This window comes from Pelomonas caseinilytica (genome assembly GCF_021353235.1).
Taxonomy (GTDB): domain Bacteria; phylum Pseudomonadota; class Gammaproteobacteria; order Burkholderiales; family Burkholderiaceae_C; genus Pelomonas; species Pelomonas caseinilytica.
The window spans coordinates 1-57,254 of the sequence record NZ_JAJTWT010000006.1 but is presented as its reverse complement, the minus strand read 5'-3'; the positions used below and the strand labels follow the sequence as shown (position 1 = coordinate 57,254).

51 protein-coding genes and 1 pseudogene (1 of these 52 running past the window's edge) are annotated in these 57,254 nt (G+C 67.5%); 37 read left to right on the top strand and 15 right to left on the bottom strand.

All coding sequences use genetic code 11. From position 1 onward, the window contains the following. The 8 genes from LXT12_RS15170 to LXT12_RS15130 form a co-directional block, all read left to right on the top strand. A protein-coding gene (locus LXT12_RS15170; RefSeq protein ID WP_233393038.1) for an MBL fold metallo-hydrolase crosses the window boundary here: on the top strand, positions 1-114 show its end. Its footprint begins 672 nt before the window's first position; 114 of the gene's 786 nt are visible here — the last part of the coding sequence; its start codon lies beyond the left edge, outside the window; its stop codon occupies positions 112-114. A gap of 243 nt (positions 115-357) precedes the next feature. Beyond that, positions 358-801 (top strand): pilin, encoded by a 444-nt coding sequence (locus tag LXT12_RS15160; RefSeq protein WP_304622767.1) that lies wholly within the window; start codon positions 358-360, stop codon positions 799-801. Positions 802-885: 84 nt separating this feature from the next. Beyond that, complete coding sequence (locus tag LXT12_RS15155; protein WP_233393037.1) at positions 886-2,766, top strand: hypothetical protein; 1,881 nt, start codon at positions 886-888, stop codon at positions 2,764-2,766. Between the two features lie 34 nt (positions 2,767-2,800). Continuing rightward, positions 2,801-3,358, top strand: coding sequence for a GtrA family protein (locus LXT12_RS26765; RefSeq protein WP_327574390.1), 558 nt, complete (start codon positions 2,801-2,803; stop codon positions 3,356-3,358). Then, positions 3,358-4,923 (top strand): NAD(P)/FAD-dependent oxidoreductase, encoded by a 1,566-nt coding sequence (locus LXT12_RS15145; RefSeq protein WP_233393035.1) that lies wholly within the window; start codon positions 3,358-3,360, stop codon positions 4,921-4,923. Before LXT12_RS26765 ends, LXT12_RS15145 begins: the two co-directional genes overlap by 1 nt. Before the next feature lie 35 nt (positions 4,924-4,958). Then, positions 4,959-5,447, top strand: coding sequence for a hypothetical protein (locus tag LXT12_RS15140; protein ID WP_233393034.1), 489 nt, complete (start codon positions 4,959-4,961; stop codon positions 5,445-5,447). Then, the gene (locus tag LXT12_RS15135) at positions 5,444-6,904 is read left to right on the top strand and encodes a hypothetical protein (protein ID WP_233393033.1); all 1,461 of its coding nucleotides are present in this window, start codon (positions 5,444-5,446) and stop codon (positions 6,902-6,904) included. The genes LXT12_RS15140 and LXT12_RS15135 overlap by 4 nt, the downstream gene beginning before the upstream one ends. A 46-nt stretch (positions 6,905-6,950) precedes the next feature. After that, on the top strand, positions 6,951-8,651 hold the full coding sequence (locus LXT12_RS15130; RefSeq protein WP_233393032.1) for a PglL family O-oligosaccharyltransferase: 1,701 nt from the start codon (positions 6,951-6,953) through the stop codon (positions 8,649-8,651). Here the strand turns inward: LXT12_RS15130 and moaC are convergent. After that, positions 8,643-9,131, bottom strand: coding sequence for a cyclic pyranopterin monophosphate synthase MoaC (gene moaC / locus LXT12_RS15125; RefSeq protein WP_233393031.1), 489 nt, complete (start codon positions 9,129-9,131; stop codon positions 8,643-8,645). The two genes, LXT12_RS15130 and moaC, sit on opposite strands and share 9 nt — an antisense overlap. A 79-nt stretch (positions 9,132-9,210) precedes the next feature. Here moaC and LXT12_RS15120 point away from each other — a divergent pair, with 79 nt between their 5' ends. After that, positions 9,211-10,818, top strand: coding sequence for a M48 family metalloprotease (locus tag LXT12_RS15120; RefSeq protein ID WP_233393030.1), 1,608 nt, complete (start codon positions 9,211-9,213; stop codon positions 10,816-10,818). A gap of 130 nt (positions 10,819-10,948) precedes the next feature. On the opposite strand, the gene LXT12_RS15115 is transcribed toward LXT12_RS15120, so the two are convergent. Further along, on the bottom strand, positions 10,949-11,581 hold the full coding sequence (locus LXT12_RS15115) for a glutathione binding-like protein (protein ID WP_233393029.1): 633 nt from the start codon (positions 11,579-11,581) through the stop codon (positions 10,949-10,951). A 67-nt stretch (positions 11,582-11,648) separates the two neighbouring features. On the opposite strand from LXT12_RS15115, the gene LXT12_RS15110 reads away from it, so the two are divergent. Beyond that, on the top strand, positions 11,649-12,302 hold the full coding sequence (locus LXT12_RS15110) for a TetR/AcrR family transcriptional regulator (protein WP_233393028.1): 654 nt from the start codon (positions 11,649-11,651) through the stop codon (positions 12,300-12,302). Here the strand turns inward: LXT12_RS15110 and LXT12_RS15105 are convergent. Then, complete coding sequence (locus LXT12_RS15105; protein WP_233393027.1) at positions 12,274-12,627, bottom strand: phage holin family protein; 354 nt, start codon at positions 12,625-12,627, stop codon at positions 12,274-12,276. The genes LXT12_RS15110 and LXT12_RS15105 overlap by 29 nt on opposite strands. Before the next feature lie 101 nt (positions 12,628-12,728). On the opposite strand from LXT12_RS15105, the gene LXT12_RS15100 reads away from it, so the two are divergent. From LXT12_RS15100 to LXT12_RS15055, 10 genes and pseudogenes are all read left to right on the top strand, one after another. After that, the gene (locus tag LXT12_RS15100; protein WP_233393026.1) at positions 12,729-13,499 is read left to right on the top strand and encodes an energy transducer TonB; all 771 of its coding nucleotides are present in this window, start codon (positions 12,729-12,731) and stop codon (positions 13,497-13,499) included. A 96-nt stretch (positions 13,500-13,595) separates the two neighbouring features. After that, the gene (locus LXT12_RS15095; RefSeq protein WP_233393025.1) at positions 13,596-15,848 is read left to right on the top strand and encodes a TonB-dependent receptor; all 2,253 of its coding nucleotides are present in this window, start codon (positions 13,596-13,598) and stop codon (positions 15,846-15,848) included. 22 nt (positions 15,849-15,870) lie between these two features. Beyond that, a complete protein-coding gene (locus tag LXT12_RS15090) occupies positions 15,871-16,554 on the top strand; it encodes a Fe2+-dependent dioxygenase (RefSeq protein ID WP_233393024.1) in 684 nt (227 codons plus the stop codon). Continuing rightward, positions 16,551-17,672 (top strand): alpha-hydroxy acid oxidase, encoded by a 1,122-nt coding sequence (locus LXT12_RS15085; RefSeq protein ID WP_233393023.1) that lies wholly within the window; start codon positions 16,551-16,553, stop codon positions 17,670-17,672. The genes LXT12_RS15090 and LXT12_RS15085 overlap by 4 nt, the downstream gene beginning before the upstream one ends. 10 nt (positions 17,673-17,682) lie before the next feature. Beyond that, a complete protein-coding gene (locus LXT12_RS15080) occupies positions 17,683-17,967 on the top strand; it encodes a PepSY domain-containing protein (protein WP_233393022.1) in 285 nt (94 codons plus the stop codon). Positions 17,968-17,973: 6 nt separating this feature from the next. Next, positions 17,974-18,531: a cytochrome b/b6 domain-containing protein gene (locus tag LXT12_RS15075; protein ID WP_233393021.1), complete on the top strand. Its 558-nt coding sequence runs from the start codon at positions 17,974-17,976 to the stop codon at positions 18,529-18,531. Between the two features lie 221 nt (positions 18,532-18,752). After that, the gene (locus tag LXT12_RS15070) at positions 18,753-19,181 is read left to right on the top strand and encodes an SWIB/MDM2 domain-containing protein (RefSeq protein ID WP_233393020.1); all 429 of its coding nucleotides are present in this window, start codon (positions 18,753-18,755) and stop codon (positions 19,179-19,181) included. A 275-nt stretch (positions 19,182-19,456) separates the two neighbouring features. Beyond that, complete coding sequence (locus LXT12_RS15065) at positions 19,457-19,783, top strand: type II toxin-antitoxin system RelE/ParE family toxin (RefSeq protein ID WP_233393019.1); 327 nt, start codon at positions 19,457-19,459, stop codon at positions 19,781-19,783. Beyond that, positions 19,776-20,093, top strand: coding sequence for a helix-turn-helix domain-containing protein (locus tag LXT12_RS15060; protein ID WP_233393018.1), 318 nt, complete (start codon positions 19,776-19,778; stop codon positions 20,091-20,093). Before LXT12_RS15065 ends, LXT12_RS15060 begins: the two co-directional genes overlap by 8 nt. Before the next feature lie 72 nt (positions 20,094-20,165). Further along, positions 20,166-21,290, top strand: a pseudogene (locus tag LXT12_RS15055) (ISL3 family transposase); the annotation flags it as partial. Between the two features lie 43 nt (positions 21,291-21,333). On the opposite strand, the gene LXT12_RS15050 reads toward LXT12_RS15055, so the two are convergent. Further along, on the bottom strand, positions 21,334-21,732 hold the full coding sequence (locus LXT12_RS15050; protein WP_233393016.1) for a response regulator: 399 nt from the start codon (positions 21,730-21,732) through the stop codon (positions 21,334-21,336). Between the two features lie 218 nt (positions 21,733-21,950). Here LXT12_RS15050 and LXT12_RS15045 point away from each other — a divergent pair, with 218 nt between their 5' ends. Then, complete coding sequence (locus tag LXT12_RS15045; protein ID WP_233393015.1) at positions 21,951-22,781, top strand: MHFG family PEP-CTERM protein; 831 nt, start codon at positions 21,951-21,953, stop codon at positions 22,779-22,781. A gap of 7 nt (positions 22,782-22,788) precedes the next feature. On the opposite strand, the gene uvrA is transcribed toward LXT12_RS15045, so the two are convergent. Then, the gene (gene uvrA, locus LXT12_RS15040; protein WP_233393014.1) at positions 22,789-25,686 is read right to left on the bottom strand and encodes an excinuclease ABC subunit UvrA; all 2,898 of its coding nucleotides are present in this window, start codon (positions 25,684-25,686) and stop codon (positions 22,789-22,791) included. 245 nt (positions 25,687-25,931) lie between these two features. On the opposite strand from uvrA, the gene LXT12_RS15035 reads away from it, so the two are divergent. The 5 genes from LXT12_RS15035 (at position 25,932) to LXT12_RS15015 (ending at position 32,040) form a co-directional block, all read left to right on the top strand. Next, positions 25,932-26,162 (top strand): hypothetical protein, encoded by a 231-nt coding sequence (locus LXT12_RS15035; RefSeq protein WP_233393013.1) that lies wholly within the window; start codon positions 25,932-25,934, stop codon positions 26,160-26,162. A gap of 201 nt (positions 26,163-26,363) precedes the next feature. Next, entirely contained in the window at positions 26,364-27,569 is a 1,206-nt protein-coding gene (locus LXT12_RS15030) for a thioredoxin domain-containing protein (protein WP_233393012.1), read from the top strand. Between the two features lie 35 nt (positions 27,570-27,604). Further along, positions 27,605-30,607: an adenylate/guanylate cyclase domain-containing protein gene (locus LXT12_RS15025; protein WP_233393011.1), complete on the top strand. Its 3,003-nt coding sequence runs from the start codon at positions 27,605-27,607 to the stop codon at positions 30,605-30,607. Between the two features lie 27 nt (positions 30,608-30,634). Beyond that, positions 30,635-31,060 (top strand): hypothetical protein, encoded by a 426-nt coding sequence (locus tag LXT12_RS15020; RefSeq protein WP_233393010.1) that lies wholly within the window; start codon positions 30,635-30,637, stop codon positions 31,058-31,060. A gap of 113 nt (positions 31,061-31,173) precedes the next feature. Then, entirely contained in the window at positions 31,174-32,040 is an 867-nt protein-coding gene (locus tag LXT12_RS15015; protein WP_233393009.1) for a hypothetical protein, read from the top strand. A 4-nt stretch (positions 32,041-32,044) separates the two neighbouring features. On the opposite strand, the gene LXT12_RS15010 is transcribed toward LXT12_RS15015, so the two are convergent. Beyond that, positions 32,045-35,572: a Dyp-type peroxidase domain-containing protein gene (locus LXT12_RS15010; protein ID WP_233393008.1), complete on the bottom strand. Its 3,528-nt coding sequence runs from the start codon at positions 35,570-35,572 to the stop codon at positions 32,045-32,047. A 198-nt stretch (positions 35,573-35,770) separates the two neighbouring features. Here LXT12_RS15010 and LXT12_RS15005 point away from each other — a divergent pair, with 198 nt between their 5' ends. Beyond that, entirely contained in the window at positions 35,771-36,049 is a 279-nt protein-coding gene (locus tag LXT12_RS15005; RefSeq protein WP_233393007.1) for a hypothetical protein, read from the top strand. Here the strand turns inward: LXT12_RS15005 and recQ are convergent. Beyond that, a complete protein-coding gene (gene recQ, locus LXT12_RS15000; protein ID WP_233393006.1) occupies positions 36,046-37,932 on the bottom strand; it encodes a DNA helicase RecQ in 1,887 nt (628 codons plus the stop codon). The genes LXT12_RS15005 and recQ overlap by 4 nt on opposite strands. 29 nt (positions 37,933-37,961) lie before the next feature. On the opposite strand from recQ, the gene LXT12_RS14995 reads away from it, so the two are divergent. From LXT12_RS14995 to LXT12_RS14985, 3 genes are all read left to right on the top strand, one after another. Next, entirely contained in the window at positions 37,962-38,447 is a 486-nt protein-coding gene (locus tag LXT12_RS14995) for a cupin domain-containing protein (RefSeq protein WP_233393005.1), read from the top strand. Positions 38,448-38,790: 343 nt separating this feature from the next. Further along, positions 38,791-39,393 (top strand): hypothetical protein, encoded by a 603-nt coding sequence (locus tag LXT12_RS14990; protein WP_233393004.1) that lies wholly within the window; start codon positions 38,791-38,793, stop codon positions 39,391-39,393. Then, positions 39,393-40,400, top strand: coding sequence for a hypothetical protein (locus LXT12_RS14985; protein ID WP_233393003.1), 1,008 nt, complete (start codon positions 39,393-39,395; stop codon positions 40,398-40,400). The genes LXT12_RS14990 and LXT12_RS14985 overlap by 1 nt, the downstream gene beginning before the upstream one ends. Positions 40,401-40,665: 265 nt before the next feature. On the opposite strand, the gene LXT12_RS14980 is transcribed toward LXT12_RS14985, so the two are convergent. From LXT12_RS14980 to LXT12_RS14965, 4 genes are read right to left on the bottom strand one after another with little or no spacing between them, the layout of a single operon-like run. Then, entirely contained in the window at positions 40,666-40,896 is a 231-nt protein-coding gene (locus tag LXT12_RS14980) for a SlyX family protein (RefSeq protein WP_233393002.1), read from the bottom strand. Positions 40,897-40,900: 4 nt separating this feature from the next. Further along, positions 40,901-41,680, bottom strand: a complete 780-nt coding sequence (locus LXT12_RS14975; protein WP_233393001.1) for a head GIN domain-containing protein — start codon at positions 41,678-41,680, stop codon at positions 40,901-40,903. After that, complete coding sequence (locus tag LXT12_RS14970) at positions 41,677-42,414, bottom strand: LytR/AlgR family response regulator transcription factor (protein WP_233393000.1); 738 nt, start codon at positions 42,412-42,414, stop codon at positions 41,677-41,679. The genes LXT12_RS14975 and LXT12_RS14970 overlap by 4 nt, the downstream gene beginning before the upstream one ends. A gap of 12 nt (positions 42,415-42,426) precedes the next feature. Further along, the gene (locus LXT12_RS14965; protein ID WP_233392999.1) at positions 42,427-43,530 is read right to left on the bottom strand and encodes a sensor histidine kinase; all 1,104 of its coding nucleotides are present in this window, start codon (positions 43,528-43,530) and stop codon (positions 42,427-42,429) included. A gap of 608 nt (positions 43,531-44,138) precedes the next feature. On the opposite strand from LXT12_RS14965, the gene LXT12_RS14960 reads away from it, so the two are divergent. The 3 genes from LXT12_RS14960 to LXT12_RS14950 all read left to right on the top strand — a co-directional run bounded on the left by LXT12_RS14960 (position 44,139) and on the right by LXT12_RS14950 (position 45,518). Next, complete coding sequence (locus LXT12_RS14960) at positions 44,139-44,375, top strand: hypothetical protein (RefSeq protein WP_233392998.1); 237 nt, start codon at positions 44,139-44,141, stop codon at positions 44,373-44,375. 157 nt (positions 44,376-44,532) lie between these two features. Beyond that, positions 44,533-45,018: a DUF4145 domain-containing protein gene (locus LXT12_RS14955; protein WP_233392997.1), complete on the top strand. Its 486-nt coding sequence runs from the start codon at positions 44,533-44,535 to the stop codon at positions 45,016-45,018. A gap of 293 nt (positions 45,019-45,311) precedes the next feature. After that, positions 45,312-45,518 (top strand): YHYH domain-containing protein, encoded by a 207-nt coding sequence (locus LXT12_RS14950; RefSeq protein ID WP_233392996.1) that lies wholly within the window; start codon positions 45,312-45,314, stop codon positions 45,516-45,518. A gap of 642 nt (positions 45,519-46,160) precedes the next feature. Here LXT12_RS14950 and LXT12_RS14945 read toward each other — a convergent pair. Further along, positions 46,161-47,876 carry a site-specific integrase gene (locus LXT12_RS14945; RefSeq protein ID WP_233392995.1) on the bottom strand — a complete coding sequence of 572 codons (1,716 nt, stop codon included), beginning with the start codon at positions 47,874-47,876 and terminating at the stop codon, positions 46,161-46,163. Between the two features lie 922 nt (positions 47,877-48,798). Between LXT12_RS14945 and LXT12_RS14940 the strand changes: the two genes are divergently transcribed. The 3 genes from LXT12_RS14940 to LXT12_RS14930 are packed head-to-tail and all read left to right on the top strand — an operon-like array spanning position 48,799 to position 54,057. Beyond that, positions 48,799-51,186, top strand: coding sequence for a DUF6531 domain-containing protein (locus LXT12_RS14940; protein ID WP_233392994.1), 2,388 nt, complete (start codon positions 48,799-48,801; stop codon positions 51,184-51,186). A 3-nt stretch (positions 51,187-51,189) separates the two neighbouring features. Continuing rightward, complete coding sequence (locus LXT12_RS14935; protein WP_233392993.1) at positions 51,190-53,631, top strand: RHS repeat-associated core domain-containing protein; 2,442 nt, start codon at positions 51,190-51,192, stop codon at positions 53,629-53,631. Beyond that, positions 53,632-54,057 carry a hypothetical protein gene (locus LXT12_RS14930; protein WP_233392992.1) on the top strand — a complete coding sequence of 142 codons (426 nt, stop codon included), beginning with the start codon at positions 53,632-53,634 and terminating at the stop codon, positions 54,055-54,057. 89 nt (positions 54,058-54,146) lie between these two features. On the opposite strand, the gene LXT12_RS14925 is transcribed toward LXT12_RS14930, so the two are convergent. The 3 genes from LXT12_RS14925 to LXT12_RS14915 form a co-directional block, all read right to left on the bottom strand. Then, positions 54,147-54,722 (bottom strand): hypothetical protein, encoded by a 576-nt coding sequence (locus tag LXT12_RS14925; protein WP_233392991.1) that lies wholly within the window; start codon positions 54,720-54,722, stop codon positions 54,147-54,149. A gap of 72 nt (positions 54,723-54,794) precedes the next feature. Then, positions 54,795-55,100 carry an immunity protein Imm33 domain-containing protein gene (locus tag LXT12_RS14920; RefSeq protein ID WP_233392990.1) on the bottom strand — a complete coding sequence of 102 codons (306 nt, stop codon included), beginning with the start codon at positions 55,098-55,100 and terminating at the stop codon, positions 54,795-54,797. Further along, the gene (locus LXT12_RS14915) at positions 55,097-56,380 is read right to left on the bottom strand and encodes an RHS repeat-associated core domain-containing protein (protein WP_233392989.1); all 1,284 of its coding nucleotides are present in this window, start codon (positions 56,378-56,380) and stop codon (positions 55,097-55,099) included. The genes LXT12_RS14920 and LXT12_RS14915 overlap by 4 nt, the downstream gene beginning before the upstream one ends. Positions 56,381-56,567: 187 nt before the next feature. Between LXT12_RS14915 and LXT12_RS14910 the strand changes: the two genes are divergently transcribed. Continuing rightward, positions 56,568-57,254, top strand: a 687-nt coding sequence (locus tag LXT12_RS14910; RefSeq protein WP_419964780.1) for a transposase, incomplete at its 3' end; no start/stop codon positions are given.

Here is a 57,254-nt window from a genome sequence, read left to right as displayed (position 1 = left end):
CACATCACCCACATCAAGCCCGGCGAAGTCGACGCCGTCATGCAGGGCGTCCGGGGCCTGGCCAGCCCGCACCGCATCGGCGCGCTGCAGGCGGGGCAGCACATGCAGCTCTGAGCGGCCAGCCCTGCTCCGGAGAGCTAGGCGCCCACGGGCGCCTTTTTCGCGCCTGACGTTTCTTGGCCGCCGGCTGTCGACTGACATAACGCGTCAGGTCCGAGTGACGATTTTTGTCAAAGCCGGGGCGTCGCGCGGCCGAAACGTGCGGTTTCGCACGGCACCGAAGGCTCCCGAAGCTGGCACGCCCCCTGCATTCAAGGGGTCTGCCCTCCTCCCACTCACTCTTTCCGGAGTACCGACATGCAACTCAAGCAACGCGCCCAACAGGGCTTCACCCTGATCGAACTGATGATCGTCGTGGCCATCATCGGCATCCTGGCTGCCGTGGCCCTGCCGCAGTACCGCACCTACACGACCCGCGCCAAGGCCGCCAACGCCATCACCGTCGGCGATGCCTACAAGAGTGCTGTTGCCCTTTGCATCCAAGAAAAGGGTGGCGTCGCGACGGGCTGCGACCTCGGCACGAATGGCATTCCCAATACCGTGGCCACCAAGGAGGTCGCGTCCGTCGATGTCAAGGATGGCGCCATCACCCTGACGCTGGCCGACATCGGCAAGGACACCGCTACCAAGACGATCAAGTTCGACGTGGCGAACGTCGTCGGTGATGCCGTGATTTGGAAGACCACCACCACGGTCACCGACACGGTCATCAAGGATGCCATCGAGAAGAACAACACCTGATCGTGACGTTCCAAGGTGCCGCTCCGGCGGCACTTCGCACAACAAGGGGCTTCGGCCCCTTTTGTCGTTGCATAGGACCACTCGATGCCTGAAACCGCGCGCCTGCAGCGGCTGGCTGCGCTTCTGGCCATCGGTGCCGGGATGCTGCTCGCCCGCCCCTATGAAGGCATCCGCCATGACGGCGTGCTCTACCTCGGCCAGGCCCTGCTCCACTCCCGCGTCCCGGCGCTGATCCAGGACACCTTCTTCGCGGGCGGCTCCCAGGACAGCTACTCGATCTACGCCGCCGTGATCGCGCCGCTGTACGACCGTCTGGGCCTGGTCGCCACGCACGTCGGGATCTTGCTGACCGACTGGCTGCTGATGCTGAGCGCCGTGCTGGCTCTGTTGCGGAGGTTCGAGCCACGCGGTCCGCTTTCCTTATGGGGCGCGCTTGCATTCGCCGTCGTCTCACCGATCTACGGTGGCACCACGGTGATCGGCTACGGGGAGCCCTTCCTGACCGCACGCAGCTTCGCCGAGCCGGCATTGCTATGGGGCTTGGTGGCGCTCATCGACGGCAGGACGTGGGCCGCAGCGGCCTTGGCGGGACTGGCCGCTGCATTCCATCCGCTGATGGCCCTGCCGGTGATGGTGGTGGGCTGGTGCTTTCTCCTTCAGTCGAACCGCCGCTGGCTCTGGCTTCTGGCGGTCGTTCCTCTCGTGGTCTTGGCCGCACTGGCCGGCCTGCGTCCCTGGGATGGCCTCTTGAAAACCTATGACCCGTACTGGTGGGCCATGGTTCAAGATCGCAACCCGATGGTGATGCTGTCGGGCTGGACGCTCGACGAGTTGCTGCGCGTCCTGCTCGACATCGCTGTGTTGCTCGCGGTAAGCCGCCTGCGCCCGGCCGACGCCTGGACGCGCCTTCTCCACGCCGTGGTCACCGCCACCGTCGGGCTCATGGGTCTCACCGCCTTGGGCACTGACGGCTTTCATTCGGTGCTCGTCACCCAGTTGCAGCTGTGGCGCGTGCACTGGATCGCCCATCTCATCGCCGTCGCGCTCACGCCTTGGCTGGCCGTCCGCCTCTGGCGACTCGGAGGCCTTTGGCCGTTGAGCGCCTGCGCGCTCCTGCTAGCGATCGTCAACGCCCACATCGGCCTGGACGAGGGCGTGGTCACCCTCTCGCTGTGGGCGGCCAGTTCCGTCGCTGCTTGGCGGCTGAGGGCGCCGTCATGCTCGGTCCGGCGGTTTGCGATCGGCGGTGTCGTGCTGGCCATCGCCGGCCTGTCAGTCGCCCGCCTGACCGACCAACTGGGCGAAGTTGCCTGGCAGACGCCTGAGACCTTCTGGAACGACGGCCTTGCGCGGGTGGCCGCCTTCCCGAGCATCGCCGTGATCGGCTTCGCCTGTCTGCTGTTCTTGAGCAGCAAGGGCCGCCGGGGCGCGTTCATGGCCCTCGGCCTGAGCGTTCTTCTGTTCGGCGCCGCCGTGGCCTCCTGGGATCAACGCACGGATCTCGCGCGCGCCATCGAGTCGCCCGCCGCCTCCGCCCATCCGTTCGCAAGCTACATGCCGTCCGACGCGACGGTGTACTGGCCTCATCAACTGGCCCCCGTGTGGGGTCTGCTCGAGCGCCCCAGCCATTTCGCAACCCAGCAGGGCGCCGGCTTGCTGTTCAACCGTGGGACCGCCGTCATCTTCGGCAGCCGCAATGAGGTCTACCAGCCGATCCGGACGACGCGCGACAGCTGCCGCGCCGCCTCGTTGCTGGTCAAGGACCGCGCGTCACGGCGAGGTTGCGAAATGCCGGAACGGGAAAGACTGGTGACGGTCTGCAGTCGTCGTGACCGACCAGATTACCTTGTCCTGCCGCAGCGGCTTCGGGAGGCGCCCCTCGCCGTCTGGGCGCCGCCGAGGCATCGGGAGCCGGCCCAGGAGTTCGCCCTCTACAGCTGCGCCCAGCTCATCGCCGGGCCTTGACCGAACCGGCCATCGCCTTCCTTGTTGCAACCCAGTGCTCGCGAGACCGACCCAACCGCGATCCGCAATAGTGAAAAACACCCGAATTGCAGGCTTCCGCCACGATGAGGGTCGGCCGCGTCCCGCACACAATGCGCCGCAAGTCCCTCGGCGCATCTGCACCCTTCGAATACGTCCCGTGCATCCACTCCGACGACACCTGCAGGGCCTACCCGTCTATTTTCTCGGCAGCGGACTGGCCTTGGCCCTGGACACCGCCGTGCTCATGCTGGCGCTGCGGCAAGGCCTGGCCCTGCCCTGGGCGACCAGTGTCGGCTTCCTGAGCGGCATGGGCGTGAGCTATGCCATCAGCGTGCGCTACGCCTTCAACGTGCGCACGCTGCGCAACCCCGGCGTGGAGTTTGCGAGCTTCGTGCTCATCGGCCTGGCCGGCCTCCTCCTCACACAGTTGCTGCTCTGGACTTTCGTCGGTCAGCTCGGCTGGCCGGTCCTTGCCGCCAAGGCCCTGACCGCCTGCTTCGTCTTCAGCTTCAACTATTCGTTGCGCAAGTGGCTGCTCTTCACGAGAGTCCGCCCGGTGCGACCGTCCTGATGTCCCACACCCTCATCATCGGCGCCGGCCCCGCCGGCCTCACCGCGGGTCTCGAGTTGCTGCGCGCGGGCTACCCGAAGGTCACCCTCCTCGAGGCGACCGACGCCATCGGCGGCATCTCCAAGACGGTGAACTACAAGGGCAACCGCATCGACATCGGCGGCCATCGCTTCTTTTCCAAGTCCGACTGGGTGATGGATTGGTGGCGCGACGTCCTGCCCGTCGCGAAGCCCGCCAACGGCGGCGGCGACGCGCGTCTGGCCTATCAGGGCCGGCAGCGTCTGCTCGGCGGCCACGAAGCCACCGCCAGCGAGGCGGACGACGCCGTGATGCTGATCCGCAGCCGCCAGTCGCGGATCTACTTCGGCGGCAACTTCTTCGACTACCCGCTCAAGCCGGGCATGGACCTGGTCGCCAAGATGGGCCCGCTGCGCTGCCTGCAGTTCGCGGGCAGCTACATGGCCGCGGCCGCCCGGCCCATCGCGCCCGAACGCACGCTGGAAGACTTCTTCATCAACCGCTTCGGCCGCCAGCTCTACCTGCAGTTCTTCAAGGACTACACCGAGAAGGTCTGGGGCGTGCCCTGCCGCGACATCAGCGCCGATTGGGGCGCCCAGCGGATCAAGAGCCTGTCCATCGGCAGCGCCGCCAAGCAGGCGCTCAAAAAGATCGTCACCGGCAGCAACGACACCCAGCACACCTCGCTGATCGAGAGCTTCCTCTACCCGAAGTACGGCCCCGGCCAGATGTGGGAGACGGCTGCCGCCGAGTTCGAGCGCCGCGGCGGGCGGCTGCTGCGCGGCTGGACGGTCGACGAAATCCATCGCCAGGATCGTCGCGTCGAACGCGTCGTCGCGCGTGACGCGCAAGGCCAGCGTCAGGGTTTCGACGCCAGCGCCGTCGTGTCGACCATGCCCATCCGGGAGCTCGCCCAGGCTCTCCGACCCGCGCCCGACGCGCCGACGCTGGCCATTGCCAGCGGCCTCGAGTACCGCGACTTCATCACCGTCGGCCTGCTCTACCGCCGCATGAGCCCCAAGGTCGCCGGCAAGGCACGCCATGTCAGCGACAACTGGATCTACATCCAGGAGCCGGGCGTCAAGGTCGGCCGCGTGCAGGTCTTCAACAACTGGAGTCCCTACATGGTCGCCGACCCGGACACCGTCTGGCTGGGACTGGAGTTCTTCGCCCGCGACGACGACGAGCTGTGGGCCCTGAACGAAGACGCACTGAAGGCCCTGGCCGTGCGCGAGATGCAGCAGCTGGGCCTGGCCGACGAAGCCGAACTTCTCGACGCCACGGTGCTTCGCCAGCCCAAGGCCTATCCGGGTTATTTCGGCGCGGCCTTCCAGCGCTTCGACGAATTGCGCGCCTGGCTCGACGGGTTGGACAACCTCTTCCTGTGCGGCCGCAACGGCATGCACCGCTACAACAACCAGGATCACTCCATGATGTCGGCGCGCCTCGCGGCCGAGGCCATCATGAACAACGGCGCCGGCCGCAACGCGATCTGGGACGTCAATATCGACGACGACTATCACGAAGAGGACGGCGCCAAGCGCTGATTTCGACAGCGATGCGCTGGTGCGCGAGGTTCGATATGCATATCGTCATCGGCTGCCTCTTCTTCCTCGTCGCCTTCGTCGTGACGCGCCAGCTGCTCCCACAGGGCATCCTCTTCTATCAGGGCCTGGCCTGCGCCTCGGCCTGCGCACTGGCCCAATGGGTGGTGACACGCCGTTCGACGCGAGCCGCCCGGCTGACGGCGACGAAGGATGCGCTGCTGACCTTCCTGCTGGCCTATGCCTTCATGTTCACGGTGCCGACCACGGTGGATCGCGCCTACTCGGTGAGGCTGATACAGCAACTCGACCAAAGCCGGGACGGCATGAGCCGCGCCGAGATGGAAGACTGGTTCGCGGGCCGCTTCATCGGCGAGGGCGGCGTTGAACGCCGCGTCCGTGAGCAACTGGCCACCGGCACCCTGAGTGAGGAGCATGGGCGCTTCGTGCTGACAGCACGGGGTCGCTGGCTGGCGTGGGCGTTCGGCGCGGCGCAGCGGATCTTCAACTGCGGCGCGCCGTCGTGACACCCGCAGTCCTGCTCTACCTTGGCGCTCCCGCCGTCCTCTACCTGATCACCTTCATGACGCCGGCGTTTGGCTGGCCGCTGGCTGGCGCACTGGTCCTGTTGCTCTGGCGGGCCATGCGTTCCGGCGATGGCGACGGCGGCCCTCGGCCGCCAACGCTGTTCGCCGCGGCATGGTCACTGCCCGTCCTCGCCTTGATGGGCTTCGGCACCGACCACTTCAACTGGGACTGGATCAAGCATTGGGCGTTGCTGAACACACTTGAGGCGCAAACCTGGCCGGTACAGCTGACCCTCCAGGGCGAGCCTGCCTTTCTGCGCTTCTACCTCGGGGCCTACCTGGTGCCTGCGGGGCTCGCCTACCTCACCGGCTGGAGCATCGTGGGTTGTACGGCTGTGTGGTACGGACTAGGCCTCGCCCTGGCTTTCGAAGGCCTCGGCCGCGGCGCAGGGCGGCTCGCCTCGCTGGTCATCCCGCTGTTCCTGACCATGGGCGGCGCAGACGGCTGGATGCAGACGCTGCTGCGGCCTGAAGATCGGCCGATCAGCTTCACTGGCTTTCATCACGAGTGGTGGGCCAATACCTTGCTGGACCACCCCCTGCAATACAGCGCGCCGCTCAGCCAACTGCTCTGGGTGCCTCACCAGGCCCTGCCCTGTCTGTTGTTCGTAGGCCTGCTGCTGCGGCTGCGCCGTCCTGCAGACATCGGACCCACGGTGCTGGCCACCGGACTGCTGGCGCTCTGGTCGCCCTACGTGCTGATCGGCGCGTCCGTCCTGCTCGCCGCCCAGCTGCTTGAGCCGCCCGATCTCCGCCATGCGCTGCGCCATCCGAGCCTGGCCACCACGAGCTGCGGCGTTTTCGCCGCCGTCTTCGTGGGCCTCATGGCCTGGACACTGTCGCACCAAGTCCCGCAGGGCGGTCTGTGCCTGGACTGCGTGGGCGAGCGACTGACCAGGCCTGGCGCCTACGTGCTCTTCCTCGCCGTCGAGCTGGCGATTCCGGCCCTCATCCTGCGCGGTCGCCTCGTCCAGAACGCCACCAGCGTCGCCGCCCTGGCCATCCTCACGCTGCTCCCCTGGACCGCTGGCAGCGTGCCCGACGCCGCCATGCGTATTTCGATGCCACCTCTGGTCTACCTGTTCGCCCGCAGCGCGCTCCACATCACGCAGTTGGCGCCGCGACGCCTCGCCCCGGCCGTGATGGCCGTGGCGACCCTGAGCGGCCCGACGGCGTGGGGTGAGGCCACTTTCCACCTAGAAGGAGGGGCCCGCCACGCCGCCCTGCCGGCACATGACCCGCTCGCCGCGCGCTCCTACGTCGTGTGGGCGCGGCGCAGTGACTATGCGGTGACCGAGTTCTTCGACATCTGCGGCTGGAAATGGCGTCCCCAGTACTTCTCTTCCACGCCACCGCCGACCTGGCCAGGACTTCCCACCACGCCGTCGTCACGCTGAGACGCGACCGGGCGATCACCATCGGCGCGTGTCATCATCCGCGCCCATGTCTTCCCGGACCTCTCCCTCGAACGAGGCCGCGCCGCTCGGCCTCGTCATCGCCGCCGCCCTGCCGCCCCTGCTGGCCTACAACCAGACGCCGGCGGCGACGCTCTACAACCAGTTGCTCGCCCTGGCCGGCTGGGGCCTCGTCCTGGTGCTGTGGGCGCGTTCGGCGCCGGGCTGGCTGGCGGCGCTCAAGGGTCCTGCCGCGCTCGGCATGCTGCTCCTGTTCATCGCGCCGCTCACCTCTTTCCTCTGGCGCGCCCTGCCGCTGTCGCTGGCCCTGAGCGCCATGGCCGTCATCGGCGCCGGCCTGGCCGTGCTGTTGCTGGCACAGGGTCTGTCGGCCGACGCGCGGCGCGTCGCCGCCGAGGCGCTGTGCTGGGGCCTGCTCGCCGCCGGGTTGGCCAGCGTGCTGGTCAGCCTCGTCCAGGTCTTCGCACCTGAGCTGGCCGACGGCAGCCTCATCGCGCGTTCCGGCGTGGTGGGCAGCGCGGTGGGCAACCTGCGCCAGCCCAACCACCTGGCCAGTTTGATGATGTGGTCGTCGATCGGCGCGGTCTTCGTCACCGAGAAGCGCGGCTGGCGCTGGGCACTGGTGCCGCTCTTGTGGGCCTTCGTCTTCACGGTGGTGCTCAGCGCCTCGCGCACCGGCTACATCGGCATCGCCATGCTGGCGATCTGGGGCGCGGTGGACAGCCGGTTGTCCCGCAGCGCGCGGCTCGGCCTGCTGTGCACGCCGCTCATGCTCGGCGCCTCGTGGTGGCTGATGTCGATGTGGTCGGCCGAAGGCGGCCACGCCTTCCGCGCCGCCTCGCGCCTGGCCGAGGGCGCGGGCTCGCCGTCGCGGCTGGCCATCCTGCGCGACGCCTGGGCGCTGACCCTGGCCAACCCCTGGCTCGGTGTGGGCTGGGGCGAGTTCAACTTCGCCTGGAGCCTGACGCCCTTCCCGACCCGGCCCATCGCCTTCTTCGACCACACGCACAACCTGCCGGCCCAGCTGGCCGTGGAGCTGGGCCTGCCGTGGGCGGGCGCTGTGCTCGGCCTGCTGGCCTGGGCCTTGGTCAAGACCTGGCGCGGTGCCGCGGCCGACGACGCCGACGCCCCGCTGCGCCGCGCTGCCCTGATGATCGTGCTGACCATCGGCCTGCACAGCCTGCTCGAATATCCGCTGTGGTACGCCTACTTCCTGCTGCCGGCGTGCTTCGCCCTCGGGCTGGCCTTGCCGGTCGACACCACCGCGTCGCGACCCACCGCCGGTCTGTGGACAGGGCTCGGCGGCCTGCTGATCGCCGGGAGCGCCTTCGCGCTGTGGGACTACCACCGTGTCGTCGCCATCTACGCGCCGCCAGCCGATGCCGCGCCGTTGGACGAGCGCATTGCCGCGGGCCAGCACTCGCTACTCTTCAGCCACCAGGCCGATTACGCCGCGGCTACCAGCCAGCCGCCGGGGCCTGCCGCGCTCGCAGCGGCGCGGCGCACCGCCTTCAGCCTCATCGACGCGCGGCTGCTGATGCATTGGTCGATGTCGCTCGAAGCCACCGGCGACGTCGAGGGTGCCCGCTACCTGGCCGACCGGCTGCGCGAGTTCCGCAACCCGACGGGCGACACCTGGTTCGCCACCTGCGATGACCCGGCCTCCGCGCCGGCCATGAAGCAGTGCCAGCCGGCGTCGGGCATCGTCGACTGGCGCTCGCTACGCTGAGGCGGCGGCCTGCCAGTCGCCGCTCTTGCCCCCGTGCTTCTCCAGCACGCGCACCTCGGCGATGACCATGCCGCGGTCCGCCGCCTTGCACATGTCATAAATGGTGAGCAGCCCCACCTGCACGGCGCACAGGGCCTCCATCTCCACGCCGGTGCGTCCCAGCGTCTCCACCTGCGCGCGGCAGCGCACGCGGTTGCCGGCCTCGTCCAGCTCGAAGTCCACGGCCACGCGGGTGATGGGCAGCGGATGGCACAGTGGCACGAGGTCGCTGCAGCGCTTGGCGCCCTGGATGGCGGCGATGCGCGCCACGCCCAGCACGTCGCCCTTCTTCGCAGTGCCGCTGGCGATCAGGGCCAGGGTCTCGGGCTTCATGCGGATCTCGCCGGCCGCCACGGCGACGCGGTGGGTCTCAGCCTTGGCCGACACGTCCACCATATGGGCCTGGCCCTGGGCGTCGAAGTGGGTCAGGGGGTTGCTCATACAGCGAAACAAACAGGAAACCGAGTTGCAGGCATCATAGACAGCCGCCCGGCGCCGCGGCGGCAGGAGCCCTTGCCTGATGAAGATCCCGTTCGCCACCCGTCCCCTGCTCACGCTGCTCGCAGCCGCCACGCTGGCCCTGCCCGGCGCGCCGCTGAATGCCCAGGTCAACCTGCCGGCCCTCGGCGACTCGGTCTCGCAGGACCTGGACGTCGGCTCCGAGCGCCGCCTGGGCGACCAGGTCATGCGCCAGATCCGCATCGACCCCGACTACGTCCAGGACCCGCTGCTGCAGGAATACCTCGAAGGCATCTGGGAGCCGCTGGTCAAGGCGGCCCGCAAGCTCGGCCAGATCGGCGACGAGACCCAGGCGCGCTTCGCCTGGGAGCCCTTCCTCGTGCGCGACCGCAGCGTCAATGCCTTCGCGCTGCCGGGCGGTTTCGTCGGCACCCACCTCGGCCTGATCGCCATGACGGGCTCGCGCGACGAGCTGGCTTCGGTGCTGGCGCACGAGCTGTCGCACATCACGCAGCGCCACATCGCCCGGCGCATCGCCGGCGACTCGCGCAACAGCATGGTGGCCATCGCCGGCCTGCTGCTGGGCGTGCTGGCCGCCTCGCGCGGGAACATCGAGATGGCCAACGCCGGCATCGTCGGCGGCCAGGCAGCGGCCACGCAGCTGTCGCTCAATTTCTCGCGCGACATGGAGCGCGAGGCCGACCGTGTCGGCTTCAACGTGCTGGTCGAGGCGGGCTTCGCCGGCAGCGGCATGGTGAGCATGTTCGAGCGCATGGAGCAGGCCTACCACCTGATGGACTCGGGCGCCTACCCTTACCTCCGCTCGCACCCGCTGACGAGCGAGCGCATCGGCGACGCCCGCACCCGGCTGGCCCTGGAGCCGTTCGCCCGCCCGCGCGGCCTGGCCGAGCACGCCTTGATGGCCGCCCGCTCGCGCGTGCTGATGGACCCGCGCGTGGACGCCTGGAAGGTGCTCGAGAACTACGACGCCGGCGCGCGCGACCTGAAGGACGGCGGCAACGGCTACGAGCAGCTCGGCGCCCGTTACGCCGCGGCCCTGGCGTCCATCAAGCTGCGCAATTTCGATCGCGCCGGCGCCTCCCTGCGCAGCGCCGAGCTGACGCTGCAACTCCTCAATCCCAGCCCCACCGAGACGGCGGCGGCGAGCCGGCTGCTGACCTATCTGCGCGCCGAGCTGGCCGAAGCCCGGGGGCGCCCCGCCGACGGCATCGCGGCGCTCGACAAGCTGCAAGGCGAGAAGTCCCGGCCCATGCTGATGCAGCGCGTCGGCCTGGCCCTCGCCTCCGGCCCCGCCTCGACGGCCGGACCCGCGCTGCGCGAAGCGGCGGACGCACTGCAAACCCACGTCAGCCTGGAACCGAACGACGCGCTGGCCTGGCACGAACTCGCCCTCATCTGGGAGAAGCTCGGCCAGCCCCTGCGCGCCGTGCGCGCCCAGGCCGAGACGCGCGCCGCCGCGGGCGACCTCAACGGCGCCATCGACCGCCTGCGCTCGGGGCTGCGCCAGTCCCGCGGGCCCGATGCCGACCAGGTCGAGGCCTCGGTCATCGACGCGCGCCTGCGCACCCTCGTCTACGAACGCCAGGGCATCCTGGCCGAGATGTACAAGGGCCGCTACATCCCGCCGGACGTCGAGCTTCCGAATTGAGACCACCCCCTACGGCCTGACGGCCGCCCCCTCAAGGGGGCACTCCCGACGGACCGGCAAAGCCGGATCCGTGGGAGTCGCTGGAGGGGTGGCGGCGCTGCGCGCGCCTCGGGGCGGGTAGAGGCTGCCGTCACGCGGCGCGCTGGCGCTGTTCTTCCTGGTAGAGGGCGAATTCCTCGCGCAGGGCGCGGGCGACGGCTTCGCGCTGGCCGATGCGGCGGTGATAGGCCAGCACGGCCGGCCAGCGCGCGAGGTCGACACCGGCATAGGGCGCCCAGTTCAGCACGACGGCGAGGTAGATGTCGGCGACGCCATAGTCGCCTTCCAGGTGCTCGTGTGCCTGCAGATGAGCCTCCAGCACCGACAGGCGCAGCGCGGCCTTCTCCATGGCGTAGGCCTTCACGTCGGCCGGTGCCTGGGGATCCAGCAGGGGCACGAAGACCGCCTTGTGCAGTTCGGTGCCGATGAAGGCCAGCCATTGCCGCACCCGGGCACGGGCACCGGCGTCGGCGGGCAGCAGGCCGGCGGCGGGCCATGATTCCGCCAGGTATTGCAGCACCGCGGCGTTCTCGGTCAGCAGCCAGCCCTCGGGCGTTCGCAGCGCCGGCACCTGGCCCATGGGGTTGATCTGCCAGTAGTCGCGGCCGTCCCGAGTGCGCTTGGCACGGCCGTCCACCTGCGTGAAACGTGCCTCGGCGCCCGCCTCGTACAGCACGGTGCGGCTCGCCAGCGAACAGGCCATGGGTGAAAAGAACAGCTCCATCACGATCTCCAAAGTGTTTTGTACTATATTGAACAGAATTCAATGGCGTCAATGAATTTCATTCATCGTGGTACAAAAACCTGAAGACGACGGCCCGACGCCGGCACGGCGGCCTCGCGGCCGGCCGCGCAGCTTCGACGCTGCCGCCACCCTCGCCCAGGCCACGCTGGCCTTCTGGCGCCAAGGCTATGCGGCGACTTCGATGGACGACCTCGGCGCCGCCACCGGCCTGAACCGGCCCAGCCTCTACGGGGCCTTCGGCGACAAGCACGCCCTCTACCTGCAGGCCCTGCGCCTGTACACCGAGCAATCCAACGCCGCCATGGCCGCGGCCCTCCAAGGCCGGCCCTTGCGCGAGGGGCTGCTGCGCGTCTACGACCTGGCGCTGCAGCTCTACTACCCGCCCGACGAAGCGGCGCGCGGCTGCCTGCTCATCGGCACCGCCGCGACCGAAGCGCCCCGCGACGAGGCCATCCGCCGCCAGCTCGGCGACTCGCTGCGCAGCTTCACGGCGGCCTTCGAGACGCGGCTGAAGCAGGCCGTGGACGCCGGGGAGCTGCCGGCCGGTACCGACGTCGCGACGCGGGCCGAGCTCGCCTCGGCCGTGCTGCATTCGATGGCCCTGCGAGCCCGGGCGGGCGACGCCCGCGAAGCCCTGGCGGCGCTGGCGCGCGCCGGGGTGGAGATGGTGCTCAGTCCCCTGGGAACAGGCGCTCGATGAGCACGTCGATGACCATGCCGCACAGGCTGTAGATCAGCGAACCGATCAGGGCCGCGCCGAAGCCGGTGACGGCCAGACCGTCCAGCACGGAGGCGGCCGCCCAGAACATCAGGGCGTTGATGACGAAGAGGAAGAGCCCCAGGCTGAGCACCGTCACCGGCAGCGTCAGCAGCACCAGGATGGGCCGCAGCAGGGTGTTCAGCAGACCCAGCACCAGCGCCGCGATCAGCGCCGAGGTGAAGCTGCGCACGACGACGCCGGGATAGAGGTGGGCCACCAGCAGCAACGCGCCGGCGAGCAGCAGCCAACGGACGAGGATCTTCATGCCGCGAGCATATCGGGCGCCCGCTTCGGCGGGTGTCGCGCGGGGGCCTCGCTTGCGATTCATCAAATAAGAATCGTTCGCATTCGTGTTAAGATTTTTCCGTGTCCTCCTCCGCCGCCTCGTTCGTGAAGCCCGCCTCCCTCGCCTTCGTTGCGCCGTCGCCGGTCGCCTTGCCGCCGCGGCCTGCGGCCCTGGTGCCGCCGCGCACGAGCTACGCCGAGCTGGCGCGCCCTCCGCGCAGCCGGCGGGTGCTGCTGGTGGGCATCGCCGCCGCCCACCTGCTCGCCTTCTGGGGCCTGAGCCGCATGCAGGACGTCAAGCGCGCCATCAGCCGCGTGACGCCCATCGTCGTGCGGGTCATCGCGCCCGCCGAGCCGCCCAAGCCGCTGCCGCCCACGCCCGTGGCCATGCCCGATCTCAAGGTGCCGGCGCCGACGTTGATCGAGCCCCCGCTGATCGCCATCGCCGCGGCGCCGGCCCCCGCGCCCGTCGTGGCCGCGCTGCCCCCGCCGCCGCCGGCCGCCGTGCCGGTGCAGACGGCGCCCACGCCGGTCGTGCAGGTCGCGCCGCCGCCGGCACCGGCCCTCAAGCGCATCCCGGCCAGCGCCGTGCGCTACCTGCGCGAGCCGCGCATGACCGTGCCGCTGATGTCCAAGCGGCTGCGCGAGTCCGGCGTGGTGCAGCTGCGCGTCGTCGTCGACATGAACGGCCTGCCGCGCGAGATCACGCTGGTCAAGTCCTCCGGCTTCACCCGCCTGGACGAACAGGCGCTGCTCGACATGCGCAGCGCCCGCTTCGTGCCGCAGACCGAGAACGGCCAGCCCGTCGAGTGGGAGGTCATCGCCCCGATGTCCTACGAAGTCGACCGCTGACCCGCACCGCTTTCCCCGAGTAGCCATGCCGTGGGCGGCCCCGAGGCCGCCTTGGGCAAAGCCATGCCCATTCACCACGATCCATCGGAGCCTTCCATGTCCCGCCACAACAAGAAATCCGGCAAGCCGCAGCCCACCGTCCTCCTTCCCCTCGGCGCCCTCGCCGCCGGCTTCGGCCTGGCCTCGGCCGCCCTGGCCCAGACCACCGCGCCCGAGAAGACCGACAACGTGCTGCCCACCGTGCGCGCCCGCGCCAGCGCCGAGCCCCAGGGCAAGGACGGCTACCAGGCCACGGAGACCCGCATCGGCAAGGGCAAGCAGGACCTGCGCGACATCCCTCAAGGCCTCACCGTCGTCACCGAGAAGCTCATCGACGACCGCAACCTCGACAACGTCAAGGAAGTGCTGAAGAACACCGCCGGCATCACCTTCCAGGCCGCCGAGGGCGGCGAGGAGGACATCAAGATCCACGGCATTTCGCTGCAAAGCACCGGCGACATCTTCATCGACGGCATGCGCGACCCGGCCTTCTACGACCGCGACACCTTCTTCCTCGACAAGATCGAGCTGCTGCGCGGTTCGGGCGCGCTGATGTTCGGCCGCGGCTCCAGCGGCGGCGCGGTCAACCAGGTGACCAAGCAGGCCCTGCTGGCCGACCAGAACCAGGTCGACGTCACCGTCGGCAGCCACTCGCAGCTGCGCGCCGTGGGCGACTTCAACCGCCGCACCGGCGAGACGACGGCCTGGCGCATCGGCACCATGGTCAACCGCGGCGACAACGACGGCGCCGGCAGCAGCATCAACAAGGCGGGTGTTGCAGGCTCGGTGCGCACCGGCATCGGCGAGGACGACGAGTTCGGCCTCACCCTTTACGCCCTCGAGAACGAGAACGGCATGAACTACGGCATGCCCTGGATCCGGCCGACGCTGGCTTCGCCCGCCAGCGCGACGACGCTGCTGCCGCTGGACCCGACCGCCTACTACGGCATGGCCAGCGACCGCAACAAGGGCTCGGCCCGCTACGTGATGGGCCAGCACACGCATCGCTTCACTCCCGATGTGGAGCTGGTCACCAAGGCCCGCTACGCCAGCTACACCCGCGACCAGCGGGCCGGCACCGTGCGCTTCGCCGCCGCGGCCCTGCAGCCCGGCAAGGTCGGCGTCTCGCTGGACACCTTCGGCCCCAACACCGTCATCAACCGCGGCACCCAGCTCAAGGTCCAGGACATGCAGACCGTGACGCTGCAGAGCGACCTGAGCGCGCGCTTCAAGACGGCCGGCTTCGAGCACAGCCTGCAGACCGGCGTCGACTTCGCCCAGGAGAAGAAACAGGTCTACACCGCCTACTCGGCGGCCCAGGGCGGCGTCGTACCGGTCAAGCCGACCACCACCATCGGCACCCCCAACGACGGCGCCTGGATCGACGAGGGCTTGCGCAGCTTCCGCACCAACAACGACTACGTCTCCAAGGGCTATGGCGCCTACCTGCAGGACATGATGCAGGTCGCGCCGATGTGGAAAGTGCTGGCCGGCCTGCGCTACGACAAGCTCGACGGCGACTACAAGGTCTACGCCATCCCCGCCAACGCCCCGGCGCCGGTCACGACCCAGCCCTACTCGATGCGCGTGTCGGAGTGGAGCAAGCGGGCGGCCGTGCTCTTCCAGCCCAACGCCCAGCTGTCCTTCCACCTGATGGGCGCCACCTCCTTCAACACCTCGGGCGACACCTATTCGCTCAGCGCCGCCAACGCCGGCATCCCGCCGGAGAAGTCCATCAACCTCGAACTCGGCGGGCAGTTCGACTCCGCCGACGGCCGCCTGACGACGCGCTTCGGCATCTTCCGCGCGACCAAGCTGCACGAACGCAACACCGACCCGCTGACCAACCTCGTCGAGCTCTCCGGCAAGCGCCACGCCGCCGGCCTGGACGTCGACATCACCGGCCGCATCACGCCGGACTGGGAGGTCTTCGGCACCTTCACGTGGATGCCCGTGGCCAAGATCGACGTCGCCGCGGAAGGCGCCGAGGGCCAGGGCGCCCGGCCGTCGCTCACCCCGCGCTACTCCGGCAGCCTGTGGACGACCTACAAGCTCAACCCGCAATGGCGCGTCGGCGGCGGCTTCAACGCCCGCAGCGGCCAGCAGCCCAACCGCAACCCCGGCTTCTACGCGCCCAAGTTCGTCGTCGCCAACCTCATGGCCGAATACACGGTGCTCGAGGACGAGCTGCTGTTCCGGCTCAACGTCGACAATGTGACCAACAAGCTCTACGCCGACACGCTCTACACCGGCCATTACGTGCCAGGCAAGGGCCGCATCGTGGCGCTGACCGGCACTTACAAGTTCTGACCTTCGGGAGGCCGAGCCTGCCATGCTGCTGAAGATCCCCCAGGTCCTCGACGCCGCCGGCCTCGCCCGGGCGCGCGAACTGCTGGCCGCCGCCTCCTGGGTGGACGGCCGCACCACCGCCGGCAGCCAGGCCGCGCAGGTCAAGAACAACCAGCAGCTGCCGCCTGGCGGCGAGGCCCACCGCGAGCTTCAGGCCCTGGTGCTGCAGGCCCTGGACAAGCACCCCGTCTTCTTCTCGGCCACCCTGCCCAAGCGCGTGCTGCCGCCGCTGTTCAACCGCTACGCCGGCAGCGCCAACACCTACGGCAACCACGTCGACCAGGCGGTGCGCTACCTGCCCGGCGGCCTGCAGCGGGTGCGTACCGACATCTCCTGCACCCTGTTCTTCAGCGACCCCGACAGCTACGACGGCGGTGACCTCGTCATCGAGCACAGCTACGGCGAGCAGCGCGTCAAGCTCGCGGCGGGCGACATCGTCGTCTACCCGGGCACCAGCGTGCACCGCGTCGAGCCCGTCACCCGCGGCGAGCGGCTCGCGAGCTTCTTCTGGATCGAGAGCATGGTGCGGGCCGACGAGCAGCGCCGCCTGCTCTACGAGATGGACATGAGCCTGATGAAGCTGCGCGGCAAACTCGGCGAGACGCCCGAGCTGGTGCAGCTGACCGGGACGTACCACAACCTGCTTCGCATGTGGGCAGACACGTGAGTGCCACGCCGGCCATCGAAGCCCTGCCCGAAGGCCTGGCCAACCTCGCCGACTTCGAGGCCCCGGCGCGCGCCCGCGTGGACGCCGCGGCCTGGGCCTACCTCGACGGCGGTGCGGCCGACGAACTCACCCGCCATGCCAACCGCGCCGCCTGGGACGCCCTCAAGCTGCACCCGCGCGTGCTGCGCGACCTGGCCGGCGGCCACACCCGCGTGGCGCTGCTGGGCCGCAAACTCCAGCATCCCATCCTGCTCGCGCCCATCGCCTACCAACGTCTCTTCCATGCCGATGGCGAGGTCGCCATCGCCCACGCCGCCGCCGCCCAGGGCGCCGGCGTCGTGCTGAGCGCCCAGGCCAGCGTGCCGATGGAGGCCGTGGCCGCACCCATGCTCGCCGACCCGGCCGCCGGTCCGCTGTGGTTCCAGCTCTACTGGCGCGACGACCGCGACTTCATGCGCGCCCTGCTCAGGCGCGTCGAGGCGGCCGGCTTCCAGGCCCTGGTGCTGACCGTCGACGCGCCCGTCCACGGTGCACGCGACCGCGAGCGCCGCGCCGGCTTCAAGCTCCCCGACGGCATCCGCGCCGTCAACCTCGGCGGCCTCAAGAAGCCGCTGGACCTGCAACCCGGGCAGAGCGTGCTCTTCGACGGCCTCATGCCACGCGCGGCCACCTGGCGCGAGGTCGACTGGCTGCGCAGCGAGAGCCGCCTGCCGCTGCTGCTCAAGGGCGTGACGCATGCCGACGACGCCCGCGAAGCCGTGGCTCGCGGCGTGAGCGGCCTGGTCGTCTCCAACCACGGCGGCCGAACGCTCGACACCGTGCCGGCCAGCGCCGAGCTGCTGCCTGCCGTCCGCGCGGCCGTCGGGCCGGCGCTGCCGGTGCTGGTCGACGGCGGCATCCGCCGTGGCACCGACGTGCTCAAGGCCATCGCCCTCGGCGCCAGTGCCGTGCTGATCGGCCGCCCCTACGTGCAGGCCCTGGCCGCCAGCGGCGCCCTCGGCGTCGCCCACGCGCTGCGCCTGCTGCGCGACGAGCTGGAGATCGCCATGGGCCTGTGCGGCTGCAAGACCCTCGCCGACGCCGGCCCGGCGCTGTTCTGGCCCGGCAATCCCCGTTGAAGGAGATCCCATGAAACTCATCGCATCGCTGGCCCTCGCCACCCTGGCCTCCACCGCCTTCGCCCACGGCAACGTCTCCTGCCCGGCCGTGCCCAAGGAAGAGAGGAAGCCCCAGATGGAGCTGCAGAAGAAGCTCGAGGGCGAGGGCTGGAAGGTCCGCAAGGTCCAGAACTACAACGGCTGCTACGAGGTCTACGGCTTCGACGGCCAGGGCAAGAAGGCCGAGGCCTTCTACAACCCCAAGACCTTCGAGCGCGTCTACCCCGAGGGCGAACAGCCCGAAGCCAAGAAGTAAGCCCGCATGAGCGACGCTGCGCGCCTGCGCGTCTGGGACGCCGCCGTCCGCGTCCTGCACTGGACGCTGGCCAGCGCCGTCGCCACCGCCTGGATCAGCGGCCACTGGCCGCCGCGCCACTTCGACGCCTGGCACCACACGGCCGGCTACGTGGCCGGCGCGGCCGTGGTGCTGCGCCTGGCCTGGGGCTGGGCCGGCAGCGGCTATGCGCGCCTTGGGCAGTTCCTGCGCGGGCCGCGCGCCGTGCTGGCCTATGCGCGCGCGCTGCGGGCCGGGCGCGAGCCGCGCTACCTCGGCCATAACCCCTTGGGCGGGTGGATGGTGGTGCTGCTGTGGGCCGTCGCCGGCGCCCTCAGCCTGACCGGCTGGCTCTACACGACCGATTGGCTCTGGGGCTACGAGTGGCTGTCGGACCTGCATGCGGCCCTCGCCTGGCTCATCGCGACCCTCGTCGCCGGCCATCTCGGCGGCGTCGCCGTGACGGGCTGGCGCCATCGCGAGAACCTCGTGGCCTCGATGTTGAGCGGCATGAAGCGAGCACCCGAAGGCGACGACATCGCCTGAGAGGCCCGTCGCAAAGGGCATCTCCGCGGCCCTGGGTGACGCAATGCCGCGACAACCTCGATGTTTCCTGGGCAGATACGCGTTTCCTCCTGGGAGAAAGCCTTCTATTCCTCCAGGGAGAGCAGTACCATCGCCGGCGCAGGGTGCTAGAGAGTATTGAAGGCTTACGCGGCCTTCACCCGGACCCGGCACATCAACAACCTTTGATGGAGTGAATCGACATGGCAACTGCGAAGAAGGCCGCGCCCGCGAAGAAGGCGGCACCGGCCAAGAAGGCCGCCCCGGCCAAGAAGGCAGCGCCCGCCAAGGCGCCTGCGAAGAAGGCGGCGGCGCCGGCCAAGAAGGCCGCGCCCGCGAAGAAGGCAGCCCCGGCCAAGAAGGCCGCCGCGCCCGCCAAGAAGCGCACGCCCAACGCCGCCTTCATGAAGGCCCTGACCCCGAGCGCGGCCCTGGCCGCCATCGTCGGCGCAGCCCCGCTGCCGCGCACCGACGTGACCAAGAAGGTCTGGGACTACATCAAGAAGAACAAGCTTCAGGACGAAGTCCAGAAGCGCGTCATCATCGCCGACGCCAAGCTGAAGGAAATCTTCGGCAAGGCCAAGGCCGACATGTTCGAGATGACCAAGCTGATCAACAGCCACCTGAAGTGATGCGGCGCCGCGCTCGCCGCGGCACTGCAAGACGAAGCCCGGCACCGCCGGGCTTTTTTGTGGTTCTTCGCGGAAGTCCGGGGCGCAAATGGGTAGAGCGGTGACGCTCGGAGAAGATGGTTGTGCGACCAAACATCAAGCTCCGAGAGCACCGCTCCAATGCACAAGGATACAGACGCCCTGCCGTTTTGGCCGGGCTTTCGCGTTTGTGAACTGAAGGTTCGGCGTCATGAGAGGTCGGTTGCGTCAAGTTAGCGCTTTTGCTAACATGGCGCATGGCGTTTGAAATCACCTACTTCCATGAGCGCGTTCTCTCCGAGATCCAGTCATGGCCAGTTGAAGTTCTTGCCGACTACGCCAGACTGATTGAACTCCTGACGGAGCATGGTCCGAGCCTTCGCCTACCTCACTCGCGTGCCTTCGGCGATGGTCTTTTTGAGTTGCGCCCTCGCGGGCGCTCGGGAATCGGCCGGGCCTTCTATTGCTTTCTCGTTGGCAAGCGCGTCGTCGTCCTGCACGCCTTCATCAAGAAGTCCCAGCAAACGCCCGACAGTGAATTGAAACTTGCGCGCAAGCGCCTCAAGGAGGTGCAGCATGGCTGACCTGAAGTACAAGCCCGTTCGTCACAATCACGCCGAGTTCCTGGCTAAGGCCAAGCAACGCCCCGGCTTTTCCGAGGCGTACGACTCTCTCGAACTCGAGTATGCCCTGGCCGGGCAAATGCTCAAGGCTCGCGCGAAGGCAGGCCTTACCCAAGATGCAGTGGCTGAACGCATGGGTACAACCAAGAGCGCGATCTCAAGGCTAGAGGCCGCCGGGCGGCACACCCCTTCGCTCGCAACGCTGAAGAAGTATGCAGCGGCCGTAGGTTGCGATCTTCAGGTCAAGCTGGTGCCGCAGAAGCCGGCATGACGCCGAACCCCTCGGTCAAGGGGACTTGCCTGCGGCAAGCCCCTTACCTCGAACGTTCAGGGTCCAGAGGTGCAGATCCGGCTGGAGCCGGATCCGACCGTGCCACTGCGCTGCGGGCATTGCCTTGCCCAATGTTCGCGCATCCATGAGCAGCTCACGCGGCGCGTGCGAGATTTGCCCATGGTGGGCCACCCCGTGAGGCTGGAGGTGGTGCTGTACCGCCTGGCCTGCGCGAGCTGTGGGCAGCGGCTGCAGCATGTGGCGTGGCTGGCCAGGCACTCCCGGCTCACACGGCGCCTGGAGCAGGCCGCAGCGCAGGCGTGCACCAGGATGGCGGTGGCCCACGTGGCGCAATGGCTGGGGCTGCACTGGAGCACGGTGCGCGCGCTGGACAAGCAGCGCCTGCTGGCCGAGGTGGCGGCGTTGCCAGCCCTTGAACCCCGGCGGCTCATCATGGACGAGTTCGCACTGTTCAAGGGCCACCGCTATGCCAGCGTCATTCTGGACGCCGACAGCGGACGGGTGCTGTGGGTGGCCGAGGGCCGCAGCCGCAAGTCGGTACGGCCCTTCTTCAAGGAACTGGGGACCCAGGGCTGCGCACGCATCGAAGCGGTGGCCATGGACATGAACAGCGCCTTCGACCTGGAGGTGCGCCACCACTGCGCAAGCGCGCGCATCGTCTACGACCTCTTCCACGTCGTGGCCAAGTACGGCCGCGAGGTCATCACACGAGTGCGTGTGGATGCCGCCAACAAGCTGCGTCAGGACAAGCCAGCGCGCCGTGTGGTCAAGCAGGCGCACTGGCTGCTGCTGCGCAACCGCAGCTCGCTGAGCGACGTTCAGCAGGTACGCCTGGACGAGGTGCTGGCCGCCAACCAACCGCTCATGACCACTTACGTCATGAACGAGCAGCTCAAAGGGCTATGGACAGCTCCTGACGCCTGGGAATGGCGCCGCCGCTGGAAGCAGTGGCTCGCTCACGCCCACGACAGCGAGATACCGGCGCTGCAGCGCTTCGCGCGAACCCTGCGTCCCTACTGGCGAGGCATCCTCGCCCGCGTCCGATGGCCCATGCACACCGGCAAGCTCGAAGGCATCAACAACCGCATCAAGCTCATCAAGCGCATGGCCTACGGCTACCGCGATACCGCCTTCTTCTTCCTCAAGATCCGCGCGGCGTTCCCCGGAAAGGCGTGAAGAACCTTTTTTGTGGCCGCTCGGACGGCCGTCCGGCACAGGCTCAGGCCGCGTCGAGCAACCGGCGCAAATCGTGCTGCAGCCGGGCCACGTCGATGGGCTTGAGCCAGTAGTCGTCGAAGCCCGCGGCGCGGGCGGCGCGCACGGTCTCGGCGGGGTCGTCCGCCGACAGCGCGATCCAGCGCACACCCTCCAGGGTGGCGGCGAGGGCGGGGTCGCCGGCCACACGCTCGCGCAATTCCAGGCCCGTCATGTCGGGCAGGTTCATGTCGACGAGCACCACGTCGGGCCGGGCCGAAGCCAGCGCTTCGAGGGCCTCGCCGCCGGTTTCCGCACAGCGCAGCGCCCACCCCGGCAGCAGCCGGAAGACCTCCTCCATCAGGATCAGATGGATGCGGTCGTCTTCGACGTAGAGCACCTGCGGCGCAGCGCGTTCGGGCATGGCGGGAAGGGGAAGCAGGACGGCGCCGGCACGATAGCAGCAATGGGGACCCGGCCCGCCCGTTGGCGGCGGCAGCCACCTTTCCCCGCGGTTGCGTGACATTTCGCACCCGGCCACCACCCCATCTTCGGGGGTTAGCAAGGCATGGAAACCCTGTCTATCCCTAACACTTCAGGCATGCGTCCTGGGTCGGACGCGACCTGCCTGCCGGGCTTCCGATGTCCCTGATCGCCACCCTCGCTCTCGCCGTCTCCGCCGGCTCCTCGCTGCCGCAATGCAGCTGGGACCGCCCCGGGGTGAACCCCTTCATGGGGGACGTCGTCGCGGCGGTGGACCATTACACCGACATCCCCGCCGCCACGCGCGACAAGCTCAAGGCGCGCATGAAGGCCCGCCGCTACGACGACATCGCCGTCATCGAACGCGACGCCATCCGCGGCAAGGCCGAGTACGCGCCGGAGATCCGCGACATGCACTTCGGTCCGGGCGCGGTCTGCCGCAGCGTCACGCGGTCCAAGTGGGCGGCCACCACCCAGGAGCGCGGCCTCGTCTATTGCGAGGACGGCCAGTGCATCCTCGTGCCCACCGTCTGCCGCAACGTCAGCCGCATCCGCCGTGTCGAACCGCGCGCCGCGGCGGCGGCCCACGCCGGCAACGTCGCCTCGTCGACCCGCGAGGCCGAGGACAACACGCCCCTGGAATTCGAGGCCCCGGCGGCCGGCCCGATGGCCGCCGCCGCGGCGCCCGACAGCTTCGCCCAGCAATCCGGCACCGCCAGCCTGGGCGGCGGTGCGGCACCGGGCGGCAATTCCAGCCTGCTGGCGGCCGGTCCGGCCAACGGGCCGGCGGCAGCCCAGGGCGGTCGCGGCCCGGGGCTGATCAACCTCGGCATGCCCGCCCTGCCGCCCGGCACGGTGCGGGTGGCCGATTCCAACCCGGGCCTGCCCATCAATACGCCGGCCGTGCCCGAGCCCGGCAGCTGGGCGCTGATCGCGGCAGGGCTGCTGGTGATCGGCTGGCGCGCGTCCCGGACCGCAAAGCAGCGCTGAAGCCGCCTCAGCGCTTCTTCAGCAGCGGCGCCAGGTAGCGCCCGGTGTGGCTGGCCTCGCAGGCCGCCACGTCCTCCGGCGTGCCCGCCACGAGCAGCGTGCCGCCGCCGGCTCCGCCTTCCGGTCCCATGTCCAGCAGCCAGTCGGCCGTCTTGATCACGTCCAGGTTGTGCTCGATGACGACGATGGTGTTGCCCGCGTCGCGCAGCTGGTGCAGCACCTTGAGCAGCAGGGCGATGTCGGCGAAGTGCAGGCCGGTGGTGGGCTCGTCGAGGATGTAGAGGGTGCGGCCGGTGTCGCGCTTGGACAGCTCCAGCGCCAGCTTGACGCGCTGGGCCTCGCCGCCCGAGAGCGTCGTCGCGCTCTGACCGAGCTTGACGTAGCCCAGGCCCACGTCCAGCAGGGTCTGCAGCTTGCGCGCCAGCGTCGGCACGGCGTTGAAGAGCTCGTGGGCGTCCTCCACCGTCATGTTGAGCACGTCGGTGATGTTCTTGCCCTTGTAGAGCACCTCCAGCGTCTCGCGGTTGTAGCGCCGGCCCTGGCAGACGTCGCAGGGCACGTAGACGTCGGGCAGGAAGTGCATCTCCACCTTGAGCACGCCGTCGCCCTGGCAGGCCTCGCAGCGCCCGCCAGCCACGTTGAAGCTGAAGCGGCCCGCGCCGTAACCGCGTTCGCGAGCGGTAGGCATCTCGGCGAACAGCTCGCGGATAGGCGTGAACAGGCCGGTGTAGGTAGCGGGGTTGGAACGCGGCGTGCGGCCGATGGGGCTCTGGTCGACGTTGATGACCTTGTCGAAGGCGTCCAGGCCTTCGATCTCGTCGTAGGGCGCCGGGTCCTGGTGGCTCTGGTAGAGCTTCTTGGCGACGGCGGCGTAGAGCGTGTCGTTGACCAGCGTGCTCTTGCCTGAACCGCTGACGCCCGTCACGCAGGTGAAGAGGCCGACCGGGATGTCCACGCTCACGCCCTTGAGGTTGTTGCCGCGGGCGTTGACGATGCGCAGCCTCGCGCCGTCGGCCACCTGATGGCGCCGGGCCGGTACCTCGATGCGTGCCGCGCCGCTGAGGTAGCGCCCCGTCAGCGAGTTGGGGTCGGCCGCCACCTGCTCGGGCGTGCCCTGGGCCATGATCTGGCCGCCGTGCACACCGGCACCGGGGCCGAGGTCCAGCACCCAGTCGGCCGCGCGGATGGCGTCTTCGTCATGCTCGACGACGAGGACCGAGTTGCCCAGGTCGCGCAGCCGCCGCAAGGTGGCGATGAGGCGGTCGTTGTCGCGCTGGTGCAGGCCGATGCTGGGTTCGTCCAGCACGTACATCACGCCGGTCAGGCCCGAGCCGATCTGGCTGGCCAGGCGGATGCGCTGCGCCTCGCCGCCGGAAAGCGTGTCGGCGCTGCGGTCCAGGCTCAGGTAGTTCAGGCCCACGTCGTTGAGGAAACGCAGGCGCGACGAGATCTCGCGGATGACCTTGTCGCCGATCTCGGCCTTGTTGCCCTTGAGCCTCAGGCCCTCGAAGTAGTCCAGGCTCTCGCGCAGCGTCGAATGCTCTACCTCGTAGATGGGCCGGCCCTTGAAGCCGGCCGGCGCATCCGCCGGCTGCAGCACGACGTTGCGCGCCTCGCGACGCAGCCGCGAGCCGCCGCAGTCCGGGCAGGGCTTGGCGGCCATGTAGCGGGCCAGGTCCTCGCGCACCGCCGCGGAGTCGGTCTCCTTGTAGCGCCGCTGCAGGTTGGGCAGGATGCCCTCGAAAGGATGGTGGCGCTTGACCTGGCGTTTCTTGCCGGCCGCCGACTCGGCCTGGTAAGTGAAGGCGATGTCCTCCTCGCCCGAGCCGTGCAGCAGCACCTGCTGCACCGTCGCCGGCAGGCTCTCCCAGGGCGCCTCGACGTCGAACTTGTAGTGCGCCGCCACCGACTCCAGCAACGAGAAGGTGTAGGGGTTGCGGCGGTCCCAGCCCTTGACCGCGCCGCTGGCCAGCGACAGCGTCGGGAAGGCCACCACGCGCTCGGGGTCGAACCCCGTCACCTGGCCCAGGCCCTCGCAGCTCGGGCAGGCGCCCACCGGCGAGTTGAACGAGAACAGCCGCGGCTCCAGCTCGGGCAGCGAGTAGGAGCAGACCGGGCAGGCGAACTTGCTGGAGAACAGCGTCGTCGCGCCGGAATCCAGGTCCAGCACCAGGGCCCGGCCATCGGCCTGGCGCAGCGCCGCCTCGAAGCTCTCGGCCAGGCGCTGGCGAAGCTGGTCCTGCGCGTCCGCGCGCAGCTTGACGCGGTCGATGACCACGTCGATGTCGTGCTTCTCGGCCTTCTTCAGCGCGGGGATGTCCGGCGCCTCCACCGTCTGGCCATCGACGCGGAAGCGCACATAGCCCTGCGCCTGCAGGTCCTGGAACAGCTCCACGAACTCGCCCTTGCGGTCGCGCACGACGGGCGCCAGCAGCATCAGCCGGGATTCGTCGGCCATGGCCAGCACGGCGTCCACCATCTGGCTGACCGACTGGGCCTCCAGCGGCAGGTGGTGGTCGGGGCAGAAGGGCGTGCCGGCGCGGGCGTAGAGCAGCCGCAGGTAGTCGTGGATCTCGGTGACGGTGCCGACCGTCGAGCGCGGATTGTGCGAGGTGGCCTTCTGCTCGATGGAGATGGCCGGCGACAGGCCCTCGATGACGTCCACGTCAGGCTTGTCCATCAGCTGCAGGAACTGGCGGGCGTAGCTCGACAGGCTCTCGACATAACGCCGCTGGCCTTCGGCATAGAGCGTGTCGAAGGCGAGCGACGACTTGCCCGAGCCCGACAGTCCGGTGATGACGACGAGGGCGTGCCGCGGCAGGTCGACGTCGATGTTCTTGAGGTTGTGGGTGCGCGCGCCGCGCACGCGGATGAACTTGGACTCGGGCAGATCCGGGGCAGGCATGGGAGTTTTCACGAGCGAACCGGTCATGATAGGCCGGCAGCGTCGCGCGCCCGGAAATGCGGCCCCCTCGAACGCATCCTCGCCCGCCGCCGCCCCTCAAGGCACTGACGGTTCGTCGCGGCGGCATGCAGCTCGCGCTGTGGCCGCTGCGGTTCATCGCAGCGCGCTGGCAAGGCCGGGGCGCGCTGCCGAAACTGCTTCCATCGACACAGCAATCCCGCTGCGCGAACCCGAAAGGAAGCCCCATGAAAGCCACCGTCCTGATCCAAGCCGCCGCCGTCGCCGCCTTTGCCTTCACCGCCCTGGCCGCCACCGCCGCCCCTCAAGTGCACAAGCTGCCCCGCGTCGTCGTGACCGGCAAGGCCACCCAGGAAGTCGCCCAGCTGCCGCGCGTCGTCGTCACCGGCTATGCCGTGCGCGACGTCGCCCAGGTCGAGCAACTGCCCCGCGTGACCGTCACCGCCCGCCGCGCCTGAGCCGACGTTTGACGATGCCGTCGATGCACCACTGCCGAGCCGAGTCGCCGGCGCAGCGAGGCGCCGGCCGCCGCTGCGCCGCCGAGTCGGCTTGACCCCTACACACGCCGTAACATCTCTGAAAGACAATCCGGGCTTCTCAATCGGAGCCCGCTTGTGAAAGAAGAGCTGCGCAAACGCCGGTCCTGGCTGGATGGCTTCATGGCCTATCCCGCCCCGGCCGGCCTGAGCGAAACCGAGCTGCGCGACAACATCATCCTGCTGGACCAGGCGCTGTACGCGCTGTGGAACCTGGGCGACAACCTCATCTACGCCTGGACCCCCGAGCCGCGGGGCCTGCGCGTGCTCGTCGCGCCCCACCCGATGCTGACCGAGTTCGCCCTGGGCGACGGCCGGCTGCCGCCCCAGGAGCTGACGCGCCGCGCCCGGCTGCTGGACAAGCTGCTGTCCAACCAGGACCACCTCGACACCCAGGCCTTCGACGCCGTCGCCGCGGCCCTGGGCGTGGCGCCCAAGTTCATCGAGCTGCCCTTCGCCCCCGAACGCGGCCTGGGTCTGCCCCTGATCGCGGCCATCGCCGCACGCTACGGCGTGCGCCTGGTGGAAGACCGTGCCGTCATCCTCTTCGACGCCGTCGGCTTCTCGCTGCTGACGCCGCTGCAGCAGGTGGTGCAGCTCAACAGCCTGTCGTGCTCGGTCAACGCCGCCTACGCCAAGCTGCTGGACCGCGAGATCAACATCAACTTCGCCCGCACCACGACGGGCGACGGCTTCTACATCTGGAACCGCATGCGCGGCGTGGAGGCCAATGTCGAGCTCTACCAGCTGATGCAGTTCATCCTCGCCGACAACGCCCTGGCGCACGAGCGCGCCACGCGGGCGGAGGCAGTGCCCAAGCTGCGCGCCTGCTTCCACGTCGGCTCCCACTACGAGTTCTACCAGTCCGAGGGCCTGAACCCGACCTCCTTCAGCTACTTGGTCGGCCAGGTCACCATCGAGCTGGCGCGCATGATCGAGAACGCCCTGCCGGGCCAGATCCTCGTCGGCAAGTTCAACACCCTGATGCACGACGAGGTCACCGGCGAGGACGTGCGCATCGACAGCCTGGACTTCGTCGAGCGCACCCGCGCGCCGCTGCGCAGCCTCAATGGCCTCAAGCTCGCCGGCTCGGAGGTGGACGAGATCGCCTGCTACCTGACCGGCCGGCGCGACGCCTCGGGCCTGTGGGGCATCAGCGAGTACCAGATGGCCGACAAGCACGGCCTCATCCATCGCGTCTACAACGCCAAGATCAACATCCACCGCCGCAACGGCGAGCCCATCTACCTCGGCCTGCGCGAAGAAGACCTGCCGCCCGACGCGCCGCGCACCGTGGCCGACACCGACTTCGCGCCCATGCAGGGCTGAGCGCCGGGGAGCCGACCCAGCAAAAGGGTCGGCTCTTGCTGCGCGCAGACTGGCGCACCGGCTACGATGCCCGCGTGGCGACCGAGTCTTCCAGCTCCACCGCGCCCGCCGCAGCCGTCGGCCAGCGGCGGCTGCTCACCCTGCTGTTCGTCGACCTGAGCGGCTCCACGGCCATGGCCGAATGGATGGAGGCCGAGCATTACGCCACCATGCTCGCGTCGCTGCGCGAGCTGTACGAGCTCATCGTTCCGCACCACGGCGGCGTCATCGCCCGCATCCAGGGCGACGGCATGCTGGCCGTCTTCGGCCATCCGGAGGTGCGTGAAGACGACGGCCGGCGGGCCACCGACGCCGCACTGGAGCTGCATGCCGCCGTCCGCAGCCTCGTCCCGCCCGGCCCCAAGCCGGCCGATTTCCGCGGCCTGACGCTGCACAGCGGCATCCATGCCGGCGTCGTCCTCGTCAACGACGGCGACCAGATGCGCGGCCGATTCGAGCTGCTGGGCAACGCCCCCAACATCGCCGCCCGGCTCTCCGAGACGGCCAAGGCCGACGAGATCATCGCCAGCGAAGACAGCCTCGGCCTGCAACGGCAGTTCTTCGAGACCGGACCGCGGCTGTCCCTGCAGCTGCGTGGCCGGGCGACGCCCCTGGCCGCCTACCGCGTGATCGGCCGTGCCGCCATCGGCCGGCGCTTCGACGCCAGCGTGCGTCGCGGCCTGGCGCCCTTCGTCGGCCGCGGCGACCAGCTCGCCGCCCTGGACGCCGCCCTCGCCCGCACCCTGGCCGGCCGGACGCAATGGCTGGGCCTGCGCGCCGGGGCCGGCGTCGGCAAGACGCGGCTGACCGAGGAATTCCTGCGCCACGTCGCGCACGAGAGCGGCCAGGCCTGCCGCATCCACCGCGGCTATTGCGAGAGTTATCTCAGCGCCGAGCCCCTGCAGCCCTTCCTGCAGATGCTGCGCGCCCTGGAGGGCATGGCCGACCCGCCCGCCGAACTCTTCGCCGCGCTGCAAAGCCCGCCGGCCCAGCGCGCCGACGCCCTGCTCGCCCTGCTCCTGGCCCTGGCCCGGCGCTCGCCGCAGCTCGTCTGCATCGACGACCTGCAATGGGCCGACGACGCCTCGCTGCGCCTGCTGCACCGCCTGCGCAGCGCGGCCGAGCGCGAGCGGCTGCCGCTGCTGCTGCTCACGGCCAGCCGTCCCCAGCCCAGCCTGCCGGGGGCCAACGACGGCGATGCCGACATCATCGAGCTGCCGCCGCTGAACGAGTTCGAGGCGGCCCGCGCCGTCCACCACCTGCTGCCGCAGATCGACCCCTTCATCGCCACCGAGGTCCAGCGCCACGCCGGCGGCAACCCCCTCTTCATCGAGGAGCTCTGCCACGCGGCGGCCGAGACGGGCGAAGGCCTCGTCGAGGGCCAGAGCAGCTCGGCCTGGCTGGCCGCCCTGGTCGAATCCCGCGTGGGCCGCCTGCCGCCGGCCCAGGCCCAGCTCGTGCGCCTGGCCGCCGTCATCGGCAACGTCATCCCGGTGTGGCTGCTCGAAGCCCTGTCGGGCTGCGGCGAGCACCACCCCGATGTCCGCGCCCTGGCGAGCCAGGACTTCATCTTCCCCGACCAAAGCCCCGGCCACCTGCGCTTCAAGCACGGCATCACGCGCGATGTCGTCTACGAGGCCACCGGCCTGCACCAGCGCCAGGCCCTGCACCGGCGCATCAGCGCCGAGCTCACCCAGCGCGGCGCGGGCGAAGGCCGATTGCACGAGCAGCTCGCCTACCACGGCGCCGCCGCCAACGACTGGCCCGCCGCCGCCGACCACGCCGAGGCGGCCGGCGACCAGGCCCTGGCCGCCTCGGCCCTGGACCGCGCCAAGAAGCAGTTCCGCGCCGCCCTGGCCGCCCTCGAATTCCTGCCCGACGACGCCACCCGGCGGCGCCGCTGGGTGAACATCGCCCAGCGCCTGGGCATGGCCTGTGTCTTCGACGCCTCGCAGGACGACCTGCGCGTCCTCAAGCACGCCGCCGCCCTGGCCCAGGCCGATGGCGACGCCGGCCTCATCGCACGCACCGAGTACTGGCTGGCCTACGTCGGCTACGCCCTCGGCGAGACCCGAGACAGCCTCGCCCATGCCCACGCCGCCGTCGACAAGGCCCAGCAATGCGGCGACCACGCCCTGCTCGCCCAGCTGCCCGGCACCGTCGGCCAGCTGCAGGCCGCCGCCGCCAACTACGCCGAGGCCCTGCCCATGCTGGACCTCGCCATCGACCGCCAGCGCCAGCGCGCCAGCAAGAGCCCGGCCAACCAGATCGGCCTGTCCTATTCGCTGTGCTGCCGCGCCTACGTGCTGGGCGACCAGGGGCGCTTCGGCCAGGCCCATGCCATCTTCGCCGAGGCCCTGGCCCCCTTCGACGGCAGCGGCCACGCCGTCGAGGCCAGCATCCAGGGCTGGCGGGCGGCCGTGCTGCTGTGGCAGGGCCGCTGGGCCGAGGCGCGCACCGCCGCCCTCGTGGCCCACCGCGTCGGGGCCCAGGTGCGCAGCATGTTCACCTGCGCCATGGGCCATGCCGCCGCGGCCTATGGCGCCTGGATGGAAGAAGCCGACCCGGCGGCGCGCCAGCACATCCTCGACGCCACGGCCTGGCTCGCACCCCGCGGCGGCGGCCTGTACAGCAGCTTCAACCACGGCTGGCTGGCCGACATCCTGTCCACCCAGGGCGACGCCGGGGCCGCCCGCCACCACGTCGCCCAGGCCCTCAGGCGCGGGCGCCAGCACGACTGGATCGGCGGCGCCATGGCCTACCGCGCCGCGGCCCGACTGGCGGCCCGAATGGGCGACGCCGACCGCGCCCGCCGCTACCTCGCGCTGGCCCGCGGGGCGGGCGAGCAGCGCAATTCGGCCCACGAGGCGGCCGTCACGGCCCTGCTCGAAGCCGAGCTCAGGCTCGACGACGGCTGGCGCGCCGCGCTCGAGCGCGCGAGCGCCGAGTTCGAGCGCATGGGCATGGCCGGCTTCCTCCAGCGCGCGCGCTCCCTCTGACCTCTTCCTTCCGACCCTCACGACCCCATGCCCCGACTCGCTCTCCTGCTGCTCGCCGCTGCCGCCTCGGCGGCCCAGGCCGCCCCCCAGCCCTTCACGGGCATCGACTACAGCGGCCGCTACGAATGCCGGGGCCAGGACGACCATGAAGGCCCCTACACCGGCACCGTGACGCTGGCCCTCGTGCGCGAGCAAAGCAGCGGGCGCCACGGCGCCTACCGCTTCGAGCTGGAGGTGCCCGGCTATGGCCGCTACCCCGGCCAGGCGGCCAGCGACGGCGCCCACATGGCCATCCACTTCGCGCTGACCGATCAAGCCACGAAGGACTACGGCACCGGCATCGCCCGCTTCGTGAAGACAAGCGACGGCCGCTGGCAGTTCAGCAAGTGGTACTACGAGCCGGAGTTCAAGGGTGGCAACTTCGGGACGGAGACCTGCACGCAGCTGAAGTAGCCGGCCGCGGCGGCACCAGCGCCGAGTCGGACCATCCTCATCCCTCGGGATGCGCCGCGCCGCCCTGCTGGCTAAGCTGGGCCGCGAGCCGTCAAGGCCGGGAGGGACCGCGAATGAAGACAAGCATCCGCCACTGCGCCAGCGTCATCGGGCTGGCCTTGGGCCTGGCCCTGCTGGGCGCCTGCGGTGAGAAGAAGGAGGAAGCGCCGGCCCCCGTCGAGGCCGCCCCGCCCGCCCCGGCGGCATCGGCCGCTGCAGCGCAGGCGCCCGACGAGGCGCCACCCGTTGGCGGACTGACCGGCTCGGCCCCCACGAGACCCCGTCCGAGCCGAGACCTGCCCTCGCCACCCCCGCCACCCCCGCCACCCGACTCGGCGATCGGCGGCGGCACGACCCGGGGTCCTGCTGGCGGTGCCCCCGGAGTGGACGCGGCAGACCAGGTCCTGGCCAAGCTCGAGAACGCCAACCTCGCCTTCCGGGCCCCGGCCCAGATGCGGCAGGACCAGAGCGCCACCGTCGAGCTTCACCTGAGCCTGCGCCAGGAGGTGGCCGCGCTGGAAAGGGAGCTGGCCGCGGCACCTACCGACCGCGTCGAGGGCGCGCAGGTGCGCGTGTCGCGGCGCGTCGAGGCCCTGCTCACGGCGTCGCGGTCGGACTTCGAGATCACGCCCATCAGCGCCACGGAGCAGTTGCTCGGCAGCGCCGACGACGTCGCCTGGAGCTGGGAGATCAAGCCCCTGGACGGTGGCACCAAGTCCCTGCACCTGACGCTGAATTCCATCCTCGTCGTCGATGGCGCGACCACGCGCAGGACCGTGCGCAGCTTCGACAAGGAAATCCGCGTCGAAGTCAGCGGGCTGGCCGTGGCCCGGGCGTTCGTCGCGAAGAACTGGCAATGGCTGTGGGCCACGCTGCTGGTGCCGCTGGCCGGATGGATCTGGCGGCGCCTGCGCAAGGCGCCGCCGAACGCCCAAACCTGAAGCCTCACACCGCCAGCGACACCACCGTCGGGGAACCGGTGAAGCGCATGACCCCCGCGTCCAGCACCGCCGCGATCACGCCCAGCATCACCCCCATGGCCATGCCGTAGCCCGGGCAGGCGTGCGGCGGCGGGCCGGCCGGGTCAGCGCGGTCGCCGCCGAAGACGACGTGGTGGCGCAGCGGGTCCTGCTGGGTGGCCGAGCCCAGCGCCACGACCAGCGTGTCGCCGGCCTTCACTTCCACCTCGCCCAGCCGGTGGTCGGCGCGGGCGCGGCGCCAGACCTGGTAGGGCGTGGGCTTGAAGTTCATGGTCGCCACCAGGGCCGGCCGCAGCCGGGCCACCGCCGCCGTGTAGCGCTCGGGGAGGCTGGCGCCCGCGGGCACCTCGTGCCATTGCGGCTGCAGCTCCCAGAGCTTGCGCGTCTGCACCCAGATGGCCAGCGTGGCCAGCAGGTTGGCATGCGTCGTCGGCGGGAAGCCGAGCATGACGCCGGCCAGGGTGCGCGTGGGCAGGTCGGCCGGTGCCCCCGGCACGGCCCGGGCCGCCATCAGGATGGCCTGCGTCAGCCGGGGCAGCTGCTCGAAGGGCGTGTCCGCCAGCCAGCGGTCCACCGCCGCCGTGAAGGCGCTGCCGGCCTCGCGGCCGGCCCGGCAGGCGTCGGGCGTGGGATGCGGCCCGAAGACGTAGCGCGACACCCGGAACAGCGCCGCCGGGCAGCGCGGCGCCTCGGCTTCGGCCGGCGCATGGAACTCCGTGCCCCAGACATGCCGGCCGTCCGGCGGCCCGAACCAGAGGTTGCAGAGCCTGGCCAGCACGCCTTCGCTGAGCCGCTCCAGGTCCAGCGGCGTGTCGGTGGGCAGGTCGGCCGGCTTCTGGCTCGCCGGGAAGGCCGACAGCAGGGCCAGCGCCTCCTGCTTCAGGCCAGCGATGCCGCCGCTGGCGACCTGGTAGGCGGCCATGAAGGCATCGCCCTCGCTCACGCCCTCCAGGATGCGGTTGACCGCGGGCGCCTGCTCGCGGTGGCCGGTGTCGTCGTCCAGGCCCAGGAAGCCCGTGCCGATGGAGTCGCTCATCCGCTCGCCGTAGCCAGCCACGGAGTACCGGTCCGGTCGGTTGCGCAGCACCTGCTGCACGCGCTCGGCCGCGCCGACGAGCACGCCGTAGGCCGTGGCCACGACGCCGCCGGGCTGGGCGCGCACCCAGGCCCAGGTGGCGTCGCGGCGGTTGGGATCTTCCAGGGCCTCGCGCCAGGCGTCGAAGTCGCCCAGGGCCGGCACAGCCTCGAGCGGCGCCGCCGCAGGCAGCTGGGGCAGCGGCAGCTCGACGAGGCCGGGCAGGGCCTTGAGCGCGCGCCGGGACGGCACGAAGAAGTAGGCGCCCCACTGCAGCGTGACGAAGGGCTGGTGGCCGAGGTCGATCTCGTAGGCGCGCTTGTCGTGCTCGAAGGGGTAGATGCGCGGGCCGCTGCCGTCGACGACGCCGAGCAGCGGGTCGCTCTGGCCGGAGTAGCCGCCGCTGGCGTTGCCGCCGGCCACCCAGCGCTGGACGACCTCGAACTGCTCCGCCAGGTGGGCGTTGTAGGCCATGAAGATCAGGCCGCGGTCGGCATCGTCGACCGGGTGCTGACGGTCGGGCGGCGGGCCGTAGCTCATGCCGCGGCGCAGGATGCGCGGCATGCGGGCACGGGCGAAGGCCATGTCGGCGCCCACGTCGCGCGGGTTGGTGCGGCGGATGTGGGCATGGAAGGGGCAGAGCGCGCCCTTGGGATCGGCCTCGTAGTTGAAGTCGTTGACCGCGCGGTCGTCGGCCAGGGGCTCGCCGCTGCGCCAGCGGCCCATCAGCTTGGCCATCAGCACGTCCTTGGACAGGCCGGTGCGGGCGGCCTCGGCCGTCATCCGCGCGTCCAGCCGGCCGACGTACTGGCGCAGCTTGCGCACGGCGAGGAAGCTGCCGCGGTCCAGCAGCGGGTCGGGCTGCTCGGGCACGGCATAACCCTTGTCCCGGGCGGTGGGGAAGCCTTGCAGGATCTCGCCGTCGTGCACGCGGTCATCCCAGCGCTCGCCGGTGGGCTGGGGCGCCTTCCACTGCGGCACGGGCTGGCTGATGCCGTCCTTGAAGCCGAAGTTCTCGCTGTCCACGGCGTTGCTGCGCAAGGGCTCCACGGCCATCAGCGCCAGGCCCGTGCCCTCGGTCAGGGCCTGGGCGGCGGCGTCGATGCGGGCCTGGTCGGCCGGCGTCACGGCCTCGCCCGGCTCGGTGCTGGCAAAGCGCAGCTGAAGCAGGACATGGGCGCCGGCCGGGTCGAAACGGTCGCGGCCGTTGACGTGGGGCGCCAGCGGCCAGTGCGACGGGTGGTTGTGGCGCACGTCGCCCAGCAGGCCGGCGCGGGCGGCCATGCCCTCCTTGAAAGCCTGCGGGAAGCGCTCCAGCCGCGAGGCCGGCACGCCCAGTGCGACCAGGCCGGTGAGCGTCAGCGCGACCTGGGTCCAGATGCCCTGCAGCGGGCCGGCCGCCGGTGGCGCCTCGCCCTCGGCCGCCACGGGCGCGGTCGAGAGCCAGGCCAGGGCCTGGGCCGGCTGGGCGATGCGCAGCAGCAGCAGCGCGCCTCGGTTGGCCGGCAGCTTGGTCAGCATGCCGGCCTGCAGGTCGGCGTCGGCGACTTCGAGGGCACGCGCCTGCACGGCGGGCGGGGTCGGCGTGGCCTCGAACCACTGCAGCATCGCGAAATGGCGGCGCCGCAGCTGCTCGCCCGGCGTGTCGCCGGTGCCGATGGGGAAGTGCTCGCGCGTGCCCAGGCGCGTCAGCTCGAAGAGCACGTCCTGCGCGGCGCGCAGCAGCACGCGGCCATCCCAGGCCGACTCGTTGAAATAGCGCTGCAGGGTGAACAGGCCCGCCAGCGGCACCAGGCCGCGCGCCGCCATCGCGAAGCGTTCGGCCGGCGCCGTGGGCAGCGGCGCCACCTCGCCCGCAGCCGGCACGCGCAGGCGGTCGGCTCCCAGTTCGCTGGCATGGCCGCGCTGGGCGGCTTCAAGCCTGGAAAGGTAGTCGGCGTCGGCGACGCTGCGGCCGGACTCGATGAAGAGGAAGTCCGCCGAGACCTCGTGCTCGCGCACCCAGCGCGAATAGGTTTCGAAGCTGCAGTTGCAGGACAGCTCGTAGCCCTCGACATGGCAGAGGATGAGGTCCAGCGTGGAGCCGAGCTGGTCCCAGATGACCCGCATATAGGGCTCCCAGCCGCCGTCGAAGTTGACGTTGAGCAACAGCCGGTCGGGCGCGCCGCCCCGGCCCTCCACCACCGCCCAGCGGAAGGAGTGCACGATGCGCCAGCGCGCCACGATGTCGGTGTAGGGCGAGGCCGGCGCGCTCGACTCCCGCGAGCCCAGCCGCAGGCCGTTGAGGGTGCGCAGCACCTTGCGCAGGCGGTCGACGTAGGTCGCGACCTCGAGCGCGTCGACGAACCCCGGTTTGATGTCGGCCAGCAGCACCAGGTCGGTGATGCCGCCCAGCTGGACGTCGTTTCCCCTTGCCATCGTTCGTGTCCCCTTTTCCTAGCGGCAGGAGTATGCGGGTCCACTACGACGTCCCGTTCGCAGCGTCCCCACAAGCTTGACGATGACGACTCATCCGCGCCAACCGCATCTCGTCCGCGAAAAGGCGCGACCTATCGCAAACCCCAGGACGGGCAAACCCTGGGGCGCGACAGTTCAACCATCGAACGGGAGAACGTCATGAACCGCATCAGCACCACCAGCACTCGCAACCGCCTGCAGGCCTTCAGCGCCGCCGTCCTCGTCGCCCTCGTCGCGCTGACCGGCGCGACGTGGATGACGCTGACCGTGCCGGCCGAGGCGCCCGAGGTGGTCAAGCTCGATCGCGTGGTCATCAGCGGCGTGCACACGCCCGAGGTGGTGGCCCAGCTGCCCCGCGTCGTCATCGAAGGCCGCCGCAGCAGCGCGGCCGACGGCACCCAGGTGGCCAGCGCCTGCGTGGCGCCGGCCGTCTGCTAACGCCCGAGCACGCGCAGGATCTCGCGGCCGTAGGCCTCGAGTTTCTTGGCGCCCACGCCGCTGATGTCGCCGAGTTCGGCGAGGTCGCCGGGCAGCACCCGGGCCATCTCGGCCAGCGTGGTGTTCTGGAAGATCACATAGGCCGGCAGGCCATGCTCCTTGGCCACTTCGGAGCGCCAGGCCTTGAGGGCCTCGAAGCGTTCCTGGGCCTCGGCGTCCAGGCCGAGCGACGGGTCGGCCTTGGGCCGCCCACCCGCCCGTGAGGCCTTGCCCCGGCGGGCCTTCTTCTCCTCCGCCTCGCGCAGCCGCAGCTCCACCTCGCCCTTGAGCACGGCGCGCGCACTCGGCATCAGCGCCAGCGTGTTGAACTCGCCCTCGGCCACGACGTGGCCCAGCGCGATGAGCTGGCGCAGCACGGCGCGCCATTGCTGTTCGGACAGCTCCGCGCCACAGCCCCAGGTGGACAGGCTCTCGTGGCCGTACTGCCGGGTCTTGTCGGTCACCTTGCCGCGCAGCACGTCGATGAGGTGGCCGGCACCGAAGCGCTCGCCGCGCTGGTGGAAGCGGTAGATGCACGAGAGCAGCTTGCGCGCTGCCTCGGTGGCGTCCCAGGTGGCCGGCGGGTTCAGGCAGTTGTCGCAGTTGCCGCAGGGTTGGCTGGCTTCGCCGAAATACGCCAGCAGGCGCACCCGGCGGCAGTCGATCGCTTCGGCCAGGGCCAGCAGCGCATCGAGCTTGCCGCGCTGGCCCTGCTTGAAGGTCTCTTCCGCGGGGCTCTCGTCGATCATGCGGCGCTGGTTGACGACGTCCGCCAGGCCATAGGTCATCCAGGCCTCGGCGGGGGCGCCGTCGCGGCCGGCGCGGCCGGTCTCCTGGTAGTAGGCCTCGATGTTCTTGGGCAGATCCAGGTGGGCGACGAAGCGCACGTCGGGCTTGTCGATGCCCATGCCGAAGGCGATGGTCGCCACCATGATGAGGCCGTCCTCGCGCAGGAAGCGGTCCTGGTGGCGGCGGCGCACGTCGGCGTCGAGACCCGCGTGGTAGGGCAAGGCGTTCAGGCCTTCGGAGGTCAGCCATTCGGCCGTCTCCTCGACCTTCTTGCGGCTCTGGCAGTAGACGATGCCCGCCTCGCCCTCGTGCTCGTCCTGGATGAAGCGCAGCAACTGCTCCCGCGGCGAGCCATTCTTCTCGACGATGAGGTAGCGGATGTTGGGCCGGTCGAAGCTGCTGATGAAGACGCGGGCGTCCTGCAGCTGCAGCCGCTCGATGATGTCGGCCCGGGTGAGGTCGTCGGCCGTGGCGGTGAGCGCGATGCGCGGCACGTCGGGGAAGCGCTCGTGCAGCTGCGACAGCTGCAGGTACTCCGAGCGGAAGTCGTGACCCCACTGGCTGACGCAATGCGCCTCGTCGATGGCGAACATGGACAGCAGGCCCCGTTCCTCCAGCGAGGCCAGCTGGGCCATGAAGCGCGGCGTCGTGATGCGCTCGGGCGCGGCGTAGAGCAGCGTCAGCCGGCCGCTCATCATCTCGCGCTCGATGCGGCTGGCCTCCTCGCCGGTGAGGCTGGAGTTCAGGAAGGCGGCATGCACGCCGGCCTCCTCGAGCGCACCGACCTGGTCGTGCATCAGCGCGATCAGCGGGCTCACCACCACCGCCACGCCCTGCCCGCGCTGCTGGCGCAGGATGGCCGGCACCTGGTAGCACAGGCTCTTGCCGCCGCCGGTGGGCATGAGCACCAGGGCGTCGCCACCGGCGGCGACGTGCTCGACGATGTCGCCCTGCTGGCCCCGGAAGGCCGTGTAGCCGAAGACTGCTGACAGCACCTGGCGTGCGGCGGATTGCAGGTCGTCCGTGGGTTCGGGAAGATGCGCGGGCGGATTCATTCAGCCGCCATTGTCCCAGGAGAGCCCCGATGCCCACCCCCGACGAGCTGCGCCAGCGGCTCATCCGCAATTTCCACGACGCGCCGCGCGAGCGCTTCGTCCGCGCCCCCCTCTACGACTGCGAGGGCGCCTCACTGTCCCAGGGCACCGCCGCCAAGCAGCTCGGCGCCCGCTTCGAGATCCTGGCGCCCGGCCAGATGGGCTGCCCCTACCACTACCATCACGCGGAGGAGGAGATGTTCATCGTCCTGCAGGGCGAGGGGACCTTGCGCGTGGCGGGCGAGCGGCTTCCCATCCGCGCCGGCGACACCATCAACATCCCCGCGGGGCCGGAGTACCCGCACCACATCATCAACACCTCCGACGCGCCGCTGCACTTCCTGTCGATCAGCACCCAGGCCGAGGTCGAGGTCTGCGTGTATCTGGACTCCGGCAAGGTCGGCACTTACGCGCCGGGCCTGCGCATCCTGCACAAGCAGGATGCCGGGGTGGACTACTGGGTCGATGAACCCTGATGCCTCAGTTTTCCATGGTGCTGCGTGCCACTCGCGGGGGGGTGGCGCGCAAAACCGGTGTATTGCGGGCCGAGCGCTGCGCCACTCCCAAGCCGGCCGCAGGCGATGTGCTTGCGGCTCAATGCCACAGGCATCGCCCGAAGGAGAGCGAATTCAGCTGGACAGCTGCGGAGCCTAACCATGAAGAACCGTTCTCCAGCGTGCCCGCTGGTCAGCAAAGCGACCGATCAGTCCCTCCTAGGATCGAGATGCGATACCGACCGGTGAAACCGAATGCACTATAGCTAAGTTGCAAAAATAGGTGTTGCAGAGAAACCAGATCTGGGGACAGACGGGGTCGAATTTGGCGAAGAACATTCCGCTTGTTTCAGCAAGGGTGATGTTTAAAGTGAAGCGGTTCCCCGGTATTTTATCTTGTCACATTGGCCCGTTCAAATTTATTTCACGACTAATGCTATTTGCAGTCCTTCTTTGCGGAAAGGCATATGGCGCAGAAATATTGGATACGGTGGTTGTAACGGGATACTCGAATGGGGGATGGAATCCCAGCTTCATGTCGCTATCGTTTTACAGGCCCTACTACAGCAGTTCTTCAGAAAGTGACCTGTATTACTATCAAGCCCTCGCACGAAATTGGAATGCCAAGCTTGATAAAAAGCTGCTTGACAGAAAACTGAGGGATGTCCGGTGCAGCGGTACCGCCGAAGATAAACAGACAAGTTCGACCGATATCGTGGAGCTACGAACTGCGACGGCGAACAATGTGCTTCGTCGAGCCTATCCCCTTAACCTCAAGAAGGGTGACCGACAGACGGTTACATTCGGCGATGGCGGGTTCGAGATATATATATTGTCGGATCCTCGCGCTTCGCTGGCTTGGCTACCCGTGCCTGGCACTCTCGACATTGGAATTCCGGGTAATACGGACTGCCCTTGGACGCAATGATGAACGCACGTGCCAAAACTATTGTCGTCGTTGGATTGGTTACACTGGGTGGAGTTATCGCTCTCGTGCATGGATACCACCGGTCTCCTCGGGTTGATGAGTCGCAGCCCAATGCTGCTACCCATATCGAGTTGAGAGCCGGCACAAGCAGCCAGCAGCTAGGTTCGCCGCCATCACCGCCGCCGCGAGACGCCACCGCTTCCGCATCTGTTGGATCGAGTGTTGTGCGTACCGATAATCCTGATTGGAGCTTGCCACTTACGCCGGGCCAAAACTGGCGACCAATCTATGTCAATGCCATTTCCAGCAAAAGGGCTGGAAGTATGCTGCTAGTCAGTCGCATAGTTAATGCATGCGAAACATTCAATCGATTGCAGGCGCAGCGCCCCAATAAGGGGAATATGGATGGGAACGATCAGTCTGCGCTGGATAGCAAAATCGCTCAAGGTAAGATTTCTCAATCTTGTGACCAACTCTTAGAAGATGAGGTGGGCTGGAGCCAGGTGAAGCGTCAGTTGCTAGAGCCCTCTAGCGATCCTCTTTATGAAAAGTATGGTCGCTTAGCAATCAAGATGCCAGCCTCTACAAATTCGGAACGAACAGAGCAGGTTCTATCGATTTTTGATGGTCTTCGCCAAGGCGTTTTTGAGCTCGCAGGTGCGCTTGGGAGGGACAATTACTTCGATGGTCAAATCTATGAGTATGGGGATCCCGTGCGAGTAGTGAATACCCAAGCAGCATTGCTTTACGCCCAGTCGTTGGTGGCGTGCAGTTTCGGCGAGGATTGCAACAAGGGCGGTTCAAGGTTTGTCTGGAATTGCGCATTCTACGAGATGACATGCGCGGCTGAAAATGCGGTTGATCAGGAGCTAATTCTCTTGGCTCGTGGTTTATCCGGTACCGAGGCTGCCACCGCAAAGGCTCAAGTCTTGCATCTTCGCGATGCAATGGTCGATGCGATATTAAAGAATGACGCTTCAAAATTTGTGAGAAATGCGCGCCGCTGAAGCGCGCCCGTAAAGGGCATTGGATGTTGAAGCCGGCCACGGCCCAGCACCCCGTGCAGCGCCTTTGCCGCATTCGCGATAGAGATCGCTACAGGCCGCGCACAGACCAGCGACGCTGGTCTCTGAGTGCCTGCACCTAGCGCCGGCCCGTGTAAAGAGATCGCCGTCGCCTACAGACAGTCATCGTCCAACCGACCCGAAAAGCATTGCACTGACGGCTCGCTCGCGTTAAGCGATGCGAGGGCGGACGAGAGGCCGCTTCACGTCAGTAATGCGGCGGCAGCTCGTCGCGCAGGCTGCGAAAGCCGCCCGGCTCGGCCGACGCGGCACGGTCGCGCAGCTCGACGAGCTCCTGCACCAGCCGGTCGATCTGGGCCTGCTGCCGCACGACCACCTGGTTCAACTGCTCGACGATGTCCTCGGCGAAGCTCGCCTTGATCTCCAGGTCGGTGATGCGCTGCTCCAGCGCCTGCAGGTCAATGTCCATGGGCTCCATTGGATCAGCGCTTTTCGCCCTTGGCGCTGATGGAGCCCATCCCGGACACCGAGCGCTGCACCGAGGGGTTGCCGAAGTAGTCCACCGAGCCGATGCCGGAGATGTGGGCGGACAGGTCGTCCGTCACCCAGACGACGACGTTGCCGATGCCGCTGACGCCGACGCGCGCGCGCTGCACCTGCAGCCGGTCGGCGACGACCTTGCCCTTGCCCGAGATCTGCAGGGCGAGTTCGTCCACCTTGCCGCCGAGCTGGCCGTCGCCCGCGCCAGAGATGGCGAAGACGAGCTGGCGCGCCTGAAGCTGGTCCAGCCGCGCCTGGCCGGCCCCGCTGATGCTGAGCTTGAGCTGGTCGGTGCGCAGCGGCCCCGGGGCGTGCACGTCGCTCGCGCCGGAGATGGACAGCTGGCGCAGCTGGCGCATCTCCACCTGGACGAAGAGTTTGTTGCTGTGCCAGAACTTCCAGCCGCCGGTCGGGCGGATGAAGAGCTGCCGGTCCGACAGCTCGACCTCGACGGTCTTCTGCACCTCGGGGTCGCCGGCGATGAAGGCCTGGTCGCGATCGCCCTGCACCAGCAGCACGCGGGCCGCGCCGGCCAGCTCCAGGCGGTCGAAGGCGCCGGGCGCATACACCTTGCCGGGCTCGGCGGGCAGGGCCGGCGGCGCCGGCAGCGCGGCCGGCGCGGGCTGTGCGACCGGGGCCGGCACCGCCGGTGGCGCGGGCGGCACCGTCTGGGCCGCGGCCGCGCCGGCAGCCAGCAGCAGCGGCAGGAAAGAGGTCTTCACAGCGATTGCTCCCTCAGCATCTTGGACACCTCCCGGTTGGCCGTGATGCGCGTGCCGTCGCGCAGCTGCACGACGAGCTGCGAGTTCTCGTCGGGCGTCATGCTCTCGACGAAGTCGAGGTTGACGATGCAGCCCCGCTGCACCCGCAGGAAGCGCGTGGGGTCGAGCCGCGTCTCGAAGCTCGCGATGGGCAGCCTCACCAGGAAACTGCGACCCTTGCTCGTGATGGCGGTGTACTTGTTGTCGGAACGCAGGCACTCGATGGCGTCGACCTGCAACGGGAAGATCTTGCCCTGGTCGCGTACCAGCAGGCGGGTTAGCGGCGCGTCGGCGGGCGCGCCCAGGGCCTGGGCCACGTCGGCGGCGCTGGGCACGGCGTCGCGCAGGGCATGGGCGATGGCCTCGTCGAAGCGCTCGCGCGAGAAGGGCTTGAGCAGGTAGTCCACCGCATGCAGCTCGAAGGCGGTCAACGCATGGGCGTCATAGGCCGTCGTGAAGATGATGCGCGGCTGGTGGGCATCCTGCTGCAGCTGCTGCACGACCTGCAGGCCGCTGAGGCCGGGCATCTGGATGTCGGTCAGCACCAGGGCGGGCCTCAAGGCGCGGATCTGAGCCAGCGCCGTCTCGCCGTCCTCGCAGACAGCCACGAGCTGCAGGCCCGGCGTGGCCTTGACCCAGTCGGCCAGGGCTTCGGCGGCGAGGTGTTCGTCTTCGGCGATCAGGACGGTGGTCATGCTCATGATCGTTCAGGCCTGTGGAATGAAGAGGTCGACGCGGAAGCCGTCACCCGGAGCGGTGTGGATGCGCATCCGGGCCTGGCCGTCGTAGTCGAGGGCGAAGCGCTTGCGCAGGGCCGCCAGGCCCACGCCGCGGCGCTGGCCGGGGCGGGGCTCCAGGGCCTCGGGCGCGCAGCCGGGGCCATCGTCGGCGACGGCGAGGTCCAGGCCGTGGTTGAGGGCGTTGCGGCGCGCCGTGATGGTGACGCGCCCGCCGCCGCGCCGCGGCGCCACGGCGTGCAGGATGGAGTTCTCCACCAGCGGCTGCAGGGTCAGCGGCGGCAGCTCGTCGGCCATGACGCGTTCTTCCAGGTCCCAGTCCACGCGCAGCCGGGGCCCCAGGCGCAGGGCCTCCAGCGCCAGATAGTCGCGCAGGAAGTCGATCTCGTCGGCCAGCATGACACGGTCCTCCGCCCCTCGCTTGGTGTCGAGCACGTAGCGCAGCATGGAGGCGAACTTCAGCAGCGCCGCCTCGGCCGCGGCCGGGTCCTTGCGGGTCAGCGCGATCAGGGAGTTCAGCGTGTTGAACAGGAAATGTGGGTTGAGCTTGCCGCTGATGGCCGACAGCTCGGCCTTGGCCAGGGCGCTCTCCGCCTGGGCGGCGGCGACGGCGGCGGAACGCGCGGCGCGCGACTGCAGCACGGCGGTGAAGGCGGTGGCGATGGTGGCATAGACCACCACACCCCAGACCGAGCGCCACAGCAGCCCGGCCAGCAGCACGGCGCCGGCGTGGTCGGCGCCGAAGAGCGCGGTGTTGACGGCGAACTCGCCCGCCTGCCACAGGGCGGCGAAGGCGCAGGCCGCCAGGGCGTGGGCCATGGTGGTGGCGGCCGAGCCGGCGTCGCTGGCGTGCAGGCGCCGGGCCAGCGGCCATACCGCGATGCCCAGCAGCATGGGCGCCCACAGCATGGTGGTGGCCTGGTACACCGCCAGCCAGAACGGATCCAGGCCCCGGTCGAACTCGCTGCCGGCCAGCACGAAGAGGCACCAGGCCAGGGCGCAGCCGCCGGCATAGGCCAGCCACAGCCGCGCGTTCGGGCGGCGCTGGGCGGTGCGGGGGCCGAGGGTGTCCATGGCTTCATCTTAGGGACGCCGCGCGGCAGGCCGGCGAGGCGGGAGACGAAGTGCGGGGCGCGGGGTGCGGGATGCGGCTGCCGGGGTATTGCTGACAGGCCAGCCGACCCTGGCCGTCATAATTCAGCCCTTCCCCATCGAATTCCTGCGCAAGCCAAATTGCTTTTGTCCCGATCCGCGGGCGATTGATGGAAAATTTTCCGTCCCGCCGGTTTGGGATAATTTGATTCTGTTTAACCGAGGTTCGCGGACGGGTCATCTGTCACGGGCGCCGGTGTCTGCGAGGGGGTGGGACAACAACTTGGCCATGGCGAGCTTCTTCTCCAGCCTCAAGACCGGCAGACGGTCCGCCCGGTCTACCGCTCGCGGAGCAAACTAGATGTAGTTTCCGGAGACGTAGGTTCGGGACGTAGAGGCCGGAGGTTCGAATCCTCTCACCCCGACCAGGAAAATCAATGAGTTAGAGGCTACCAGCTCAACTCAATCCAGCCTTGGGGTAACGCCCGGGGAACGCAAGGGCTCCTATGGGAGCCTTTTTGTTGCCCTGTCCGATCGTAGGCAGCGGCACGCGTCCCAGGTCCGGCGCCGCCTCGTTGCATGTCGACAACATGGGCTACCGCGACCAACTCACTCGCCTCTTCAAGACTCGTATCGCCGATGGCGCGCCGCTCCAGCACATCCGTGAGGAGTTCGCCGACGGCCTCCACGGGCTGCTCGTGGGAGCAGACATGTTCCGGCTCCACATGCTCATGGCGAGATGCCCCGCCCGGGAGCCAGCCGGCACAAGCAACTACCCGACTGACGACGTCCATGCCCTGATGCGCGACGGCGCGCCCGCCGCATGAAGCGCTCCGAGCTCTACGACCGCGTCTGGTCGACACCGGCCAGCAAGATCGCCGAGGAACTGGGCATCAGCGGGTCACGGGTCGCTTCCCCAACATTGAACGCATCTTCGAGTGCTTCGGGCTCTGCCCGGCATGCAACGCCGGCATCGTCGTCAGGATGAATGCCAACAACCCACAAGGTATCCCGCCACCCCTCAGCTATCAAGGTGACCTCGGCACCAAAAACGCGTGGGGAACCACGTTGGAGGTGTGGCCGAAGAACCACCCGCCGACCATTCCAGAGCACGTCCCCGACCGCGTTGCAAGAGCGTTCGCCGAGGGGTGCGCGGTCCTTCAAGCCAGCCCATCGGCGGCTTGCAGCCAGTTCCGCAAGGCGCTGGAGTGGGGCCTCAAAGACCTGGCTCCCGAGGTCGAAGCCTGGAAGCTGGAAAAGCGCATCGACAAGCTGGCAGCTGAAGGCAAGTTGACTCAGTCGCTGAAGGACTGGGCCCACCAGTTGCGCATTGACGGCAATGAGGCTGTGCACGGCGAGGAAGATCCGTCACGGGAGCACGCCCAGGCCATCGAGCTGCTCACCCGGTACGTGCTGACGTACCTCTACACGCTGCCCAAGAGCATCGAGGCAGCTCGAGCCGGCTCCTAAAAGTCGTCGGGCGAGGGCGAACCGGGGAGGTACGCGTGTCGTCTGGCAGCGCGCGCAACGACGCTGACAGGCGCTGGTCAGATACCCCACTTACAGTCTCGGCCGGGCACCTGCCCCCTGCTTCTCCCTCCCTGAGCAGGCACCGCGACACGTCGCTGGTGTTTTCGCCCCGGCCGTCGCGCCGGGGCACTTCTTTCTGCCCTGGCCAGAACGCTCGGCTGGCGTCGATAGGGTTCACCAGCTTGCCCATCCGGCGCGCCCGGCGCACCGTCGACAGCCCGAGGGAGAACAACATGAAGACCCGTCTACCGGCGGCGCTCGCCACAACCATCGCGCTTGCAACAGCTGCGTCGGCCCACCCCGGTGGCCTCGATGCCCAAGGCTGCCACCACAACCGCAAGACCGGCGGCTATCCCAATAGCCCTTGGCAGCGGCTTTGTGTAGCCGCGCGATCTTGCTGCATGCCTCCGCATCGCCGGCTGACCTGGCCAAGTTCATGAGGGCATCGATCTCGTCAATCAGCTCGACATGCGGATCTATGGTGCGGGTCTTCTGCAGCGCGGCGGCCAGTGCTGGCGTCATGCATCCAAGGTCGCGCGCCGCAAGACCCACCAACCCACGTACGCCGCGCGCGAGAGGGTCTCCCTCGACGGACTCCAGGTCGCCAAGGTTTGCCACCAGACCCCAGTCGCTTTCGGCGGCCGTGAAGTGGCATTCGGCCAAGCCCGGCAGCTTCAGCAAGTCAAAGGCTTCAACAGCCTTTGGATTGCGCCAGGCCTTAGGGCCCACGGTGAAGCCGTCCTGACGCAACCAACGGTGGGCGGCGCCACCGGCATCCAAGGGCATCGCGAGGAACTGGTGATCCATGCCTCAGCATCAAGTTCGCCACAACCATCGCGCTTGCAACAGCTGCGTCAGCCCACCCCGGTGGCCTCGATTGCATGCAGCCGGGCATCTCCATTGCGGCTGTCGCCATGGCCCACGGCGTCAACGCCAATCTCCTGCGGCGCTGGTGACCGAGGCGGAGACGAAGCCTTCTGTCGGCGATGGCCTATGGCGCCGGCCTGCGCGCCGCCGAGATCTGCGCGTTGAAGGTGCCCTCCGTGAAGAATTCAGCGTTCACTTGCCGCCTTTTCATGCAATCAGGTGGCCGGGAATGCGTCCCCAAGCTGCTTCGCCCGTTTCTCGTCGTCACCATGCAAATAGGTCGACGTGGTTGCGATAGAGGCATGCCGTAGGTTGTCGCGTACCGTTGTCAACTCAGCGCCGCGGTGAAGGGCATGCGACGCGTGAGTGTGGCGCATCCAGTGTGGCGATGCGCCGCGCAACTTGGCCGCCAAACTCGGACTCGTCTCGTCGACCACGTTGGCGGCCAGCCGGAAGAAGCGCCGACAGATCGCCCAAAGTCGCGTCGTCGAGATCATCCCCTGTTCGTCTACTGCCACCCGTCCCACGACTGGTGTGTCAGGCCGCCACCGAGACGGCGTGATCGGCAAGCCTCTAGCCACAAGATACCGGTCCAGCGCGCTCATCGCCATCGGCGGCAAAGCGACACGACCGCGCTTGGAACCCTTGCCCACAACCGCTAGCCAGTGGCTGCCATCGTCGCCCTCGACGATCTGCCGTAGGGTGGCGCCCACAAACTCGCTGTTGCGCAGACCGGTGGAGTAGCTAAAGTCGAGCAGGAAGCGAAGTCGGACGGCAGCGGCTTTGTCCCAGCCATAAGACCATTCAAGTCCGTCCGCTATCACTCTGACCAAGCCCCACTCACCCTCAGTGAAGGAGCGCTCAGGATCCAGCGGCCCGTCCTGCGCACCACCCTGAACCTTCAGACCGGCGAACGGGTTGGTCGTGACGTAGCGCTGCTCGGCCAACCACCGGAACAAGGAGTTCAGTACCGTCAGCGCGTAGGCCATCGACCTAGGCGCCAGGCCGCCGGTGAACGGTCGCCATTCGGGCGAGTTCCTCGAGCGCGAGGGCCCGACCCAGCGCATGTGCGGTGTCGGTCGGCGAAGGAATGCCCGGTAGGCCGTCGCGTCCTCGGCAGCCAACGAGGACATGGGCTTGCCGCGTTCGACGATGGCCCACAGCAGCAACCGCTCCGCCTCTTTCCGATAGGCGCGCTGCGTGGCCGGGCTTTCGTGTCGCTCCAGCCACGCTGAAACCGCCTCGTAGTCGTTGCGCGCGTTGAGGGCGCACGTATTCACCGGCGCACGAAAGCGGCCTAAAGAGCCATCGAGTTCTGCTGGCAACTTGACCCGCTCCCAGGGCCGGATCTCGCTGCGAACATCAGGTCCGACCAGTGCACGCGCCTGCTCGGTCAGCTCGGGATGCTCCGCAAAGAACGAAGTCACCTTGGCAGCACCGTGTGCTCCCAGCCCTGCGATGCCGACCCACCACATCTTGCGGCGCGGAACGCGCAGGGTCAGCTCGCCCAGCGTTCGGATCTTTTGGGCGTGAAGCGAGGCCGTGGTGCGCGTGCTGAACCACAAGGCGACGTCATCGATCAGGCGCGGCGCCGGGACCGGGCTGGCCATCAAGTCGTCGACGGCCTCCATCAAGTTCAGCGACAGGCCCGATTGGGCGAAGGAGCCTCTCGACGTCGACTCGAACACGCCCTGCAGGTCCGGCCGCCGCCGACGCGCGGCGGCAGCGATCAATTGCTGACGCGTCGCGCTGAGGAGCGCCCTGGACGACTGGCCGTCTGGCTTTGTCCTTCCCAGGTAGCGGTGGACCGCGTCGCGCGCCGAAAGTCCCTCCGACCAGGCGCGCATCGCCGCCAGCGCGTCGGCGCTCGGCAAGTCGCCCTTTCCGGCGACCGCGGACTGGGCATCCGCGGCGGTCTTGGTCCGGCCCATCTGGGTCTCCCCGGTTTTCCCAGGCTCCACTTTAGGCGATGGACAGCACTATTGCGCTAAGAATACTTATCGCAATAGCTGTGTTAATCGGGTGAGTCAGTCACCCTCGATGCACGCTCCTTCAACCAAGGTTGATGCCGCTTTGCAACAGAAGTTGATGCTTGGCGACTTAGGGAGCCCGGCCGGCTGTACCAAGCCCGCGCTCCGGCCAGCCAACTGAAGTGCCAGGTGTGCGTACTTCTCCGGCAGTTCGTCCACCATGGCCTGCATCAGGCGCTCGGCACCTTCGGCCATCCGAAACGGGCGCAAGCCCGGCGGTGAAGGAAATGCCCGAGCCTGGCGGCCACTCGGTCCCGTCGTCGTAGCCCGACAGCACAAATCGGAGTTCCTCGGCGTCGCGGACGCCATCAGTTGTCGCTCCGGCGCCGACGCGCCGGTAGAGACCATCGCATAGGCGGTCAGGAAGTGGCCCGGCCCCTGATAGCCGCCGGAGGGACGCACAGCAGTCCCACGGCGGCTGCGGCGAGAACGTGGTCTCTGATGCCAGCAACCGCCGAAGGCCACGAGTTCCACGATCTTGCGGACCTGCACCACATGAATTCGTTGTCAAACTCGGCCGTCAGCCAACGTCTGCGTCCAGCACATCGTCCGAGCTCAAAATTAGGGACTCCCCTAATTTGATGCCTACGGACAGTGCGCACGTTCGATAAATTGCGCGCAGTCGCGCCTAGCGAACGTGCGATTAGGGAGAGTCATGAAAAACAACTTGAGGAGCGTTGCTCTAGGGATAGGGCTGTGCGCTTTGAACTGGCCGTTTGTGGTGTGGGCTACGCCCATAGATGTGTCACGCTATTGGCCCATGGCCGGCGGGAACCGGTGGACGTACGCCTGCAAATCCAAAGCAGGCGTTGGTACGACGTTGGTGTATTCCACCGGAAACAGTCAGGCTCCAACATTTAATCAGGTCGACGGCGACTGCGTCACAAATGCGCAGTATTTCTTTCTTGACGGAGGTGCGTCGATCCAATTGCCAAAACAGATAGACGACGTAGGAACTGAGACGTTCTCGCCGGCGCTGCTCTTTTTGCCGAAATCGGCAGAACTTGGGCAGACGTTCAACTCATCAGGCTCATTGAACTGGCAGTCGGCTCAAGGGAGCCAGGTAGTTCCATACACGGCCTCGGTCACCGTGGTTGGATTTGAAACGATCACGGTACCTGCTGGCAGATTCAATGCTCTGCATGTTCAACAGTCGATGAACTTGGGCGCGGAGTTCAACAACGCTGATGACGTTTGGCTGGGAGACGGTGTAGGGGAAATTCGTCGGCTGCAGCGTGCCGCCGACAACTCAACAACGGATCTTCAACTGCTGGAATCCAACCTTGTTCCCCCCGGCACCAAGGATGATGGCGACGACGATGACTGCTCGAAGTTCTGTGGCGATCCGATCAACTACGCCAACGGCAACAGCTTCCAGTCCAACACCGATCTGAGCGCCGGTGGTGCCCTGCAATTCCGCCGCTACTACAACAGCCGCGCTCCACTGCTGGGAAGCCTCGGATACGGCTGGCGTCATCACTACGAGCGCTCGCTTTACACCCATTTAGCGGCGACGCCTCGCCGGGTCTCCTTGAGCCGGCCGAATGGCAAATGGCTTTACTTCACGGAGACGAGTTCGGGGTCATGGACGTCGGATTCCGATGTGAACTTCACCCTGACCGCCGTCTACTCGGGTGGCGGATCGAACCCCTCGTCGTGGATCGTACGCACGCCTGACAACGAACTGGAAATCTACGACGGCGGCACGCTCATCAGCATCACCACCATGGACGGCTTCAAGCGAGACGTTCAGATGAGCGCAGGGAATGTCGATCATGTCGTCGACATGTTCGGCCGCAGCCTCGATTTCTCCTATCGCGACGACGGCAGGCTGTCCGCAATCGGTTGGACGGGAGGACGGTCGGAAACTTTCGACTATGACGCCGCCTTGAACCTCACGAGCGTCACGTTCGCGGACCAGTCCGGACGAAGCTACCGGTACAACGAGGCGGGGCGGGCCGACCCTGCAACGCCTGCGCACGCCCTGACGAGCACGGTTGATGAGGCGACGGTCGAGGACCGGTACTGGACTTTCGACGCGGTGGGGCGAGCGACGTCCTCGCAAAAGGCCGGAGGGGTGGAACGTGTCAGCGTTCAATACGCCAACACGGGCGTGGTGTCGATCACCGATGCCCTCGGCACCGTGCGCCAGGTGAGCTTCGCGGTCTACAGCGGCGTGGCGCATCCACTGACTTTCCAGTCCAAGTCCAACCAGGCGGTGATCGGGGCCGACGCGTCTCGCACCTATGACGCCAATGGCAACGTCGCGAGCCGCAACGACTTCAATGGCACGCGAACCTGCATCGTCAGCGACCCGGTGCGCAACCTCGAAAGCGTGCGCGTGGAAGGACTCGGGTCGTCGGCGAACTGCGCGAGCTATGTATCGGCCGCCGCCTCTCTGCCCATCGGCGTGCGCAAGGTCTCGACGCAGTGGCACCCGCAATGGCGAGTGCCGGTGGCACGAGCCCTGCCAAGGAAGCTGGTCTATTGGGTCTACAACGGCCAGTCGGACCCGGTTCTCGGCGGTGTGGCGAGTTGTACTTTGACGCCCGTCAAATTGCCCGATGGCCGGCCGCTGGCCGTGCTGTGCCGGCGTCACGAGATTGCCACGACGGACAGCAACGGCTCTCAAGGATTCGCGGCATCGAAGGACACCAGCCTGGCGGCGCGCACCTACCAATGGCAATACAACGATTTCGGCCAAGTGCTGACCGTGAAGGACCCGCTCGGCAATGCGACGACCAACGCCTATTACGCCGACACCACGACCGACCACACGTTGGGCGACTTGAATACGGTGACCAACGCGCTCAACCAGGTCGTTGCCCGCTACACGAAGTACGACCCGGCCGGCCAATGGCTCGAAATGGTCGATGCCAACGGCATGACCACGACCCGCACATTCGACCTGCGGCAACGGATCAAGAGCGTGACAACGGACGCTCTGTCGACCCGCTTCGACTACTGGCCCACCGGCTTGCTCAAGACCGTCACCTTCCCCGACTCCAGCACGATCAGCTACGGCTATGACAACGCCCACCGGTTGACCAGCATCGCTGACGACCTGGGCAACAAGATCAGCTACAGCCTGGACAACAGTGGCAACCGGGTCACGGAAAACGTCTCCGACCCCACTGGCAGATTGGCCCGCACGCTCGCTCGCGTGCCCGATGCGCTCAATCGCATCCAGCAAGTCACGGGGAGGGAGTGAATCATGCGTCGTCCAATCCTGATGGCATTCACGGCATGGGCGGCAAGTGCCGCTGCAATCGCTCAGACCCTGCCTGCGCCGCCGGCCTCCCCCGCACCCGTCGCCAAATACGAGTACGACGCCGAGGGCAACCCCACCAAGACAACGTTAGCCCCCGCCACGAAGGCCTTGGCCACCCAGCAGGGCTATGACGCTCTGGGCAGGCGCACCAGCATCACGGACGCCAAGAACGGCCTCCTCAAGCTGGGCTATGACTACCTGGACCAGCTGACGTCCATCACGGACCCGCGCAATCTCGTCACGCAGTACCAGTCGACGGGTCTCGGTGACGTCAAGCAATTGGTCAGCCCCGATACCGGCACGACCAACAGCACCTTCGACACCGCCGGAAACCTGAAGACACGCACCGACGCCCGAGGGGTGCTTGCGACCTACGGCTATGACGCGCTCAACCGCGTCAAGCAGGTGGTCTACAGCCGCTCCGGGAATGCGAGTCGCACCATCACCCTGACCTACGACCAGACCGGTGGCAACTTCGGCAGCGGCGTCGGGCATATCACCACGGCGGCCACGCCCGATGCCACCACCACCGTCCAATACAACAGCAACGGGCAGGTCACGAAGACGGTCCAGACCGGTGCGATCGGGGTGCCGCTGACCGTCACCTATGGCATCGAGAACGGCAACGTCACCAAGCTGACCTATCCCTCGGGTCGCTCCGTCTATATCGGCCGGGTCAACGGCCGGCCGGTGTCCACGGGCATGAGCGCGGGCGGCGTGGTGACCGCATTGCTCGACCAGGCGGTCATGAGCCCGTTCGGGCCCGTGCAAAGCTGGATTTGGCGCCTGGGCGGCGTCGGGCGGCTGCACCAGCGCGTTTACGACGCGAATGGCCGTTTGGTGCGCCAGCCTCTGGGCAACCTCGTGCGCGACATCACATATGACGACGCGGACCGCATCAGTCGATTCACTCACTACACCGCGGCATCGGCCCAGGCGGCGCCTGCCTATGACCAGAGCTTTGGCTACGACGAACTCGGGCGGCTGGTGTCGGTGACGGGGTCGATCAACTATGCCTACAGCTACGACGCCAACGGCAATCGCACCGCATCAACCACCGGCAGCACGACGCGCGCCTACACCGTCTCGGCCACCAGCAACCGGCTCGATGGCCTGACCAACCCCAGCCGCACTCTGCTCTATTGGGAGGACGGCTCGACCAAGAGCGACAACGAGAGTGGTTCGTCGGCCAGCTACACCGCGAGCTACAGCTTGGAAGGCCGGCTTGCCAGCATGCTCCAAGCGAACGCCGCAGGCGTGGACTTCGGCTACGACGGCCTGGGACGACGCGTCACGCGCAGCCAGTGGACGGGCAGCCCGAGCAACCCGCGCACGGTCACTCTGTACGCCTATGACACTGACAACCACCTCCTGGGCGAATACCAGGCCGATGGCACGCCGATCACCGAGTACATCTGGTTTGGGGATACGCCGGTGGCGGTGGTCAAGACCGACTCGACCGGGTCTGGTGGGGTCCAGCTATATGCCATCCATACCGATCATCTGGACACGCCCAGAATGGTTCTGGACGCTTCCGGGCAGGTGCGCTGGCGCTGGATGGGCGACCCATTCGGCGGCAACCTAGCCGAACAACAGCCGACGGCGGGGTTGGCGGCGCTGCAGCAGAACTTGAGGTTTCCGGGCCAACAGTTTGAGGCGTTTGGCGGAAGGCATTACAACCACTTTCGGGACTATGACCCATCGACCGGTCGATATGTTCAGGGCGACCCAATTGGTCAAGCTGGCGGAATAAATTCCTATGCCTACGTTGCCAATTCACCACTGGATGGCGTCGACCCCGCCGGCCTTAATCGAAATCGACTGATTCGGCCCGACTCAACAATCACATTTGAGCAGGCAATTGCAATACCGCAAGCAAACCGACTCATTGAATTGATTCGCGAGGTAAGACCCGGCTTTCGCTATGAAACGATTTCCGAACAAGGCGCGAACGTCTACGATAGAAATAATGTTCGCGATTTGATGGAAATTTATAGAGATGTGCTGACAAATCAGAATTCCGGTCGATGCAGCGCATCTTGGGACAATTTCGTTAAATTTAGAGCAGAGCAGTTGCGCTCTTTGATTCCGGACAATAGATACATTACCCTCGGAGCTGCTTACGCTGAGACCGCGACGGGCGAACCAATTATTCTCATAGGAACGAACGAACCGCGAGGCTACTTGCGCCCGGGCTTTGATCTCAATCCATGGGAAACAATGGTGCCCGGCCGAGGGCATGCGGAAGCCGATATCGCAAACTTCTCGAATCTGAATGGGCTGCGACTTGGCCCCGTCGGCGCGACCCGACCGATTTGTGCCGGATGTGCTGGTGCAATTGACGGTGCAGGTGGATATCCGGTGACGCCTCTTAAGGGACCATAAATGCCATCTCGTCTTTATACATTCTCGCCACAATTGGATCGCGCGTTTCAACGCGCTACGCTGCCAAGCCGTAGGGCGGCAGTTCTGGCCGCGTGCGATGCTGCTGTCGCATGCCTCCAGTCGATCGATCCAGTCATTAAAGGCGCGCTCGACTGTTTTCGATGCAATACAACCACGCCTAAAATAATTGAAGCCTTGAAATTATTTATCGACGAAAAGGATGGAACGTACTTTTCTCTGAGCGAAGCGCAAGACGGAACGAACGAGGAGGCATTGCTTTTATTTTCTGAAGCGCGAGCTGCTTCTGCGCTATTGGCCGCTGTTGCTCTCCAACCGGACCAGTGGCACGAAGCAATATATGAGGCAGCCATGTCTACGGATGATCCGAGCGAAATTGAGCGACAGGTCAATGCCGCCCTGACTTAACGTTGGAAGTACCAGCGCGTGCCTTTGGGCTGACCACGGATGTAGTCGGTCACAGCCCAAATTTGCTTTCAGCTCACCGTGCCTTCGGACTATTCGGAAGGCAACTCTCCGTGGAATAAATCTGTGATCTGCTCGAAGAGCGACTCTATGTGAATAGTTGTTTCACCAGTCTGCGGCTTCACATCAACATTGACGCGATCAATCGCACGCATAAACAGCTTCTCACCTAGCTCAGAGCAAGCCAAAAAAACACCCAGCCCAGCTCGATCACGCTCGTCGATTTCTGGATTGAATGTAAAGAAATCAATGTCAAAGAACTCACCTCCCTTGAACATGACCAGCCGATAGCGCCATTCGTCGAAGAAATACTCAACCCCCTTGAAGAGCACCTTCCTCACAGACCAGTGCTTTCTTGGCTTTGCTCCAAAGAAGTGCCACCCTTGTATTTTCGGCATGGCCCTCGCAAGCTCTTCGGTCAAAGGCAATAAATCGTTGTGAAAGTTAGGGCTGAACGCCAAAAATGATCCCTGGCTGCCATGCGGACCCGCCTCCCATCTGATTCGAGGATCAATACTTTCCAGGCGCTTCCCTAACTCCAGTTGAACATCGCGATCCTCAAAGATTCTAGGCAACACCTCCGGGAGCCAACTCTCAATGGTTTTCACTTCTTCTCCTCAGGAGGTTTCGGCGGTTTGATACCACTCGGCGGGCTGACCACAAATGTGGCAACGGTAATTTCAATGCTTTTCGACCTCGCCCGGCAATTGCATCCACTCATCCTGAGCAGAATTTCTAACCAACCTAGACCCAGCATTCATATTAATAAAAGGCTCCAGTGTTGGCTCGACATCAATAACCTCTCCCAGCGACCACACTTGCGCCAAGTTCCATTCCTCAAATTCTGCCCCGCACAAAAACTGCCAACCGCTATCCGCTGGATCCTCGGGTGTCTCGCGGTCTGCCACCAAAATTGGCTTTCGATCTTTAGCCACATGTGAACAAACAATAGCAGCACATCGCAATATTTCGCTTTTCTTACTCATTCTGTTTTATCGGATTTATCCCGATTTTCCTTGCGTGAAAGTACCTGTGCATTCGACGGATCATTTGTGCCGCCTTTGGATCTGGGCACAATATGATCAACTTGGGCTTCATTCGCAGGCGGCGTCACTCCACTTTCCGATTTCTGGGATGGAACCAACACTTCGCCACTCTTGTCAGACTTTAAAGTGCCACCGTTCTTTTCACGATTGGCCTGCAAAATATCTCGCTTTTGCGCTCTCGTAAAGGGCTTTCCAGCTCCGATCTTGGTCACCAGAATAATGCTGGCAGCCTGAGCCGCTTTTTGACCATCGATATTTGTCGGCGAGCCAATTAATTCCTTAAGAGCCTGACCCGCTGCAATTGCTCCCGCTGCTCTCGTGTTGCCAACGGATGCCTCAACCTCGGCGAGGATTTGGGCATTCTCTTTAGAGAAAACGAGCCTTGCGCCGACCCCGTAAGCAACCTCTCCCGGTTCTCTCCCGTCCGGATCAATCTTGGCATAAGGGTTGTTATCGACATAGGTATACCGTCCGAAGAGCTTTCCGGTGTTGGCATCGGTAACGACCGGATCAACGCTGAGGAACCTCCCCGCAATCGGGTCGTAATACCGCTGCTGCATGTACACGAGATCCGTCTCGGCATCTTGCACGTGCCCCGTGAAGCCGATGACGCTGGTGCCGGCGCTGGGCTTGGTGCCCGCTGCCACGTAGCCATAGGGCTCAAATCGCGCCCGGTTCAGCAACCCACCCGAGCCGTTGGTGTGCGCCACCGGACTGCCCAGCGCATCGGTGTGCACGTATTGCGGTCCCGCCACGCTGTCGATCTCGGCGATCTGTTTGCCGCCCAGGTAGATGTAGCCCGTGGTGCTGGCGGGCCTCGGGCCGCCGCTGCTCGTGGCCCACAGCAGCTGCCCGGCCTGGCTGTAGACCTGGATGCGCGTGGAGCCGTCGCTGCTGGCGATTCTGATGCGCCGGCCCAGCCCGTCGTAGGCATAACTGCCGCCCTGTGAGGACCAGCTCAGCCGGTTGCCCAGGTCGAAACCGAAGGTCTGTCCTCCCTTGGCGGTGAGGTTGCCGCGCGCGTCGAAGCCGTAGGTGGTCGTGCTGCCGTTGGTCGTGGCGCTGGCGAGCTGGTTGTTGGCGTCGAAGTTGAAGGTGCTGGCCCGGCTGCCCACAGTGGCCGCACGCAGGTTGTCCACGGGGTCGTAGGCATAGGTCGCGCTGCCCCACACGTTGGGGGCGCTGGTGCTGGTGAGGCGGTCCAGGTCGTCGTAGCCCATGCTGCGGCTGAAGACGCCCTCTTGCTGGTCGGTGATGGCCGTGACGTTGCCGTTGGCGTCGTAGTCGGCCCTGCAAAACGCCCGCAACCCGCATGAACACTGGTGATGCGGGGTGAATGCCGATGGTCAGAACTCCCAGAATCAAATTCAATGGCAATTGATTTCTGGGAGTTCTGGAGGGCTGGCAATGGCGACCGACGACTTCTTCCGCGCGCGGCTGGATGGCATGGTGGATCCCCGGCACCCGCTCGCGGTTCTCGGCCGGCGCATGCCCTGGTCGCAGATTGAAGCGTCGCTCGCCCCGCTGTTCGCACGCAAGGCCCGCATGGGCAAGTCCCGCGAGGACGCCGACATGTTTGGGCCCACGCTGGTGGTGGCCGCGGGCGGTGTGAGCCGCGCGGGTCGGCCGCGCCTGCCGATCCGGCTGATGGTCGCGCTGCTGTACCTCAAGCACGCCTTCAACGAGAGCGACGAGTCGGTGGTCGAGCGCTGGAGCGAGAACGTGGTCTGGCAGCTCTTCAGCGGCATGGAGTACTACCAGAGCAAGCTGCCCTGCGACGCCACGCAGCTCGGTCGCTTTCGACGCGTGCTGGGCGAAGCTGGCGTGGAGCAATTGCTCAAGACCACCATCGAAGCGGCGGTCGCGATGAAGGCGGTCAAGCCCGTAGAGCTGGAGCGCGTGACGGTCGACACCACGGTGCAGGAGAAGGCCATCGCCCACCCGACGGACAGCCGATTGCTGGAGGTCGCGCGGGCCAAGATCGCTCGCCTGGCCAAGCGAGCGGGCCTGAAGCTCAAGATGACGCACGAGCGCGAGGGCCAGAGCCTGCGTCGTCGTGCCGGCGGCTATGCCCATGCCAAGCAGTTCAAGCGG

Coding starts and splice junctions, on each gene's coding strand:
- LXT12_RS15050 (WP_233393016.1), bottom strand. CDS start 21,732: ATGCCCGAACGCGCTGCGCCGCAGGTGCTCTACGTCGAAGACGACCGC.
- LXT12_RS14920 (WP_233392990.1), bottom strand. CDS start 55,100: ATGAGTAAGAAAAGCGAAATATTGCGATGTGCTGCTATTGTTTGTTCA.
- LXT12_RS15020 (WP_233393010.1), top strand. CDS start 30,635: ATGCCCCGACTCGCTCTCCTGCTGCTCGCCGCTGCCGCCTCGGCGGCC.
- LXT12_RS14960 (WP_233392998.1), top strand. CDS start 44,139: ATGGGCTACCGCGACCAACTCACTCGCCTCTTCAAGACTCGTATCGCC.
- LXT12_RS14985 (WP_233393003.1), top strand. CDS start 39,393: ATGAACGCACGTGCCAAAACTATTGTCGTCGTTGGATTGGTTACACTG.
- LXT12_RS15140 (WP_233393034.1), top strand. CDS start 4,959: ATGCATATCGTCATCGGCTGCCTCTTCTTCCTCGTCGCCTTCGTCGTG.
- LXT12_RS15045 (WP_233393015.1), top strand. CDS start 21,951: ATGTCCCTGATCGCCACCCTCGCTCTCGCCGTCTCCGCCGGCTCCTCG.
- LXT12_RS15005 (WP_233393007.1), top strand. CDS start 35,771: ATGAACCGCATCAGCACCACCAGCACTCGCAACCGCCTGCAGGCCTTC.
- LXT12_RS15105 (WP_233393027.1), bottom strand. CDS start 12,627: ATGAAGATCCTCGTCCGTTGGCTGCTGCTCGCCGGCGCGTTGCTGCTG.
- LXT12_RS15160 (WP_304622767.1), top strand. CDS start 358: ATGCAACTCAAGCAACGCGCCCAACAGGGCTTCACCCTGATCGAACTG.
- LXT12_RS14915 (WP_233392989.1), bottom strand. CDS start 56,380: ATGGGCTACGACGACCTGGACCGCCTCACCAGCACCAGCGCCCCCAAC.
- LXT12_RS14995 (WP_233393005.1), top strand. CDS start 37,962: ATGCCCACCCCCGACGAGCTGCGCCAGCGGCTCATCCGCAATTTCCAC.
- LXT12_RS14945 (WP_233392995.1), bottom strand. CDS start 47,876: ATGGGCCGGACCAAGACCGCCGCGGATGCCCAGTCCGCGGTCGCCGGA.
- LXT12_RS15130 (WP_233393032.1), top strand. CDS start 6,951: ATGTCTTCCCGGACCTCTCCCTCGAACGAGGCCGCGCCGCTCGGCCTC.
- LXT12_RS15035 (WP_233393013.1), top strand. CDS start 25,932: ATGAAAGCCACCGTCCTGATCCAAGCCGCCGCCGTCGCCGCCTTTGCC.
- moaC (WP_233393031.1), bottom strand. CDS start 9,131: ATGAGCAACCCCCTGACCCACTTCGACGCCCAGGGCCAGGCCCATATG.
- LXT12_RS15145 (WP_233393035.1), top strand. CDS start 3,358: ATGTCCCACACCCTCATCATCGGCGCCGGCCCCGCCGGCCTCACCGCG.
- LXT12_RS15075 (WP_233393021.1), top strand. CDS start 17,974: ATGAGCGACGCTGCGCGCCTGCGCGTCTGGGACGCCGCCGTCCGCGTC.
- LXT12_RS15070 (WP_233393020.1), top strand. CDS start 18,753: ATGGCAACTGCGAAGAAGGCCGCGCCCGCGAAGAAGGCGGCACCGGCC.
- LXT12_RS15030 (WP_233393012.1), top strand. CDS start 26,364: ATGGCCTATCCCGCCCCGGCCGGCCTGAGCGAAACCGAGCTGCGCGAC.
- recQ (WP_233393006.1), bottom strand. CDS start 37,932: ATGAATCCGCCCGCGCATCTTCCCGAACCCACGGACGACCTGCAATCC.
- LXT12_RS15155 (WP_233393037.1), top strand. CDS start 886: ATGCCTGAAACCGCGCGCCTGCAGCGGCTGGCTGCGCTTCTGGCCATC.
- LXT12_RS14955 (WP_233392997.1), top strand. CDS start 44,533: ATGAATGCCAACAACCCACAAGGTATCCCGCCACCCCTCAGCTATCAA.
- uvrA (WP_233393014.1), bottom strand. CDS start 25,686: ATGCCTGCCCCGGATCTGCCCGAGTCCAAGTTCATCCGCGTGCGCGGC.
- LXT12_RS14980 (WP_233393002.1), bottom strand. CDS start 40,896: ATGGAGCCCATGGACATTGACCTGCAGGCGCTGGAGCAGCGCATCACC.
- LXT12_RS15080 (WP_233393022.1), top strand. CDS start 17,683: ATGAAACTCATCGCATCGCTGGCCCTCGCCACCCTGGCCTCCACCGCC.
- LXT12_RS15065 (WP_233393019.1), top strand. CDS start 19,457: ATGGCGTTTGAAATCACCTACTTCCATGAGCGCGTTCTCTCCGAGATC.
- LXT12_RS15060 (WP_233393018.1), top strand. CDS start 19,776: ATGGCTGACCTGAAGTACAAGCCCGTTCGTCACAATCACGCCGAGTTC.
- LXT12_RS14950 (WP_233392996.1), top strand. CDS start 45,312: ATGAAGACCCGTCTACCGGCGGCGCTCGCCACAACCATCGCGCTTGCA.
- LXT12_RS14935 (WP_233392993.1), top strand. CDS start 51,190: ATGCGTCGTCCAATCCTGATGGCATTCACGGCATGGGCGGCAAGTGCC.
- LXT12_RS14970 (WP_233393000.1), bottom strand. CDS start 42,414: ATGACCACCGTCCTGATCGCCGAAGACGAACACCTCGCCGCCGAAGCC.
- LXT12_RS15015 (WP_233393009.1), top strand. CDS start 31,174: ATGAAGACAAGCATCCGCCACTGCGCCAGCGTCATCGGGCTGGCCTTG.
- LXT12_RS14930 (WP_233392992.1), top strand. CDS start 53,632: ATGCCATCTCGTCTTTATACATTCTCGCCACAATTGGATCGCGCGTTT.
- LXT12_RS15095 (WP_233393025.1), top strand. CDS start 13,596: ATGTCCCGCCACAACAAGAAATCCGGCAAGCCGCAGCCCACCGTCCTC.
- LXT12_RS14965 (WP_233392999.1), bottom strand. CDS start 43,530: ATGGACACCCTCGGCCCCCGCACCGCCCAGCGCCGCCCGAACGCGCGG.
- LXT12_RS15115 (WP_233393029.1), bottom strand. CDS start 11,581: ATGGAGCTGTTCTTTTCACCCATGGCCTGTTCGCTGGCGAGCCGCACC.
- LXT12_RS15090 (WP_233393024.1), top strand. CDS start 15,871: ATGCTGCTGAAGATCCCCCAGGTCCTCGACGCCGCCGGCCTCGCCCGG.
- LXT12_RS15010 (WP_233393008.1), bottom strand. CDS start 35,572: ATGGCAAGGGGAAACGACGTCCAGCTGGGCGGCATCACCGACCTGGTG.
- LXT12_RS15120 (WP_233393030.1), top strand. CDS start 9,211: ATGAAGATCCCGTTCGCCACCCGTCCCCTGCTCACGCTGCTCGCAGCC.